At 68.8% G+C, this 55727-nt stretch carries 55 protein-coding genes (1 of these 55 running past the window's edge); 32 read left to right on the forward strand and 23 right to left on the reverse strand.

What is annotated here, in order from left to right; genetic code table 11:
* From ACWD4J_RS38185 to ACWD4J_RS38210, 6 genes are all read left to right on the forward strand, one after another.
* Positions 1-487, forward strand: a 487-nt coding sequence (locus tag ACWD4J_RS38185) for an oligopeptide/dipeptide ABC transporter ATP-binding protein (protein WP_451400139.1), incomplete at its 5' end; no start/stop codon positions are given.
* Between the two features lie 59 nt (positions 488-546).
* A complete protein-coding gene (locus ACWD4J_RS38190; RefSeq protein WP_451400140.1) occupies positions 547-2118 on the forward strand; it encodes an ABC transporter substrate-binding protein in 1572 nt (523 codons plus the stop codon).
* 12 nt (positions 2119-2130) lie between these two features.
* The gene (locus ACWD4J_RS38195) at positions 2131-3120 is read left to right on the forward strand and encodes an ABC transporter ATP-binding protein (RefSeq protein ID WP_451400141.1); all 990 of its coding nucleotides are present in this window, start codon (positions 2131-2133) and stop codon (positions 3118-3120) included.
* 107 nt (positions 3121-3227) lie between these two features.
* Positions 3228-4478 carry an amidohydrolase family protein gene (locus tag ACWD4J_RS38200; protein ID WP_451400142.1) on the forward strand — a complete coding sequence of 417 codons (1251 nt, stop codon included), beginning with the start codon at positions 3228-3230 and terminating at the stop codon, positions 4476-4478.
* The gene (locus ACWD4J_RS38205) at positions 4475-8014 is read left to right on the forward strand and encodes an indolepyruvate ferredoxin oxidoreductase family protein (protein WP_451400143.1); all 3540 of its coding nucleotides are present in this window, start codon (positions 4475-4477) and stop codon (positions 8012-8014) included. Before ACWD4J_RS38200 ends, ACWD4J_RS38205 begins: the two co-directional genes overlap by 4 nt.
* Positions 8011-8757, forward strand: coding sequence for a hypothetical protein (locus ACWD4J_RS38210; RefSeq protein ID WP_451400144.1), 747 nt, complete (start codon positions 8011-8013; stop codon positions 8755-8757). The genes ACWD4J_RS38205 and ACWD4J_RS38210 overlap by 4 nt, the downstream gene beginning before the upstream one ends.
* Here the strand turns inward: ACWD4J_RS38210 and ACWD4J_RS38215 are convergent.
* Positions 8746-9111: a hypothetical protein gene (locus tag ACWD4J_RS38215; protein ID WP_451400145.1), complete on the reverse strand. Its 366-nt coding sequence runs from the start codon at positions 9109-9111 to the stop codon at positions 8746-8748. The two genes, ACWD4J_RS38210 and ACWD4J_RS38215, sit on opposite strands and share 12 nt — an antisense overlap.
* Before the next feature lie 166 nt (positions 9112-9277).
* Here ACWD4J_RS38215 and ACWD4J_RS38220 point away from each other — a divergent pair, with 166 nt between their 5' ends.
* Positions 9278-11563 carry a CoA transferase gene (locus ACWD4J_RS38220; RefSeq protein WP_451400146.1) on the forward strand — a complete coding sequence of 762 codons (2286 nt, stop codon included), beginning with the start codon at positions 9278-9280 and terminating at the stop codon, positions 11561-11563.
* Positions 11563-12777 (forward strand): cytochrome P450, encoded by a 1215-nt coding sequence (locus tag ACWD4J_RS38225; protein WP_451400147.1) that lies wholly within the window; start codon positions 11563-11565, stop codon positions 12775-12777. Before ACWD4J_RS38220 ends, ACWD4J_RS38225 begins: the two co-directional genes overlap by 1 nt.
* 72 nt (positions 12778-12849) lie before the next feature.
* On the opposite strand, the gene ACWD4J_RS38230 is transcribed toward ACWD4J_RS38225, so the two are convergent.
* From ACWD4J_RS38230 to ACWD4J_RS38250, 5 genes are all read right to left on the reverse strand, one after another.
* A complete protein-coding gene (locus ACWD4J_RS38230) occupies positions 12850-14052 on the reverse strand; it encodes an amidohydrolase family protein (RefSeq protein WP_451400148.1) in 1203 nt (400 codons plus the stop codon).
* Between the two features lie 132 nt (positions 14053-14184).
* A complete protein-coding gene (locus tag ACWD4J_RS38235; RefSeq protein WP_451400149.1) occupies positions 14185-15030 on the reverse strand; it encodes an SDR family NAD(P)-dependent oxidoreductase in 846 nt (281 codons plus the stop codon).
* Positions 15031-15086: 56 nt separating this feature from the next.
* Positions 15087-16271, reverse strand: a complete 1185-nt coding sequence (locus ACWD4J_RS38240; RefSeq protein WP_451400150.1) for a thiolase family protein — start codon at positions 16269-16271, stop codon at positions 15087-15089.
* A complete protein-coding gene (locus ACWD4J_RS38245) occupies positions 16268-16687 on the reverse strand; it encodes a Zn-ribbon domain-containing OB-fold protein (RefSeq protein WP_451400151.1) in 420 nt (139 codons plus the stop codon). The genes ACWD4J_RS38240 and ACWD4J_RS38245 overlap by 4 nt, the downstream gene beginning before the upstream one ends.
* Positions 16688-16716: 29 nt before the next feature.
* Positions 16717-17901 (reverse strand): CaiB/BaiF CoA transferase family protein, encoded by a 1185-nt coding sequence (locus tag ACWD4J_RS38250; RefSeq protein ID WP_451400152.1) that lies wholly within the window; start codon positions 17899-17901, stop codon positions 16717-16719.
* 218 nt (positions 17902-18119) lie between these two features.
* On the opposite strand from ACWD4J_RS38250, the gene ACWD4J_RS38255 reads away from it, so the two are divergent.
* From ACWD4J_RS38255 to ACWD4J_RS38265, 3 genes are all read left to right on the forward strand, one after another.
* Entirely contained in the window at positions 18120-18914 is a 795-nt protein-coding gene (locus ACWD4J_RS38255; RefSeq protein ID WP_451400153.1) for an enoyl-CoA hydratase/isomerase family protein, read from the forward strand.
* An 83-nt stretch (positions 18915-18997) separates the two neighbouring features.
* Positions 18998-19414, forward strand: coding sequence for an ArsR/SmtB family transcription factor (locus ACWD4J_RS38260; protein WP_451400154.1), 417 nt, complete (start codon positions 18998-19000; stop codon positions 19412-19414).
* An 86-nt stretch (positions 19415-19500) separates the two neighbouring features.
* On the forward strand, positions 19501-20955 hold the full coding sequence (locus ACWD4J_RS38265; protein WP_451400155.1) for an NAD-dependent succinate-semialdehyde dehydrogenase: 1455 nt from the start codon (positions 19501-19503) through the stop codon (positions 20953-20955).
* A gap of 59 nt (positions 20956-21014) precedes the next feature.
* Here ACWD4J_RS38265 and ACWD4J_RS38270 read toward each other — a convergent pair whose 3' ends face one another.
* The 3 genes from ACWD4J_RS38270 to ACWD4J_RS38280 are packed head-to-tail and all read right to left on the reverse strand — an operon-like array spanning position 21015 to position 24339.
* Entirely contained in the window at positions 21015-21935 is a 921-nt protein-coding gene (locus tag ACWD4J_RS38270) for a VOC family protein (RefSeq protein WP_451400156.1), read from the reverse strand.
* 35 nt (positions 21936-21970) lie between these two features.
* The gene (locus ACWD4J_RS38275) at positions 21971-23209 is read right to left on the reverse strand and encodes an acyl-CoA dehydrogenase family protein (protein ID WP_451400157.1); all 1239 of its coding nucleotides are present in this window, start codon (positions 23207-23209) and stop codon (positions 21971-21973) included.
* Entirely contained in the window at positions 23206-24339 is a 1134-nt protein-coding gene (locus tag ACWD4J_RS38280; protein WP_451400158.1) for an acyl-CoA dehydrogenase family protein, read from the reverse strand. The genes ACWD4J_RS38275 and ACWD4J_RS38280 overlap by 4 nt, the downstream gene beginning before the upstream one ends.
* 704 nt (positions 24340-25043) lie before the next feature.
* On the opposite strand from ACWD4J_RS38280, the gene ACWD4J_RS38285 reads away from it, so the two are divergent.
* The 10 genes from ACWD4J_RS38285 (at position 25044) to ACWD4J_RS38330 (ending at position 33804) form a co-directional block, all read left to right on the forward strand.
* Positions 25044-26024 carry a thiamine pyrophosphate-dependent dehydrogenase E1 component subunit alpha gene (locus tag ACWD4J_RS38285; protein ID WP_451400159.1) on the forward strand — a complete coding sequence of 327 codons (981 nt, stop codon included), beginning with the start codon at positions 25044-25046 and terminating at the stop codon, positions 26022-26024.
* Positions 26021-27025 carry an alpha-ketoacid dehydrogenase subunit beta gene (locus ACWD4J_RS38290; RefSeq protein WP_451400160.1) on the forward strand — a complete coding sequence of 335 codons (1005 nt, stop codon included), beginning with the start codon at positions 26021-26023 and terminating at the stop codon, positions 27023-27025. The genes ACWD4J_RS38285 and ACWD4J_RS38290 overlap by 4 nt, the downstream gene beginning before the upstream one ends.
* Positions 27022-27276 carry a biotin/lipoyl-containing protein gene (locus ACWD4J_RS38295; RefSeq protein WP_451400161.1) on the forward strand — a complete coding sequence of 85 codons (255 nt, stop codon included), beginning with the start codon at positions 27022-27024 and terminating at the stop codon, positions 27274-27276. Before ACWD4J_RS38290 ends, ACWD4J_RS38295 begins: the two co-directional genes overlap by 4 nt.
* 69 nt (positions 27277-27345) lie before the next feature.
* Positions 27346-28638, forward strand: a complete 1293-nt coding sequence (locus tag ACWD4J_RS38300) for a TetR/AcrR family transcriptional regulator (protein ID WP_451400162.1) — start codon at positions 27346-27348, stop codon at positions 28636-28638.
* Positions 28639-28947: 309 nt separating this feature from the next.
* Positions 28948-30357 (forward strand): aromatic ring-hydroxylating oxygenase subunit alpha, encoded by a 1410-nt coding sequence (locus ACWD4J_RS38305; RefSeq protein WP_451400163.1) that lies wholly within the window; start codon positions 28948-28950, stop codon positions 30355-30357.
* Between the two features lie 6 nt (positions 30358-30363).
* Complete coding sequence (locus ACWD4J_RS38310) at positions 30364-30720, forward strand: 2Fe-2S iron-sulfur cluster-binding protein (protein ID WP_451400164.1); 357 nt, start codon at positions 30364-30366, stop codon at positions 30718-30720.
* A complete protein-coding gene (locus ACWD4J_RS38315; RefSeq protein WP_451400165.1) occupies positions 30717-31019 on the forward strand; it encodes a hypothetical protein in 303 nt (100 codons plus the stop codon). Before ACWD4J_RS38310 ends, ACWD4J_RS38315 begins: the two co-directional genes overlap by 4 nt.
* Before the next feature lie 128 nt (positions 31020-31147).
* On the forward strand, positions 31148-32242 hold the full coding sequence (locus ACWD4J_RS38320; RefSeq protein WP_451400166.1) for an amidohydrolase family protein: 1095 nt from the start codon (positions 31148-31150) through the stop codon (positions 32240-32242).
* A gap of 25 nt (positions 32243-32267) precedes the next feature.
* The gene (locus ACWD4J_RS38325; RefSeq protein ID WP_451400167.1) at positions 32268-33413 is read left to right on the forward strand and encodes an amidohydrolase family protein; all 1146 of its coding nucleotides are present in this window, start codon (positions 32268-32270) and stop codon (positions 33411-33413) included.
* 1 nt (position 33414) lies between these two features.
* On the forward strand, positions 33415-33804 hold the full coding sequence (locus ACWD4J_RS38330) for a Rieske (2Fe-2S) protein (protein ID WP_451400168.1): 390 nt from the start codon (positions 33415-33417) through the stop codon (positions 33802-33804).
* A 69-nt stretch (positions 33805-33873) separates the two neighbouring features.
* Here ACWD4J_RS38330 and ACWD4J_RS38335 read toward each other — a convergent pair whose 3' ends face one another.
* Positions 33874-34347 carry a hypothetical protein gene (locus ACWD4J_RS38335; RefSeq protein WP_451400169.1) on the reverse strand — a complete coding sequence of 158 codons (474 nt, stop codon included), beginning with the start codon at positions 34345-34347 and terminating at the stop codon, positions 33874-33876.
* Between the two features lie 71 nt (positions 34348-34418).
* On the opposite strand from ACWD4J_RS38335, the gene ACWD4J_RS38340 reads away from it, so the two are divergent.
* Both ACWD4J_RS38340 and ACWD4J_RS38345 read left to right on the forward strand, forming a co-directional pair.
* Complete coding sequence (locus ACWD4J_RS38340; RefSeq protein WP_451400170.1) at positions 34419-35717, forward strand: NADH-ubiquinone oxidoreductase-F iron-sulfur binding region domain-containing protein; 1299 nt, start codon at positions 34419-34421, stop codon at positions 35715-35717.
* The gene (locus ACWD4J_RS38345; protein ID WP_451400171.1) at positions 35714-35929 is read left to right on the forward strand and encodes a ferredoxin; all 216 of its coding nucleotides are present in this window, start codon (positions 35714-35716) and stop codon (positions 35927-35929) included. The genes ACWD4J_RS38340 and ACWD4J_RS38345 overlap by 4 nt, the downstream gene beginning before the upstream one ends.
* Positions 35930-35957: 28 nt before the next feature.
* Here ACWD4J_RS38345 and ACWD4J_RS38350 read toward each other — a convergent pair whose 3' ends face one another.
* From ACWD4J_RS38350 to ACWD4J_RS38370, 5 genes are all read right to left on the reverse strand, one after another.
* Entirely contained in the window at positions 35958-36380 is a 423-nt protein-coding gene (locus ACWD4J_RS38350; protein ID WP_451400172.1) for a MaoC/PaaZ C-terminal domain-containing protein, read from the reverse strand.
* 23 nt (positions 36381-36403) lie between these two features.
* Complete coding sequence (locus tag ACWD4J_RS38355) at positions 36404-36928, reverse strand: FAS1-like dehydratase domain-containing protein (protein WP_451400173.1); 525 nt, start codon at positions 36926-36928, stop codon at positions 36404-36406.
* Positions 36929-36987: 59 nt separating this feature from the next.
* A complete protein-coding gene (locus tag ACWD4J_RS38360) occupies positions 36988-38205 on the reverse strand; it encodes a CaiB/BaiF CoA transferase family protein (RefSeq protein WP_451400174.1) in 1218 nt (405 codons plus the stop codon).
* A gap of 67 nt (positions 38206-38272) precedes the next feature.
* The gene (locus ACWD4J_RS38365) at positions 38273-39031 is read right to left on the reverse strand and encodes an SDR family NAD(P)-dependent oxidoreductase (RefSeq protein WP_451400175.1); all 759 of its coding nucleotides are present in this window, start codon (positions 39029-39031) and stop codon (positions 38273-38275) included.
* A 94-nt stretch (positions 39032-39125) separates the two neighbouring features.
* Positions 39126-40343 (reverse strand): Nramp family divalent metal transporter, encoded by a 1218-nt coding sequence (locus ACWD4J_RS38370; RefSeq protein WP_451400176.1) that lies wholly within the window; start codon positions 40341-40343, stop codon positions 39126-39128.
* 311 nt (positions 40344-40654) lie between these two features.
* On the opposite strand from ACWD4J_RS38370, the gene ACWD4J_RS38375 reads away from it, so the two are divergent.
* Together ACWD4J_RS38375 and ACWD4J_RS38380 are read left to right on the forward strand one after the other, a co-directional pair.
* A complete protein-coding gene (locus ACWD4J_RS38375) occupies positions 40655-41227 on the forward strand; it encodes a TetR/AcrR family transcriptional regulator (protein WP_451400177.1) in 573 nt (190 codons plus the stop codon).
* 183 nt (positions 41228-41410) lie between these two features.
* The gene (locus ACWD4J_RS38380) at positions 41411-42592 is read left to right on the forward strand and encodes an acyl-CoA dehydrogenase family protein (protein WP_451400178.1); all 1182 of its coding nucleotides are present in this window, start codon (positions 41411-41413) and stop codon (positions 42590-42592) included.
* 28 nt (positions 42593-42620) lie between these two features.
* Here the strand turns inward: ACWD4J_RS38380 and ACWD4J_RS38385 are convergent, their stop codons facing one another.
* Together ACWD4J_RS38385 and ACWD4J_RS38390 are read right to left on the reverse strand one after the other, a co-directional pair.
* Positions 42621-42968, reverse strand: a complete 348-nt coding sequence (locus ACWD4J_RS38385) for an SCO4225 family membrane protein (RefSeq protein WP_451400179.1) — start codon at positions 42966-42968, stop codon at positions 42621-42623.
* Between the two features lie 94 nt (positions 42969-43062).
* Positions 43063-43656: a TetR/AcrR family transcriptional regulator gene (locus ACWD4J_RS38390; RefSeq protein ID WP_451400180.1), complete on the reverse strand. Its 594-nt coding sequence runs from the start codon at positions 43654-43656 to the stop codon at positions 43063-43065.
* A 160-nt stretch (positions 43657-43816) separates the two neighbouring features.
* On the opposite strand from ACWD4J_RS38390, the gene ACWD4J_RS38395 reads away from it, so the two are divergent.
* The gene (locus ACWD4J_RS38395; RefSeq protein WP_451400181.1) at positions 43817-44566 is read left to right on the forward strand and encodes an SDR family oxidoreductase; all 750 of its coding nucleotides are present in this window, start codon (positions 43817-43819) and stop codon (positions 44564-44566) included.
* Between the two features lie 62 nt (positions 44567-44628).
* Here ACWD4J_RS38395 and ACWD4J_RS38400 read toward each other — a convergent pair whose 3' ends face one another.
* Positions 44629-45321 carry a 2-phosphosulfolactate phosphatase gene (locus tag ACWD4J_RS38400; protein ID WP_451400182.1) on the reverse strand — a complete coding sequence of 231 codons (693 nt, stop codon included), beginning with the start codon at positions 45319-45321 and terminating at the stop codon, positions 44629-44631.
* 205 nt (positions 45322-45526) lie between these two features.
* Here ACWD4J_RS38400 and ACWD4J_RS38405 point away from each other — a divergent pair, with 205 nt between their 5' ends.
* From ACWD4J_RS38405 to ACWD4J_RS38415, 3 genes are read left to right on the forward strand one after another with little or no spacing between them, the layout of a single operon-like run.
* The gene (locus ACWD4J_RS38405) at positions 45527-45655 is read left to right on the forward strand and encodes a hypothetical protein (RefSeq protein ID WP_451400197.1); all 129 of its coding nucleotides are present in this window, start codon (positions 45527-45529) and stop codon (positions 45653-45655) included.
* A 23-nt stretch (positions 45656-45678) separates the two neighbouring features.
* Positions 45679-46341, forward strand: coding sequence for an HAD family hydrolase (locus ACWD4J_RS38410; protein ID WP_451400183.1), 663 nt, complete (start codon positions 45679-45681; stop codon positions 46339-46341).
* A gap of 13 nt (positions 46342-46354) precedes the next feature.
* Complete coding sequence (locus tag ACWD4J_RS38415; RefSeq protein ID WP_451400184.1) at positions 46355-46903, forward strand: AAA family ATPase; 549 nt, start codon at positions 46355-46357, stop codon at positions 46901-46903.
* A 30-nt stretch (positions 46904-46933) separates the two neighbouring features.
* On the opposite strand, the gene ACWD4J_RS38420 is transcribed toward ACWD4J_RS38415, so the two are convergent.
* Both ACWD4J_RS38420 and ACWD4J_RS38425 read right to left on the reverse strand, forming a co-directional pair.
* Positions 46934-47695, reverse strand: coding sequence for an IclR family transcriptional regulator (locus ACWD4J_RS38420; RefSeq protein ID WP_451400185.1), 762 nt, complete (start codon positions 47693-47695; stop codon positions 46934-46936).
* Between the two features lie 10 nt (positions 47696-47705).
* Positions 47706-49307 carry an APC family permease gene (locus tag ACWD4J_RS38425; RefSeq protein WP_451400186.1) on the reverse strand — a complete coding sequence of 534 codons (1602 nt, stop codon included), beginning with the start codon at positions 49305-49307 and terminating at the stop codon, positions 47706-47708.
* A 259-nt stretch (positions 49308-49566) separates the two neighbouring features.
* On the opposite strand from ACWD4J_RS38425, the gene ACWD4J_RS38430 reads away from it, so the two are divergent.
* The 3 genes from ACWD4J_RS38430 to ACWD4J_RS38440 all read left to right on the forward strand — a co-directional run bounded on the left by ACWD4J_RS38430 (position 49567) and on the right by ACWD4J_RS38440 (position 53670).
* Positions 49567-51015 carry an APC family permease gene (locus ACWD4J_RS38430; protein ID WP_451400187.1) on the forward strand — a complete coding sequence of 483 codons (1449 nt, stop codon included), beginning with the start codon at positions 49567-49569 and terminating at the stop codon, positions 51013-51015.
* A gap of 76 nt (positions 51016-51091) precedes the next feature.
* The gene (locus ACWD4J_RS38435) at positions 51092-53080 is read left to right on the forward strand and encodes a primary-amine oxidase (protein WP_451400188.1); all 1989 of its coding nucleotides are present in this window, start codon (positions 51092-51094) and stop codon (positions 53078-53080) included.
* Positions 53081-53121: 41 nt separating this feature from the next.
* The gene (locus ACWD4J_RS38440) at positions 53122-53670 is read left to right on the forward strand and encodes a hypothetical protein (protein ID WP_451400189.1); all 549 of its coding nucleotides are present in this window, start codon (positions 53122-53124) and stop codon (positions 53668-53670) included.
* Positions 53671-53686: 16 nt separating this feature from the next.
* On the opposite strand, the gene ACWD4J_RS38445 is transcribed toward ACWD4J_RS38440, so the two are convergent.
* The 3 genes from ACWD4J_RS38445 to ACWD4J_RS38455 all read right to left on the reverse strand — a co-directional run.
* Entirely contained in the window at positions 53687-54301 is a 615-nt protein-coding gene (locus ACWD4J_RS38445; RefSeq protein WP_451400190.1) for an FMN reductase, read from the reverse strand.
* A complete protein-coding gene (locus ACWD4J_RS38450) occupies positions 54298-55395 on the reverse strand; it encodes an LLM class flavin-dependent oxidoreductase (protein WP_451400191.1) in 1098 nt (365 codons plus the stop codon). The genes ACWD4J_RS38445 and ACWD4J_RS38450 overlap by 4 nt, the downstream gene beginning before the upstream one ends.
* Positions 55396-55649: 254 nt before the next feature.
* On the reverse strand, positions 55650-55727 hold the 3' end of the coding sequence (locus tag ACWD4J_RS38455; RefSeq protein ID WP_451400192.1) for a Dps family protein. It continues 501 nt past the right edge of the window; only the last 78 of its 579 coding nucleotides appear in the window; its start codon lies beyond the right edge, outside the window — the gene reads right to left on this strand; it ends in the stop codon at positions 55650-55652.

Genomic DNA, 55727 nt, shown 5'->3' on the forward strand with positions numbered 1-55727 from the left:
GTGCGAGCCCGACCTGCTGATCGCCGACGAGCCGACCACCGCGCTGGACGTGACGATCCAACGCCAGATCCTGGACCTGCTGCGCCGGGTGCAGCGGGACCGGGGGATGTCGTTGATGCTGATCAGCCATGACCTGGCCGTCGTGGCGGGGCGCACCGACCGGGTCGCGGTGCTCTACGCCGGCCGGCTGGCCGAGGCCGGATCGTCCCGCCAGGTCTTCGAAGCACCCCGACACCGCTACACCCAGGCGCTGTTGGAGGCGACGCCGACGATCGACCACAAGCGGCACACCCCGCTGCGGCTGATCCCGGGCACGCTGCCGGACCCCACGGATCCGCCGCAGGGGTGCCGGTTCGCGGCGCGCTGCGCGTACGCCGACACCGACTGCCGCGACCCCGGCCCACGGATGACACCGGCCGGCCCGGATCACCTGGTCGCCTGCACCCACCCCGTGACGACAAGCCCCGAGGTGTCTGCCGGGGCGTGAACCACCAGCCTCCCCGTGGTTTCCAGCCACTTCACGAGTTGCTGATTGAGAGGTCGACGATGATCCCCAAGAGGCGTTTCCTGACGGGTGTGGTGGCGGCTGCCGCCGCGCTCGTCCTGGGGGCGTGCGGTGGTGGTACGAGCGCCGGCACGTCGTCAGATTCCTCCTCGGCCGGCGAGCCGGTGGCCGGCGGTACGGCGCGCGTCCTCCAGGGCGCCGAGCCGCAGAGCCTGGACCCCGCAGCCATGGGGAGCTCCTGGTCGACGGGCGCTGTCCTGGGTGATGCCCTCTACGGCACGTTGATGGTCAACGACATGGAGACAGGTGCGGTCGGATTCAGGATGGCCAAGGGCTTCTCCACCACCGACGACGGTGCCACGTTCGAACTGAAGCTGCGTCCGGGGCTGAAGTTCTCCGACGGCAGCGCGCTGGACGCGCAGGCCGTGAAGTACAACTGGGACCGGCTGAAGGACCCGGCACTCGGGTCGAACTCCATCGACGCAGCGTCGATGGTCGCTTCGAGCAAGGTGGTGGACGCAGCCACACTCAAGGTCACACTGGTCGAGCCGGTCCCGAAGTACGCCCAGGCTGTGATCTCCAGCGCGATGAACTGGATCGCGTCGCCCAAGGCGCTGAAGGCGGGCCGCAAGGCGTTCGACGCGAAGCCGGTCGGCGCGGGTCCGTTCACCCTGGCGAAGTGGACCCGCCAGGACAGCATCGACCTGGTGCGGAACCCCGGCTACTGGGATGCTCCCAAGCCCTACCTCGACCGTCTCGTCGTCCGGGCCGCTCCCGAGGCCGGCCAGCGGTTCAACACCATGACCAGCGGCGGCGCCGACCTGGCGCTGGAGCCGGACTGGGGGACCCTCGCCAAGGCGCGTGATGCAGGCCTGGCCACCTACGTTCCGGCGCTGAGTGGCGGCGCGTACCTCGCCATGAACACGCGCAGGGCACCGTTCAACGACGTGCGGGCGCGCAAAGCCGTCGCCGCGGCGCTGGACCCCGACGCCTACAACCTGGCTGTGTTCAACGGGAAGTCGGAGCCCGTGCGGACGCTCTTCGCCAAGTCGTCGCCGTTCCACTCCGACATCCAGCTGACGAAGACGGACAAGGCCACCGCCCAGAAGCTCTTCGACGAGCTGGCCGCCGAAGGCAAGCGGGTCTCCTTCACCTTCACGGCGCTGCCGACGTCGACGATCAAGGCCGCCGGGGAGGCCGTCCAGGCCCAGCTCAGCTCCTTCAAGAACGTCGACGTCAAGGTCCGGGTGGTGGACACCGCGGCGTACATCGGGCTGCTCAGGAGCCATGACTTCGACATGCTGGTCGGGAGCACCAGCTTCGCGGACCCCGAGACGTCGTTGTTCGCCACCTTCTACGGCGACTCCGGAGGCAATTACTCCGGTATCGACGACGCGAAGCTGAACGCGGCGCTGGAGGCCGGCCGGACGGGACGGACGACCGCCGAGCGCAAGGTGGCGTATCGGACGGTGCAACAGCGGTTGGTCGAGCTCGCGCCCGTCATCTTCACCACCAAGTCCCCGGAGAACGCCTTCGCCGCGAAGAAACTCCACGGCGTCGTGCTGTACGGCAGGGGCTCGGTCCTGGCCGAGGAACTGTGGATCCAGAAGTGACAGTCACCGGAGGTGGTTCCCTTGGCCGGTAGCGGCACCGCGCACCTGCGCGGTGACAAGGCGCTGCTCAGCGTGCAGGACCTGGTCGTCGAGTACCCCGGCGACGTGGGGACCGTCCAGGCGGTCTCCCAGGTCAGCTTCGACGTCCTGCCGGGGGAGACCCTCGGGATCGTCGGCGAGTCCGGGTGCGGCAAGTCCACGACCGGACGGGCGGTGCTTCGTCTGGAGCGCGTGACTGCCGGGCGGATCTCCTTCGCCGGCGAGTGGATCGAGCAGGCGGGCGAGCGCCGTATGCGCACGCTCAGGCGTGAGATGCAGATGATCTTCCAGGATCCCGTGGCGTCGCTGAACCCGCGCCGCCCGGTGAAGGACATCGTCGTCGAGGGCCTGGCCGTCGCCGGGGCCCCGGCGGACGAGCGGTCCGCCGCCTCGGCCGCCGTGCTGGGCCAAGTGGGGCTGTCCGGCGAGCGGTTCGCCGAGATGCTGCCCCGGCAGCTCTCCGGCGGCCAGGCCCAGCGCGTCGCGATCGGCCGCGCGCTTGCCGTCAGCCCCCGGCTGCTGATCTGCGACGAACCGGTGTCCGCCCTGGACGTGTCGGTCCAGGCGCAGATCCTCAACCTGATCGAGGATCTCAAGGCGCAGTACGACCTGACCGTCGTGTTCATCTCCCACGACCTCGGGGTCGTGCGCACCGTCAGCGACAACGTCATGGTCATGTACCTGGGCAAGGTCTGCGAGTTCGGCGACTCGGTCCACGTGTACGACGCTCCCGCCCACCCCTACACCCGGGCCCTGCTCGACTCGGTACCGCTGACCGACCCCGACAAGGGTTTCGCCGGCCCCGCCCTCGAAGGCGACGTGCCCTCACCCCTGTCGCCCCCCGAAGGCTGCCGGTTCCGAACCCGCTGCCCTCTCGCCCAGGACCGCTGCGCCACAGAAGAACCACAGATCCGCGAGGTCCGCCCAGGCCAGTTTGCGGCTTGCCATTTCCCGCTCGGCTGAACGGAGTTCAGGTATGCCGTTTTGGGAGAATCCCGTTTCCTGTCAGGTTCAGGATCCGGCGGTCGCTCATATAGTGGAGTAAGTACTCGCTCTAAAGGGGGTGGCGGATGGCCGAACGGATGCTCCTGAGGAACGTACGCGTGCTCGCTTGCTCCGGTGACCCGACCGAGAAGCCGGTCGACGGCGACGTCCTGATCGAGGGAGCTCGCATCGCCAGGGTCGCACGCGGAGGGCTTGACGTCGACGGGGCGGCGGCCCGGATCGTCGACCTGCACGGGGCCACCCTGCTCCCCGGACTCGGCGACGCGCACACGCACATCAGCTGGCCGCTGGACTTCGTCTTCGACCATGCCGGTGTGGCGGCGGCGCCGGCCGGGAAGCACATGCTCGACGTCGCCGCCGTGACGAAGACGTTCCTGGAGAGCGGATACACGCTCATCATCGGCGCGGGGGTGACGCAGCCGCTCGACGACGTGCTCGCGAAGGACGCGATCGACCGGGGATTGCTGCCCGGCCCGCGTATCGTCCCCGGCGGCGCGCAGATCGCGGAGACGGGCGGGCTCGGCGCCGACGGCGGCATGATGGACGTCGCCGCGGACGCCAAGGAACTCCGGGAGATCGTCGCCCGCCAGTGCGACATGGGCGTACGGGCGCTCAAGCTGTTCATATCCGGCGACGGTGTCGTGCCCGAATTCCCCTCCGACGACGTGTACATGAACGACGAGATGCTGCTCGCCGCCGTCGAGGAGGCCGACCGGCACGGCGCGTTCATCACGGTCCACGCCCGAGGCTCCGCGAGTGTCGCCATGGCCGCGCGCACCGGTGTCCGGATCATCCACCACGCGTGCTTCCTCGACGACGAGGCGCTCAGCGCGCTCGGGGCCCGGCGCGACGACGTCTGGGTGTGTCCCGGCCTCCACTATCTGTACGCGATGGTGAACGGCCACGCCGAGCCGTGGGGCATGACGCCCGAGAAGATCGACGCAGCGGGCTACTCCGACGAGTTCCGGTCCCAGGTCGAGGGCTTGGGCAAGCTGAAGGCGGCCGGCATCCGGATCCTCGCGGGCGGCGACTTCGGCCACCAGTGGACGCGGCACGGCACCTACGCCGCGGAGCTGCAGAGGTACGTCGAACTCGCGGGCATGACTGCGGTGGAGGCGATCCACACGGCCACCCGCAACATGGGGTCGGTCACAGGGCTCGATGTCGGACAGGTCCGTGAGGGCTTCCTGGCGGATCTCCTCGTCGTCGACGGCGACCCCACAGCGGACGTGACGGTCCTGCAGCGGCCCGACCTCCGGCGGGCCGTCATCAAGGACGGAAGGTTCGCGTACGTCAACCCCGAGGTCTATCCATGACGGACAGTCAGCGGACCCGGGTGGAGCAGGCCCGGGTGGAGCACGCCGGGACGGAGACGATCCTCTCCGGGGTCGACACGCTTGCCCGCCTGCTCGTCCTGCGGCAGCAACTGGACGAGCGGAACGGCCTGACGACCGCCACGATGGTCTCCGGCTACCCCGGGTCCCCGCTGGGCGGGTTCGACCTGACGATGGAGCACATGAGCGAGGTCCTCGCCGCGCACCGCATCGTCCATCGCCCCGGGCTCAACGAGGAGCTCGCCGCCGCGACCGTCTGGGGCAGCCAGATGGGTGCGGTCATCGGGTACGACGGCGTCGACGGTGTCGTGGGCGCCTGGTACGGGAAGGGGCCGGGCCTCGACCGCTGCGGGGACGCGCTGAAGCATGCCAACGCGATGGGGGCCGGCCCGGCTGGCGGCGTCGTCATGTTCTGCGGTGACGACCCCGCGTCGAAGTCGTCCACACTGGCGTGCGACAGCCAGTACACCTTCGAGGACGCGTGCGTCCCCGTACTGTTCCCCGGCGATCAGCAGGACGTGCTCGACCTCGGCGTACATGCCTTCCGGCTCTCCCGGTACTGCGGATCATGGGTCGGGCTGAAGATCGTCACCGCTGTCGCCGACGGCGTGGGCACCGTCGACCTCGAACTCGCCCGGCACTCCCCGAAGGACCCGGAGCGCGTCGTCATCGACGGCCGGCCATGGCGCCACCAGCCGCTCGCGACGATCGGCCCCCACGCCGTGCCCGACCAGGAGGCGCTGGTCGTGGAGCGCCGGCTTCGAGCCGCCAAGGCATACGCGCGGCACAACAGTCTCGATCGCGTCGTGGGCGCCGGGCCCGGGGCTCGGCTCGGTGCCGTCTGCGCGGGCAAGACGTACTTCGACGTCGTCCAGGCCTTCTCCGACCTCGGGGTCGGCGTCGACGACCTCGCCGGGGCCGGTGTCAGGATCCTGAAGCTCGGCATGACGTATCCGCTGGTCGAGGACACGGTTGTGGAGTTCGCCGGCTCCGTCGACGAGCTCGTCGTCATCGAGGAGAAGCGGCCGTTCGTCGAGACGCAGCTGCGCAGCATCCTCCATGAGGCGGGAAGCCGTGTCCCCGTGCTCGGCAAGCGTGACCGGTCCGGGCAGGTCCTCGCGTCGTCGGTCGCCGAGCTGGACCCGGCCGCGGTGGCCGCGATCCTCACCCGGGTACTGCCGGAGCTCGCCCCCCGCCGGGGCGGGACACCGCAGAAAAACCTGCTGCCGCTGCTCCCGTCCCCGCCCCGGTCACCGGGGTTCTGCAGCGGCTGCCCGCACAACCGGTCCACGGTCGTGCCGGAGGGAGCGCTGGTCGGGGGCGGTGTCGGCTGCCACGGGATCATGTACTTCGAGGCGCGCAACGCGGGCATGAAGAGCCTTCCGCCCACGCCGATGGGTGCCGAAGGGGTCCCGTGGATCGGCCTGTCGCCCTTCGTCGCCGAACCGCACGTCATCCAGAACCTGGGCGACGGCACCCTCAGCCATTCCGGGACACTCGCCATCCGGGCGAGCGTCGCCGCCGGGGTCAATGTCACCTTCAAGATCCTCTACAACGCGGCCGTCGCCATGACGGGCGGCCAGGACGTGACGGGGCTGATGGACGTCCCCTCGATGACGCGGGCGCTCGAAGCGGAGGGCGTCGCCAGGATCGTCGTCTGCGCCGAGGAACCCAAGCGGTACGGCCGCAGGGCGCGGTGGGCCGCAGAAGTCGAGGTGTACGGGCGCGACCGGCTGGGCGAGGTCCAGGAGGAACTCCAGCGAGTACCCGGCGTCACGGTGATCATCTACGACCAGCGGTGCGCGGCGGAGGCCCGCCGCCTGCGCAAACGCGGACTGCTGGCAGAGCCGCCCCACCGGGTCGTCATCAACGAGGCCGTGTGCGAGGGGTGCGGCGACTGCAGCGTGAAGAGCAACTGCCTATCCGTGCTGCCGCATGAGACGGAGTTCGGAGAGAAGCGGCAGATCCACGACCTGTCCTGCAACCGCGACTACACCTGTATCGAGGGCGACTGCCCGTCGTTCGTGACCATCACCCCGAAGCGCCGCGGACGGCGCCGGCCGCAGGTGCCGACCGGCGGCCGGCGGGTCCGGCCGTCGCTGCCGTCGGGCTCGCTGCCGACCCCGGCGACGCCGCCGGTCGACGGGCAGTACGGCATCTACTTCACGGGCATCGGCGGCACCGGCGTCGTCACCGCGAACCGCATCCTCGCGTCCGCCGCCGAGGCCGCGGGACTCGTGATCGGCGGCATGGACCAGACGGGCCTGTCCCAGAAGGCGGGCGCAGTCGTGTCGCACCTCCATCTGGCCAGGGCCAGGGGCGCTCTCGGCTCGGCGACCGTGAGCACCGGCGGCGCCGACCTGTACCTGTCCGGCGACATCCTGCAGGCCGCCGGTGCGAGCCATCTCGCGAAGGTCCGGCCCGGCCGCACCGTCGCCGTCGTCGACCGTCACTTCACCCCCACCGCGGCCATGCTGCAGAGCGGCCTCGCGCCGCCCGACGTCTCGAGCCTCGAACAGGCGATCACGGAACATGTCGGCAAGGGCCGGGCCGTCTTCCTCGACTCCACGCGTATCGCCGAGGGCGTCTTCGCCGACCACCTCCTCGCGAACGTGGTGCTGCTCGGCGCGGCGTTCCAGCTGGGCGGCCTGCCGATGCCGCTCGCCGACATCGAGAAGGCGATGCAGCGCCAGGGCAAGGCCGCCGCCGACAACCGCGAAGCGTTCGAGTGGGGCCGCTGGGCGGTGCACGAACCCGCGGCGGTCGAGGCGGCCCTGGATGCCGCGGAGCGAGGCGACGACACGGGCGCAGGCAGCATCTTCGCCCCGTCGTCCGGCGCGCTGGAGACGGCGGCCCGGCTGGTCGCGCGCCGGAACCTGCCGGCCGCCCTCCACGACCTGCTCACCCGGCGCGCCGCGCAGGCGGTCGACTACCAGAGCACGCGGCGGGGCGAGCGGTTCCTCGACCTGGTGGAGCGGGTGGCGGCACGTGACGACCCCGGTCACGACTGGGAGTTGACCCGGGCGGTCGCCGAGTCGTGGTTCAAGATCCTCACCTACAAGGACGAGTACGAGGTGGCCCGCCTCCATCTCAAGGCCGACCACCATCAGATCGCACGCGACCTCGGCATCGAGGGACCGTACGCGGTGACGTACCACCTCCACCCGCCCGTCCTCCGACGTCTGGGACTGAAGAAGAAGCTGCCGATGGCCAGGCCGTACCGGCTCGCCTTCCATGTGCTGCGCGGCATGAAGCGGCTGCGGGGAACGCCGTTCGACGTCTTCGGACGGGATCCCGACCGGCGCACGGAGCGGGCCGTCATCGAGGAGTACGAGCAGCTGATCGACGAGGCCGTCCAGCCGTCGTCCGCCGTGCCGTACGACGCACTGGTGCGCATCGCCGAGTCCGCCATGTCGATCAAGGGGTACGGCCCGATCAAGGAGGCGGCGGTGGCCGCGTGGCGGGAACACGTCGGCGAGCTCCGGCAGCAGGGATCGGCCGCAGGAGCGCGGGCGTGATCAAACGGATCCGGTTCGCGACGAGGAAGCAGGACGTGCCCGTCGCGGCATTCTCGGGGGCCTGGCCGCACGTGGTCGCCGGCATCTCACACGCGCCACCTGACGTCAGGCCGTTGCGCGTCGCGGTGTGCACGACCCTGCCCGACCTCACCGGTGCCGATCCGAAGCACGACGGGACCGGCATCGAGTGGTTCGCCGGCACCGGCCACCTGCGGCGGTTCCAGGGATGGCTGGACACCCCTGCCGGGCGACTGCTGATGCAGCGGCTCGAAGAGATCGTCGACACGGATGCCAGCCCGGTCCTCGTCGCCGAGGAGTCCGTCCTGCGCGGCGCCGACTGGCTCGAGCAGCGATGGGGAGACGGCGGCGGGAAGTTCAAGCACATGGCCATCGCGTTGCGTGCCGCAGGACTGACCCCCGCCGAGTTCTCCGAGCGGTGGAGAAGCCACGCAGGACGCCTCCGCCGGCCGGGAGCGGCGGAGGCGACCGTCATCCCGGACGATGCCCGGGGCCGTGCCTACGTCCAGAACCACCCGTGTCCGAGGACGGCCGGCGAGTGGGCCTACGACGCCCTGAACGAGGTCTACTTCGACGACGTGACGGGCCTGCGGACGCGGATCGAATGGTTCCGCGAGAACCTCCGTGACCAGACCGCGGACGACCTGGTGCGCCGATCGTGGTTCATCGCCGCACGGGAAGAGGTCGTGTCGGAGTGGACGCCGAGGCCGACGTCACAGCCCTGAGGAGACAAGCCTGCGCTGCACGTGGACCTCGGCTCCGGCGAGGATCATGGGCAGGGCCGAGGAGCTCTGCAGAGCGTGCCCGAGGCCGTCTTCGCGTATGCGGTGGGCCTGCACGCCGTAGGGCCCGAGCTTCAGGGCGAGAGGGCCTGTGGGCTGCTTCCGGCTACGAGGCGGCTCCGGGAAGCACCACTCCCATGATCCCTCGGATGTCGTGAAGCGCAGTTCGATGTAGTCCGACCTCGCGGGGCAGCGACGAACCGACGTGAGTGAGGCGGGAAGGAACGACTCCGCCAGATCCGAACTCGTAGAGCAGGACGCCTGCGTCATGATCCAGCCCCCAAGGGCAACGCGCATAACAAAGTGTGTATTTACTTATTACGTTAGCGCAGTCGAGCGCCATGGGCCAGGGTCGCTCTCGGATTGCGCGCATGCGGGTTGCCGAACTCCCCTGAAGTAAGCGAGCATTTGCTCATGTTGGCTCGTGTTCCCGGCCGTGCTCGTACGTAGCTGAGGGGGACTTATGGCACCGCTCGAAGGGTTGCGCGTCGTCGAGGTCTCGCTGGGTGTCAGCGCCGTGGGCGCGGGGCTGGCGGACGGCCTTCCGGGGACGCTGCTGCGGGACTTGGGCGCGGAGGTCACCCGTGTGCAGGCGGCGCGCCGCTCCACGCTCGACGCCGGTGTGGAGTTCGCGCGGGTGTGGGCGCGGGGCAAGGAGATCGTCGAGGTGGACGACGAGTACCCCGCCAGGACCACGGGGACGATCTCTGCGCTCGCCCGGGACGCAGACGTGCTGTTCCTCGTCGGTGGCGAGCAACTGGTCGAGCGGCGGGGGCTGGGCTATCGCGATCTGGCCCGGTCGAACCCGCGGCTGGTCGTCGTACGCATCCGGCCCAGCCGCAACTCGTCCGGGGCGATCCCCGACCTGGAGTTGCTGGTCCACGCCCGGTCCGGCCTGCTGACCCAGATCCGCGGCCACCGGCCCGGTCCTGTCTTCGGCGACCTCGCCGTGGCGGGCGCGGGTGCCGGCCTCTCGGCGACGGTCGGCGCGCTGGCCTGCCTTTACGAGCGGGAGACGACCGGCCTCGGCGGTTGGGCGGAAACCTCCCTGTACGACGGCATCCAGGCCACCCTCCCGATGATCATCGGGAGGGTCCAGTACCACTCGCCCTCGACCACCCTGCTCTGGAAGGACCAGGGCCCGGTGGAGGCGCTGTCCTACCGCTGTGCCGACGGCGAGTACATGCAGCTCTGGTTCGGCGCCAAGGGCGCCTACGAGGCCTTCCTCGAGCACATGGGCGACCCGCCCAGCGAGAAGGGCTACAACGCCGACCTGATGAGCGGGGCCATGGTCGAGCGCGGCGAGCGGTGGGCGGAGAAGTTCGCGACGCGGGAGCGCGACCGGTGGGTCGAGGAACTGGCGGGGCGGAAGTTCCGCTGCGAGCCCGTGTGGCGGCCCGGTGAGGCCCTGCGGGACCCACACGTGCGGGAAACCGGTCTGAGTGTCGACCACCAGGACCCGGAACGCGGAGCGATGACGGTGCTGGGTCCGGTCGTGCGCGTCACGCCGGCCGGCGACAGCACGCCGCAGCAGGGCCCCCAGGGTGCCCGGCTCCTGTCCGGCGTCCGCGTCCTGGACCTGTCCGCCTATCTGGCCGGGCCGGTCGCGCCACTCGTCCTCGCCGAGCTCGGCGCCGACGTGGTCAAGGTCGAACCGCCCACCGGTGACGTGCACCGCAGCATGGAACCGATGTTCGCGGCGGGGCAGCGGGGGAAGCGTGCCGTGGCCCTCGACCTGAAGGCGCCGGGCGCCCCGGCCGTGCTGGAGCGGCTCTTCCGCTGGAGCGACGTGGTGCACCACAACTCCCGCGTCGGGCTGGCAGAGCGGCTCGGATACGACGAGGCGACGGTGCGGGCGGCCAACCCCGACGTGGTCTACAGCTTCGCCAGCGGCTTCGGCGACCACGGTTCCCGCGCGCTGCTTCCCGCCAACGACCAGCTGATGCAGGCGCTTTCCGGTATCGAGGCGGCCCAGGGCGGTGCCGGCCGACCACCGACATACCTGGTCTGGGGGGCGATCGACGTCACGGGCGGCTGGCTGGCGGCGTGCGGGATGCTCGCAGGGCTGTACGCCCGGCACCGCCGTGGCGGCGGGCAGTCGGTGGCGAGCAGCCTGCTCGGCGCCGCGCTGACGTTGAAGTCCGGCGCGTTCCTCGCAGGGGACCGTGCTGTGGGCGGGCCGGCCCTGGACGAACAGCAGACCGGATACGGCGCCGCCTACCGCATCTACCAGGGCGGCGACGGCGCCTGGTTCGCGCTGGCCGTGCCCGACCCCGCAGCGTGGGACCGGCTGCGCGGCCTCGTCCGCCTCGACGGCCTGCCCGTATCCCCTCCGCCGCTGCGGACGGAGCCGGGCATCCCGCAGCCCGAGGAGGCGCTGCTGGAGGAGGCTTTCCGGGCCAAGGACGCCGCGGTCTGGGTGAGCGAGTTGCGTGCCGCGGGAGTGCCCGTCGAACCGGTCGTCGAGGCCGACCGCACCGCATTCGCGGCCGGGTTCGTCGACGACCCGGTCAGCCACCGACTCGACCGCGTGGTCAGCCATCGGTGGGGGAGCCGGGGCCGGGTCGACCAACCGTGCTTTCCGCCGCGGCTCGGTCCCGCACCGCGGCCCCCCGCCCCGTCGGACATCCCTGGGCTCGGCGAACACACCGCACAGGTACTGGAGGTGCTGGGCTTCGACGCCGCTGAGCGTGCGGCCCTCGCGGCGTCCGGCACGGTGGCCGACGGCCTGCTGAAGAAGGAGACGTGATGGATACGAGCAGTCCGACCGGGCCGATCACCGACGAATGGGTCGAGAGCCATTTCGACCACCTCTCGCCGGAACTGGCCCGCGACTTCCACCCCACGCTGGCCCGCGCCCGTTCACGGTGCCCGGTCGCCCACAGCGACCAGTACGGCGGATTCTGGGTCGTCACCCGGTACGAGGACGTGCTGCGCGTCGCCCAGGACTGGGAGACGTTCAGCTCCGAACTGGGCATCACGGTGCCCAATGCCGGGCCGCAGATGAAGATCCTGCCGGTCACCATCGACCCGCCGCTCCAGCGGACCTTCAAACGGCTGATCAACGCCCATTTCACTCCGGCGAAGGTCCGCCCGTGGGAGGAGCCCACCCGCGCTCTGGTGAACCGCCTCATCGACGGCTTCATCGAGCGGGGCGAGTGCGACTTCATGAGCGACTTCGCCCGGCCGTTCCCCGGGCTCGCCTTCTTCGAACTGGCACTCCATGCCCCCGCCGATGATCTCGAGGAGATCAACCACTACGCGACGATGGCCTCGCTGCCGCATGTCCCGGAGTCGAGGGAGTGCCTGATGAAGCTCGCCGCGTGGATCGGCGAGCTCGTCGAGCGGCGCCGCGCGGAGGGGCCCCGGGGCGATGTGGTCGACGCGGTGATGAACGCCGAGATCGAAGGCCGGCCCATCACCCGTGAGGAGGCCATCGGGACCCTCCAGCTGCTGGTGCTCGGTGGCTTGGAGACCACCGCCGGCGTGCTGGGCGCGGCGATGCTGCAGTTCTGTGCGCACCCCGAGATCCCCGTACTTCTCCGGGGCCGGCCGGAGCTCATCCCGAACGCCGTCGAGGAACTGCTGCGCCTCGACGGTTCGTTCATCTGCATCGGCAGGACGGCGCGGCACGACGCCGAGATCGACGGCCACCGGATCAAGGAGGGCGAGCAGGTCATCATGTACTGGGCATCGGCCAACCGCGACGAAGCCGAGTTCGCCGATCCCGACGCCTTCGACCCCGCCCGCGCGACGAACCGCCACATCGCTTTCGGTGCCGGTCCCCACCGCTGCGTCGGCTCCAACCTCGCCCGTATGAACCTGCGCATCGCCCTCGACGAGATCGTACGGCGGCTGGACGACATCAAGCTGGGGCCGGGCGCCGACATCGACTTCCACTCCACCTTCAACCGGGCCCCGCTCTGCGTGCCGATCACGTTCACGGCCGGCAAGCGCTCCTAGCCACCGCTGGTCGGAGGAGGTCCCCGAACGCTTGAGGCCCCCCGTCGGTGGGGGCCTCAAGCATTCCGGGCGTCAGTTCCGCACGGGAGGGTCGAGGTTGTAGAGCTTCGTCGCGGTGTGCTGCAGCACCTTGCCGGCGGTTTCGTCGGGGACACCGCGGAGCGACCGCTCGATGATCTCGCGAGGGCTCGGTGACTCCGACGCCGGGCCCGGGGAGAGGCTGGTGGCGTGCGGGAAGTCGGTCTCGAACATGAGGTTGTCCTTGAGCTGGTCGATCACCGGCCGCAGGGACTTGTTCTCGAACCAGTACATGCCGTAGATCTGCCGCTGCATGTACTCGCTCGGGAGCAGCCGTTCCGGGTACTCCTTGTGGGCGCCGACGTTCAGCCACTGCCAGTCCATGCTCTCGGCGAGGAACGGCAGCCAGCCGGCGCCGTTCTCGACCGAGACGAACTTGAGGTCGGGGTAGCGGTGGCAGACGCCGCTGACGACCACCTCCGCGATGTTCTGGGCGTTGCCGAGGAGCACCAGCGCGCTCTCCTTGGTGAAGTCGAGCTTCTGCGATTGGTCGACGGCACCCTTGAGGTCATCGGGGTTGGACAGGAAGCCGACGTGGAAGTTCATGCTGAGGCCCATCTCCTCGGCCTGCCTCAGCAGCGGCTCCCAGTAGTCGTCGACCAGGCGGGGGAGGCCCACCTTGTCGTAGCGGGCGGCGAAGAGGATGCCCTTGTGGCCCAGCGCGTGGGCCCGCTTCATCTCGGCCACCGACTCGTCGATGTCCCAGAACGGGAGCATCATCATCGGGACGAGCCGCCTCGAGTCCGCCGAACAGAACTCGGCCAGCCAGTCGTTGTAGGCCCGGACGCACTGGGTCGCCAGCTCGTGCGGCACCTCCTTGAGGAACACATGGCTGTGGAACCCGAGGATGTTCGGGTACAGGAGCTGGTAGTAGATGCCCACCTGGTCCATGTAGGCGAGACGCGCCTTCGGGTCGAGGGCGGCCACGTTCGCCTCCGACAGCTTCTTCGGGTGCGAGGGCGGGAACTCGGGCCAGCCGGCCTGGGCGAAGGCACCCACGCCGTACAGCTTCCGGTCGCCGATGTACCAGATGTCCTCCTGCCGCCGCTCGTGGAACCTCACGTGGGGCACGAGGTCGCCCCACTTCGACGAGACACGCGACGTCCAGAGGTCGGCCGGCTCGATGATGTGGGAGTCGACGTCGGCGACCGCGAACCGCTCGCAGAGAGCGACCCCGGCTGCATCGTGGTCAGCCATGTGCGTGAGCTCCTTCTGTCTCGATCCTGGAGGCACTGTTAGAGAGTATATGTTCACTTACTTTAGGGTCGTCGCCGCTGCCGTGCAACCGTCGTGCCACGACACCGCGTACGCCGGAATCCCGGCGATCGGTCATTCGCCGGGGTCCGGGACGGCGCGCAGATACGGCGCCATCAGCAGCGGGGTCACGCTGAGCACCCCGGACTCCACGGGGAGGGTGACGCCGGTGATCCACCGGGCCTCGTCGCTCGCGAGGAAGGCCGCTGCCCAGCCGACGTCCCAGCCGGTGCCGGGGGTTGCGAGCAGACCCGCCTCGGACCGCATCGTGTTCATGAACTCGGCGCGCGCACCGGGTGCGGAGACCGACATCACCATGGGTGTGGTGATGTGGCCGGGAGCCACTGCGTTGACCCGGATGCCCTGCCTGCCGTGTGAGTACGCCATGTCGACCGTCATGGCGATCAGCCCGCCCTTGGCAGCCGAGTAGGCGACCGTGCCGTCGCCTCGCAGGGCCGATATCGAGGACACGTTGACGATCGACCCGGCCCCCTTCTCCGCCATCACGGGAACCGCGTACTTGGACGCGAGGAAGGCGGTCCGCAGGTTGATGTCCATGGCCCGGTCCCAGGTCTCCTCCGAGGTGTCCACCACCGTGCCGAGCGATGCCAGACCGATGTTGTTCACGAGGATGTCGACGGTCCCGAACGCATCGACGGCCGCACGGACCATCGCCTCGCAGTCGGCTGCCCTGGTGACGTCGGCGGCGAACACCTCGGCCTTGCCGCCGCCCTCCTCCTCGATCATCCGCCGCGTCTCCTCGGCGCGTTCGGGATGGAGGTCGACGAGCAGGACGCTCGCACCCTCCCGGGCGAGGACGACCGCGGTCGCCTTCCCCGTGCCGATACCCGGGCCGGGTGTCGACCCGGCCCCCGTCACGATCGCCACCTTGCCCTCGACCCGGCCGGCGCGTTCCACCATGGCTGTTCCCCTCTCGTCGAATAACCCCTGGCCCTGCTTCGGAGAACCCTTCGTCCTCACCAGCGCGTCAACAGCGCCGCACCCGCCTCGAAGCCGCCCACGTTGGTCACCGCGGCGACCTGCGCACCCTCGACCTGCCGTTCGCCGGCTTCGCCGCGCAGCTGGCGTACGGCCTCGGCGGTGTGGCCGAAGGAGGCATGGAGGCGGCCGCCGGACAGCTGGCCGCCCCAGGTGTTGAGCGGGAGTTCGCCGCCATAGGTGATGCGCTTGCCGCCTTCGACGAACGCTCCGGCCTCGCCGGTACCGCAGAAGCCCATGGCCTCCAGCCACCAGACGGCTTCGATGGTGAAACCGTCGTAGAGTTCGGCCACATCGACATCGCCGGGCCGCAGATCGGTCCGCGCCCACATCGCCTGGGCGGCACCGCGACCCACGCGACCCATGTCCTCCCACTGGTCCCACGACGGGCGACCCTCGACGACTCCGGCCATCGCCTCGATGCGTACCGGCGCCCGGAGGCCGGGTGCCGTCTCCACGGCCGACACGACGATCGCGGTGGCGCCGTCGCAGGGCACGTCGCAGTCGTACAGACAGATCGGCGACGAGATCATCCGCGAGTCGAGGTAGTCGTCGACGGTCAGCGGCGAGCGGTACACCGCGTCAGGGTTGCGGGCGGCGTGGGCCCGCTGCGTCACCGGGATCCAGGCCAACTGCTCACGGGTGACGCCGTACTCGTGCATGTAGCGGGCGGCGTAGGGGGCGACCTGGCAGACGGGTGACAGCATCCCGACGGGGATCAGCCAGGCGAGCGGGCCCTCGGCGACCGGTTTGGTCGAGCCGTACGCCGGGCGGCCCCCGGCCTTCCGGCTGGCGCTGCCCTCCTTGACGGTCCGCCAGATGACGACGTGGCGCGCCTGGCCGGTGGCCACCGCCTGGGCCGGACCGTAGAAGGGCAGCGACATACCCTCCACCAGTCCCTGGCGCCAGGTCGTCGTGATGCGCAGCGCGTCCTGGATCTCGTAGAGGTTCCCGTTCGCGTAGCCGGGCAGGTTCGCCGTGCCACCGCCCGGGAACATGGCCAGGCCGTCGATGTCATCGATCGTCAGGCCGGCGTCCTCGACGGCGGCGAGGATCGCGTCGATCGTCAGCTGGAAGCCCGACCGGTCGATCTGGCGGCCGATGGCCGAGTGACCGACGCCGGAGATCACGGCCCGCCGCTCGAAGAGTTCGGTTCCCATCATGCTGCTCCCTCGACGGCCACGAAGCTGGGTATGGCGCAGCCGCCGGGTCCGGGTTCGAAGCCGATGTCGACCGCCATCCCGATGGCGGCCTTCTCCGGCGGGCACCCCCGCAGCCGGCCCACCACCCGCACACCGGGATGACCGGGGAACTCCACGAGGACGATGGCGTACGGCACTTCGAGGTCCGGAAGCCAGCGCTGGTGGTTGACGGTCAGGCTGTAGACCTCGCCGCGACCGGTGATCTCGGCGGGGACCATCGCCCTGGCGCGGCAGGAGCGGCACATTCCTCGTGGCGGAAACGACTCGGCGCCGCAGGACGAGCAGCGTTCGACGACCAGGCGGCCCTCGTCGGCCGCTGCCCAGAACAGCTCGGTCTCCTCGGTGACGGCGGGGGGTATCCCGACTGTCGCGTCCATCTTTCCCCTCTCGCAGGTCGGGGGCGGTTTCAGTGGCGCGCTTGACCCACGGCGCGGGCGGCGAGCAGCGCGTCGACCTCGTCGCGGCCGAAGCCCCACTCGAGCAGGAGCTCCGTCGTGTGCTGCCCGGCGGCGGGCGGTGGTGTCGTGGGCGCCGCGGGCGTACGGCTGAACCGGGGTGCGCCAGCCGGCTGCACCACGCCGTCGACCTCGACGAAGGTCCCTCGCGCGGTGTTGTGGGGATGGGCCGGTGCCTCGGCGAGCGTCAGTACGGGCGCGAAGCAGGTGTTGGTGCCTTCCAGCAGCCCGCACCACTCGTCGAGCGGCTTCGTCCTGAATACGTCCGCCAGCCGGGCCTTGTCCTCCGGCCAGGCGGAAGGGTCGCTCTGCCGGTGCAGGAGCTCGTCGTCGAGTCCCAGGCGCTGAAGCAGTTCCGCATAGAACTGCGGCTCGCCGCACCCGACCGTCACGTAGCGGCCGTCGGCGGTCTCGTAGACGTTGTAGAACGGGGCTCCGAGCCCCAGGACGTTGGAGCCGGGGGAGTCCGACCACAGGCCCTCGGCGCGCATCCCGTGGACGAGCGTGGTCAGCAGGGCCACACCGTCGATCATCGCGGCGTCGACGACCTGGCCCCGGCCCGAGCGTGACCGCTCGAACAAGGCGCTCAGGACGCCGACTAGCAGGAGCATTCCGCCGCCGCCGTAGTCGCCCAGGAGGTTGAGCGGCGGCGCGGGCGGCTCTTCACCGCGGCGCAGCGGGTCGAGCGCCCCGGCGAGGGCTACGTAGTTGATGTCGTGTCCGGGGGTCTGTACGTACGGCCCGTCCTGCCCCCAGCCGGTGATGCGTGCGTACACCAGCCGGGGGTTGCGCTCGAGGCAGACGTCCGGCCCGATGCCGAGGCGTTCGGCGACTCCTGGCCGGAAGCCCTCGAGGAGCACGTCGGCTCCGTCGACGAACCGGAGTACGGTCGCGAGGCCGTCCGGGTGTTTGAGGTCGACCGCCAGCGAGCGACGGCCGCGCGCCACCAGGTCGATCTTGCGGTGCCCGCGGATCATGCGCTCCGTCCCGCTCTCCTCGTCCGCGGGGCCGATGTCCTCCAGCCGGGCGATGCGCACCACGTCGGCCCCGAGATCGGCCAGAACCATGGCGCCGAACGGGGCCGGCCCCCGGGCCTGGAGCTCGACGACTTTCAGGTGCGACAGTGGTCCTGCCATGCGCCCCCCTCGCTCTCCACATCGAGGCAAAGAAAGTGTTCGCTCACTATAGCCGCCTGCTGGAGAAAGTGAGCCCTCGCTAGCTTTGCTCGTGGCCGGGCCACCGGCGAGGCCCGGATGGCGAACCAGGCGCTCACGACCACTGTCGTCGCCCGCTCGCCCGTGCTCGATACTTGGAAGCCTGGTGTGAATGGTTTCGATGCTTCGATCGGAGACAGATGAAACGGGCGCGCAAAGAGGTTCTCGTGGAGGAGACGTCGCGCGGAGTGCGTCTCGTGACCCTCGATCTGCCGGAACTGCGCAACGCCATGACCGAGCAGATGACGGAGACCTGGCGCGAGGTCATGGCGGAGATCCACCACGACAAGACGGTTCGCGCGGTCGTGCTGACGGGAGCCGGCACGTCGTTCTGTTCCGGTGCCGACCTGTCGTTTCTGGACCAGGGCAGTGCCCACCACCTCACGCCGGACCTGCTGCGGGACAAGATGGTGCCGTTCTACGACGCCTGGCTGATGGCCCGCCGCCTGCCCGTGCCCGTCGTGGCGGCGGTGAACGGGCCTACTGTCGGTGCCGGCCTGTGCCTCGCCCTCGCGTGCGATCTCCGCTATGCGAGCCGGGACGCGGTGTTCAGCGCGCCGTTTAACTCGCTCGGCACCCATGGCGGCATGGGCGTGAACTACCTGCTTCCCGAGGCGATCGGCATGCCTCGAGCCCGGGAGATGTTGTACACCAGTCGCACCGTGGACGCGGAAGAGGCACTGCACTGGGGGTTGGTCAATGACGTCGTCGATGACCCGCTGGAGCACAGCCTGCGGGTGGCGGAGGGCATCGCCCGCAGTGCACCCATCCCCACGCGGCTGACCAAAGCGGCATTGGAGCAGGCCGCGCACGGACTGGACGCGTCGCTGCGCTGGGAGGCGCTTGCGCAGCCGGTGACGATGGCGACCGAGGATCTGCACGAGGGAATCCAGGCACGTCGCGAGCACAGGCCGGCCGAATTCGAAGGCCGTTGAGGCCGTTGACGGACCGGGCCTGACCCGCTGACCACGGGTAGATTGATGGTTGTGATAACGTCCGCCGTTCAAAGGATAGCTCGATGAGGCAGCTCCCGAAGCCCGGTTCGACCGTCTCGGACGTGATGAAGGCGCTGAGTGACCCGATTCGCTGGGACATCGTCCAGCAGATGGCCGACGTGGACGAACTGCCCTGCGCGGCACTCGAGTCGACGCTTCCGGTCTCCAAGCCGACCATCTCCTACCACACCAAGATCCTGGCGCAGGCCGGGTTGATCAGCGTGCGCAAGGCCGGCCGCAACTTCTTCTATTCATTGAACCGGGAGGTGATCCGCAGCGTGATGGACGAGTTGTGGTCGCTGGCCCCGGAGCCGCAGCCGGTAAGGGAAGGCCGCGTCGACTACGACGCCTGGTCTCGTCGGCGTCGCGCCCGTCGCACCGATGACGCGACACAGGACAAGTCCACCGCACAGAACGAACTGACGCTACTGACCTGGTGAGTTCAAACGTGTGTGTCCTTGCCACCACTCTTCCAGTGGAGTTTCATACTTAGAAAATCATCAATCAACTGGGGGTGGCACAGGACATGGGCGCACAGGACGGCGCGACCCTGTACATCAACGGCGTCTGGAGCGGGGCGGACGGTGGCGCCAGCTTCGAGGTCACCGATCCCAGCACCAGGCAGGTCATCGGCAAGGCGGCGGACGCGGCCGCAGCCGAGACGCAGCGCGCCATCGACGCCGCGGCCGACGCCCTCCGGACCTGGAGCGTCCAGTCGCCCTACACGCGTGCGGAGGTTCTGCTGCGGGCTCACGCACTTATGCTCGATCGGGCCGAGGAGCTGGCCCGGCTGATGAGTCTGGAACAGGGCAAACCGCTGCGGGCCGCTCGAGCCGAGGTGCAGTACGGCGCCGACTTCCTGATCTGGTTCGCCGAGGAGGCCAAACGCGTCTACGGGACCACGATCCCCTCGCACCGGCCGAAGCAGCGTTTCACGGTGCATCGCCAGCCCGTCGGTGTCGTCGCGGGTATCACCCCGTGGAACTACCCGATCTCGATGATCACCCGCAAGGTCGCGCCCGCGATCGCCGCCGGTTGCACGATCGTGCTGAAACCGGCCGAGCAGACACCCCTGTGCGCGGCCGCGGTGTTCGAGCTGCTGCACGAAGCCGGCGTACCCGCAGGAGTGGTCAACCTCGTCTCGACCAGCCGCCCCGCCGAGGTGGGCGACACGTTGCTGGACTCGCCGGTCGTGCGCAAGCTGACCTTCACCGGCTCGACAGCGGTCGGCAAGATGCTGGCGAGCCGTGCGGCAGCGACGATGAAGCGCGTGTCCATGGAGCTGGGCGGGCACGCGCCGTTCATCGTGTTCGACGACGCGGATCCGGCACACGCGGCCAAGGGCGCGGCACTTGTGAAGTACCTCAATACCGGGCAGGCGTGCATCTGCCCCAACCGGATCTATGTCCAGAGGTCGATCTCCGACAATTTCTGCCGTGTGTTCACCGAACGAGTCCGCCGGTTGAAGCCCGGTCCGGGCCTGGACGAATCGTCCACCGTCGGCCCGCTCATCGACGCCGACGCGATGGCGAAGATGCAGCGGCACGTAGACGACGCAACGGGGAAGGGCGCGTCGGTCCTGGCCGGCGGGCAGCGCCTCACGGGCGACGGCCACGACGACGGGCTCTTCTTCGCGCCCACCGTGCTCGTGGACGTCACGCCGGACATGCTGATCTACCGCGAGGAGACCTTCGGCCCGATCGCGGCGATCATCCCGTTCGACGACGAGGACGAGGTGATCGCGATGGCCAACGACACGGTGTACGGCCTCGCCTCCTACGTCTACGCCAACGATCTCGCCCGGGCCACGCGCGTCTCGGAGGCCCTCAGGTTCGGCATCGTCGGGATCAACGACATCAATCCGACGGCGGCTGCGGCACCCTTCGGCGGCACCGGCGAGAGCGGGTTGGGGCGCGAGGGCGGCGCACAGGGACTCGACGAGTACCTCGACGTCAAGTTGGTCGGACACGTGCTGCCGTGACGTGACCCAGATGTCCCGCCGCACACCATCGGCGGCGGGACACACCGTCGTCCCTGCCGTCAGGACTTGTCGCGCGGACCGCCGGGAACATCCCACGTGGTCCACCGGAAGGGGACGCCGTGCGTGGTGGTGGGATCCGTGAGCAGGGTGTCGTCGTCTCGGGCGAGGGTCTTGATGCCCTTCGAAGACAGGTACGTCTCGGTCACGTCGAGGTCCTGCACCCGGAACGCCGCGGCGTGGTGCGCTCCGTTGTGGGCGGCCATGTCCTGAGCGGCGATCGTGCCGTCGGTGTTCGGAGTGGACAGCTGCACGACGGTGTCACCCAGCAGTACGTACGTGTCGTCGGTGCCGGTCAGGGCCGACGATCCCTTGTGCAGCACCGTTCCACCGAGCACATCCGCGTAGATCTTCTCGGCGCGGTCGCGGTCCGTGGTGAGCACCGTGGTGTAGGCCAGACCGGGCGTGGCGATCGGATGGTTGGCCACCCACCAGTTCGGATCCCAGTCCGGCGTCGGGTTGAGGCGGGGGTCCTTCGCCCGGGCGTTCTTGCCAGGCTGGGAGAACTGCAGCTGGGCGACCGTGTCCTTGGGGTGCGTCATGATGACGGCGTCCGGGCGCGGGCGGGCATCGGTGCGCAGCCCACCACTGGTGAACACACGCACGCCTGCCTCAGTGCACCGCTGCCAGATGTCGCCGACGTCACCGTCGACGTACCAGGCGATCGAATGCCAGTGGTTTCCGAATCCCTGGTAGAACCGCCCGAGCGCCGCGGTGTCCCAACCGGGCACGCGGAAGGCCGGGGCGAGCGGTTCGATCACGGTGTCGCCGAGCAGGACCAGCGACGCGTCGCGCTTTTCGAGTTCCAGGTAGTTGTGGTCCAGGAACCCGCGCCGGACGCTGAACACGTCGTCGTACCAAGTCTCGAGCGAGGGGAGGTCTCCCGTCATGTGGATGATGTGGAACAGGCGACCGATGGGCATGGGGTTCCTTTCCGTTGCGGCGGTCGTCCTGCGGCTCAGCGGCTCTGCTTGACCTGGCTGAAGGGGACGTCCCGGTCGGCGGCGTACTCGCGGGGCATGCCCAGCACGCGTTCGCTGATGATGTTGCGAGCCATCTCCGTGCTCCCGCCGCCGAGGCCCGAGGCCTGCCGGTAGATGTAGTCCTGGCCGACGTGGCCGAGCCCTTGCACGTCGCCGGGCTCGCCCGTCACCCCCACCGCACCCGCGATGCGCATCGCCAGGTCGACCTGCAGCCAGGCGCTCTCGGCGCGGAAGAGACGGATGAGGGAACTGGCCGAGGGCTGCATCCGGCCCGCGCCGATCGCCTGGGTGACCCGGGCGACGAGCTGCTCGTCCACCAGCCGCATCGCCCGGGCCTCCCCGATGTCCTCGCGGACCCGGGTCTCGGCGAGCTGACCGCTGCGCCGGGCCAGGTCGACGAGGTCCAGCACGTCACCGCCGATTCGCGGTCGTGCCCCGCTGAAGTACGGCGATCCCCCGCCGACCGCGGTGCGTTCATGGAACAGCTGCCGGGAGGCCGTCGCCCAGCCGCCGCCCACCTCGCCGAGCACCGAGTCGGCAGGCAGCACGACGTTGTCGAAGAACTCCTGGCAGAACTCGTTCGAGCCGTTGACCTGCTTGATCCGTTGGATCGTGACGCCCTCGGCATGCACCGGCATCAGGAACATCGTGAGCCCCTGGTGCTTGGGCGCGTCCCAGTCGGTCCGGGCCAGGCACAGCGCGTAGTCCGCGGCATAGGCACTCGAACTCCAGATCTTCGAGCCGTTGAGGACCCACACGTCGCCGTGGCGCTCAGCGCGCGTGGTGAGACCGGCGAGGTCGGAGCCGCCCCTGGGCTCGGACAGGAACTGCACCAGCAGCTCCTCGCCCCTGAGCACAGCAGGAATGTGCGTCCGCTTCTGTTCCTCGGTTCCCATGTCCAGGATCGTCGGTGCGCAGATCCCGAAGGTCGGCATGTTCAGCGCCAGTGGCATCTCGTAGCCCAGCGATTCCTCGGTGAAGGCCCGCTGATGGGCGGGTGTGAGGCCGAGGCCGCCGTACTCCCCGGGGAAGCAGATACCGGCGAAACCGCCCTCGTGCAGGACCTTCTGCAGTACGCGGGCGCGATCCCACTCCGCGTCGTCGTCGACCCGTCGGTACGGCTGGGACGCCGGCGGCAGGTTCTCCTTGAGCCAGCGACGGGCGCGGGCACGGAAACTCTCGACGGGTTCGAGATCCAGCTCGTCGGCGCTCATGCGGCAGCACTCCTGTCCAACAGGTCGGTGATCCGGCGCCGATGCTCCTCCGGCGTCCCGTAGAGGGCGCGGTCGAGCGTGACGCGGCGCAGATAGAGGTGCACGTCGTGCTCCCAGGTCACGCCGATGCCGCCGTGCATCTGGACGCAGTCCTGGACGATGACCGGTGCCTTCGCGCCGACGTAGGATTTCGCGGCGCTGACCGTCTCGGCGGCCCGCTCGGGTTCCTCGTCGAGACTGCGCGCCGCCGCCGACGCTATCGCGTGACAGGCTTCGAGCCATGTCTTGTTGTCCGCCATCCGATGCTTGAGCGCCTGGTAGGAGGCCAGCGGCCGGCCGAAGCTGTACCGGTCGAACATCCACTGCACGGTGAACTCGAGCGTGCGGTCGACGGCGCCCGCCATTTCGGCGGTCGCGAGAGCGGCTGCGACGTGCAGTTGAGCTTCCGCGGCGGCGGCCGCTTGCGTGCCCCGCTGGACCACGGCGTCAGGCCCGAGCGCGACGTCCGTGAAGTCCACCTGAGCGGTGTGCCGGACCACGTCGAGCGTCCAGACCGGAGTGACCGCAACTCCGGGCGCGTCGGCAGGCACGAGGAGCTGTACCGGCCCGTCCGGCGATCGGGCCGTCACCAGGAACACATCGGCCTGGTCACCGGACTCGACGCGGTCAGCAGTGCCGGACAACCGGTACCCCTCGCCGTCGGGCTCGGCCCTGGGACCGGGAGCCGTCAGGTCGAGGCCGCGGGCCGGTTCGTACAGGGCCCATGCGGCGACCGTCTCCCCGCTCATGATCGAGGCGATGATGTCCGCGAACCGCTCGCCGGTCCGGACGAGCCCGGTCAACACGGCGCTGGTGGTCGTCAGCGGGCCGGGCGCGCACGTCTTCCCCATCTCCTCGGCGACGATGACCAGATCGCCCATCGGGGAACCCGACACGGTGCCACCGCCAAGCCGTTCGGGCACCAGCATCGCCGTCCAGCCGAGTTCGGCGCCCCGCCGCCACCAGTCGCGGTCGAACCCCAGCCCGGAGTCGGCCAATGCGCGGACCTTGCTGATCGGTACCGTTTTGTCCAGGTACTCGCGGGTGGTCGATTGGAACAATCGCTGGTCGGGCGTCAGGTCCAGATTCATATGTGGCGGCTCTCCAGGAGGGATGAGTCCGGGAGACTCTCGTGCCTGAGCCTCCGCGGTCGTGCTGAACCGACCTCAAGTTTTGATACTTGTGAAATTACTTGAGTCGGGTTGCCGCCTGTCAAGAAGAGGTGTCGGCCGCGGCTGACCTGTCGCACCAGGAACAGGCAGGCACTTCGGAGCGCCGTCACGCGGCTGACGCCGACCACCGTGCCCGGCCTGCCGCATGGTTGGCGGCGATGAACGAGAAGACGGCGGACGCGCCGATGCTCGCCCCGGCGCCCGGGTACGTGCGTCCTATGACGCGCCCGCGTAGTAGTCATGCCACGCTATGCGTCGCCCACAGACGCCGCAAGGCATGAGCGTCCCGTGATGTGTGCTGCTACCCCTCCCTGTACGTGGGGGCCACCGCGGTCAAGTGGGCGGCCCTGTCAGCCCATTGCGCCGGGCAACCGCACTTGCTACGTTCGGTCGGAACAAATGTTAGGTTGCCGATGCGCGGCACCTGTGGTCCACGACGCACTTCCCGGGACACCTGCCGAGGCCGAGGCGTTCTGCCTAGCCAGCGCATCCCTCCGGCGGTCTGAGCCGCCGGTGTCAGCGGCCGTGCAGCGTGCACAGGATGAAAGAGCGGCTGTATCGGCAACGGCCTCCGCTGGGGCGTGAGCTCACTCGAAGGAGCAAGAATGACGTCCACATCGCGGGTGGAGATCGGCCAGGACCTCGCGCGCGAACTGTATTCGGCCATGACCGTGGCCCAGGCGTGTGACGAACGTCTGCGAAAGGGCATCCGCCGGGGCGAGTTCGCCACCACCATCTGGCCGTCGCGCGGGCAGGAGGCCGTCGCCGCGGGCATGGGCGCCGCGCTGCGGCGCGACGATCGCCTCGTGACGACCTATCGCGGAATCCACGACCTGATCGCCAAGGGGGTGCCGCTCACCGAGATCATCGGTGAGGTTCTCGGCCGGAGCATCGGGGCATCCCGCGGCAAGGGCGGGACCATGCACATCACGTGTCCTGACGAAGGCGTCATGCTGTCGACGGGAATCGTCGGCGCCGGGGTCCCGGTGGCCGTAGGCCTGGCCCTCGCGGCGAAGCAGCAGGGGAGTGACCGGGTCGCCGCAGTCTGCTTCGGCGACGGGGCGACGAACACCGGCTCCTTCCACGAAGGCATGAACCTGGCCTCGACGTGGCAGCTGCCCGTGATCTTCATCTGCCAGAACAACCAGTACGCCGAGATGACCCCCGTCGCCGAGACGATGCACATCGAGCAGGTCGCCGATCGTCGGTTGGCCTATGCCATGCCGGGGCAACGTGTCGACGGCAACGATCCAGAGGCCGTTTATCGCGCCGTCTCCGAGGCGGTCGAGCGGGGGCGGCAGGGCGGGGGGCCGACCTTCCTGGAATGCCTGACGTTCCGCTTCGAAGGCCACTACGCCGGCGACCCTCAGCGTTATGTGCCTGCCGACGTGCTCGCCGCGGCTGAGCAGGCCGATCCGATCCCGGCCTACCGCAGGAAGCTGCTCGGGACCGGCGTCCTGACGGAAGGCGAGCTGTCGGCGATCGAGGAGGAGTCGGTGGCGCGAGTCGAGAAGGCGCTGGAAGAGGTGCTCGCCTCACCGGTGCCGGAGCCCACCGAGATCGACAGGGATTTCTTCGCCGACATGAAGGGCGTTCCCGTATGACGGCGGTGGCCGACTCCAAGACCATGACAGTCCTTGCCGCCATCAATGAGGCACTGGACGAAGCACTTGCCGCTGATCCGCGCGTCTTCCTGCTGGGAGAGGATCTCGCGGATCCGGCGGGCGGGGTTTCCGGCGCCACGGCGGGGCTGTCGACGAAGTACGGGCGCGATCGGGTCCTCGACACTCCCATCTCGGAGGCGGCCATCGCGGGAGCCGCCATCGGGGCCGCCATCGAGGGACAGATTCCGGTCGCCGAGATCATGATCATGGACTTCATCGGCATCGCGATGGACCAGATCGTGAACGTGGCCGCAAAGGCCCGATTCATGTCGGCCGATCGGACACCCTGTCCGCTCACGATCCGCACGGCGTGCTTCGGCGGACTGGGGTCAGGCGCGACACACTCGCAGTCGCTCGAAGCCTGGTTCATGCACATCCCCGGTATCAAGGTGATCGTCCCGAGTACACCGGCGGACACCAAGGGACTGCTCAAGGCCGCCGTCTTCGATCCGGATCCGTGCCTCTTCATCGAGTCCTCCGCGATGCGCGGAAAACGCGGGGAAGTGCCGATCGGGGATGACCACATCGTCGAGCTCGGCACAGCAGACATCAAACGAAGCGGCGGGGATGTCACCGTGATCACCTACGGCCGCGGCGTGTTCGACTCACTGGAGGCTGCAGAGCAGTCGGCAGCGGACGGCATCGACGTCGAGGTCCTGGACCTTCGCACACTGGTTCCATTGGACATGGGTCTCGTCCTCGAATCGGTACGCCGCACCGGGCGTGCTGTGGTGGCCCACCATGCGACGGAGTTCGCAGGACCGGGCGCCGAGCTCGCCGCGCGTATCAGCGCGGAGCTGTTCGGGCAGTTGAAGGCGCCGGTGGCGCGCGTGGGCGCACGATTCCGGCCCATCCCCGCCCGGGTTCTGGAAAAGGAAGTACTCCCCAATGCCGAGCGCATCGGTTCGGCCGTCAGGGCAACGGTGGGATACAAGCGATGACGAAGACAGTTCCGGTGCAGATGCCCAAGCTGAGCATGGCCGCGGAAGAGGGCGTCTTCATGGAGTGGCTTGTGGCGGACGGGCAGCACGTCGTCGAGGAGCAACCGATCTACCTGGTGGCGACCGACAAGGTGGAGACCGAGGTCACCGCTCCGGCGACCGGTGTGCTCAGGCACGGACCAGTGGAGGCGGAGGCCACGTACCCCGTGGGCACCGAGCTGGCCACCATCGAAGTGGCCGGGAACCCGTAGCCTCGCCGGCTGTCTCCGTGAGGAGAGGTGAGCGTCCGGAGTGACATGGACGTTTGGCATACTGAACCAGTGGAAAAGCCGCCCGTCGCAGAACCGCCCATCAGGCAACCCGATGGCGGGCGCCGTGCTGAGATCCTGGACACCGCCTCTGATGTGTTCGCGTCCTCCGGCTACGTCGGAACGACACTCAAGGACGTCGCCGACGCATGCGGAATCCTCCCCGGCAGTCTGTACCACCACTTCGAGTCCAAGGAATCGATCGCGGTCGAGCTCCTCGAGCGCTATCAGACCGAACTCGATGCCATAGGCCGGTCGGCGCTCGATGAGTTGGACCAGTCCGACGCGGATACGGCATTCACTCGTATAACAACGTACGCGGTAGCCATCGCCGGGTGCGCCATCCGCCACCGGGCGGCTGTGCAACTCTCCCTCTATGAACCGCACACGGGCGCCGGCCAGGAACTCGTCACGCTGGCGCGCCGACAGCCGGTCAACATCCACACCGGAATGCAGAAGCTGCTGGATGAGGCGCGACAAACGGGCTATTTCAAGGCTCGCATCGACCTGTCGATTCTCTCCGAACAGCTCTGCCAGACGATGCTGCATACGGGCATGTCGGTGCTGCACCGGGAGTCGTCGGCCCATCAGGTGGCCACCACGCTGTGCCGTCTGCTTCTGGAAGGCCTGTCGACGCGGCCGTACACCGATCCGGAACTGGACCGGTCGGCCGCCATGCGGGCCGCTGAGCGCGCGGTCGTCGTCACCTGGTCTGAACAGGAAGGCGCGGAGCCGAACGACCGGTTGGCGCTGATCCGCTCGGTCGCCCGCGTCGAATTCGCCCGCCGTGGGTACGAAGCGACGACGGTGCGGGACATCGCCTCGGCTGCGGGCATGGGCACGGGCAGCGTGTACCGTTTCGTCGAGTCGAAGAACGCGCTGCTCGATTCGATCATGGGATCCTTCCACGCCAAGCTCTCCAGCGCGTACGGCAGCGTGATCACATCGGACTCGACTCCCATTGAAAAACTTGACGCGTTGACCTGGATCAACCTCAATGCGGTCGAGCGATTCGACCGGGAATTCCAGATCCAGAGAGCGTGGCTGAGACAGCGTCCCCCCGACACGAGCGCCGTTTTCAGTGCGCTGAAGAAGAGAGCGCGTCAGATCAGGGATGTGATCGACGAGGGACAGCACTCAGGCGAGATCCGCCTGGAAGGGGTGTCGATCGACCGACTGACATCCTGCGTCCGCGATCTGATCTGGGTGCCCCCGCCCGTGGTCGAGCGGGTGGGCAAACACACCGCGCTCGCCCATTCACGCGAGACTCTGATCCGCGGTGCGGTCTCCCGCCGCGCGGCCTGAGCGGGTCGGCTGAAGGTACCCGATGGCGGCCACCAGCCGTCCAGGTCTCCGACACACACTTGCCGCACCACGGGCTTCAATTTCCGTGCCCAGGTTGGGTGTCCAGGCCGCCGACCGCCTGACCCGCGGCGTGCACACCTCTTGTGTGGGGCACGGCTCATGCCTAGAGTGAACAAATATTTGGTTCCCCTGGGGTGTGCGGGATCTGCGCACTCTCATGCGGCTTACGGGCATGGTCCGCCGCGACCAGACGTGCGTCGCCGCTGTCGATGTCCGTCGACGAGCTGATCGGAAGGGACCCCCATCAGCATGACAGTCACCGATTTCAACCGTGAGCCGCCGACGGCAGGCGAAGGCGAGGACGCTCCTCTCGGCCCCAACCCGCCGGAGCTCCAGCGCAAGGTCCCGTTCGCGATGCGGGACTCCAGGCACGTGCCGAAGGAGCGCTACTACTCGCGCGAGTTCTTCGAGCTGGAGAAGGAGCATCTGTGGCCGCACGTATGGCAGATGGGCGCGCGCGAGGAGGAGCTGCCGAATCCCGGCGACTATGTCGAGTACGAGATCGCCGGCACGTCGATCCTGATCGTCCGTCAGCGGGACGGTTCCATCAAGGCACTGCACAACGCGTGCAGGCACCGTGCCACCGAGCTGGCCAAGGGCACAGGGCGCCTGCCCGGTGGCCAGCTCGTGTGCCCCTTCCACGGGTGGCGCTGGAACCTCGACGGGTCGTCCTCGTTCGTCTACGGTGCGTCCTCGTTCGAACCGTCCTGTCTGATCCCTGAGGACCTGCGGTTGCGCGAGTGTCTCGTCGAGACATGGGCCGGCATGGTGTGGATCAACATGGACCCCGACGCGCGTCCGCTGCAGGAGGCGCTGTCGCCGGTGGCGGCGCTGCTTGAGGGCGTCGGCGTCGGCAACATGCGGGTGAAGTGGTGGAAGCAGACCATCCTGAATGCCAACTGGAAAATGGCGCAAGAGGCGTTCTTCGAGGGTTATCACGTCATGCAGACGCATCCGCAGCTCCTGCAGGGCGGCAGTGTCGAGGACGCCGAGCGGCAGAGTGCGTCGGTCGAGTACACGACGTTCAGGAACGGCCATGCGCGATTCCAGAGTGGCGCGGCGAAGAACGAAGGCGAATATCAGGCGAGGGACGGAGAGAAGTTCATCGAGGCCGGGCGGCTGCTCGCGCAGGGCCAGGACGCGATGACGCTGGAACAGGACGTCAAGATATTCGAGGGGCTTCGCAACAAGATCGGCGTCGGCAGTCCCGACTTCGCGAAAGCCGCCATCGCCGCGCTGTACGAATACGCCGAGGGTGCGGGCATTCCGATGGCCCCGATGTCGGAGTACACACGGCTGTGGGGCGGCGACATCTTCATGTTCCCCAACTACCTCATGCTGCCGATGTACGGGAACTGCCTGTCCTACCGCATCCGGCCCTACGGCGACGATCCAGAACGGTGTCTGTTCGACGTGTGGTCGCTGACCACGTATCCGGTGGGGCAGGAGCCGGAGCGCGCCGAGCTGCTGGGCGTGTTCGACAAGGAAGACACCGAGCACTGGGGCCTGATCCCACGCCAGGACTTCAGCAACATCGAGCGCCAGCAGCGCGGTCTGCATTCGCTCGGGTTCGAGGAGAGCCGGCTGTCGAGCCATTACGAGATGTCGATCAGCAACATGCACGAGGAGCTGGACCGCGTCATCGCCGAGCTCCTGTAGACGGGCATGGCAAAGGTAAGAGTCGAGCCGACGGGCGTGGAATTCGACGTCAGGACCGGTGAGTCGGTGGCGGAAGCAGCGTGGCGGCTCGGATACACCTGGCCGACCAACTGCTGGGGCCAAGCTGAATGCATGGTCTGCTTCGTCATGGTGGTCGACGGGGAACTACAGACCGAACCCCCCGAGGAGAACGAACTGCGCCAGTTGCGTACCCGGCTTCCGGTGCGCCTGCGCAGTCCGCTCACTCGGCTCGCCTGCAGGCTGAAGATCAATGGCGCTGGTGTCGTCCTGGAGAAGAAGGGCGTCCAGCGTCCCGCCACCTCGGAAAACCATGACCAAGCCGTCAGTGAGGAACCCGAATGAAACTTCTGGTCTACTCCAATGCCCGCGAAGGCAGGGACGAAGAATTCAACGAGTGGTACGACAAGGTGCACTTGCCCGACCTGCTGAGCATTCCCGGTGTAACGGCCGCCACCCGCTACCGCGTCCAGACGAGGGACGGTGAGATCCCCGAGCACCGGTATCTGACGATCTACGAGCTGGAGGGTGACCCGGAGGCCGTGCTGCAGGAGCTCCGCTCGCGTTCGGCCAGCGGGGAGTTCCGGAGGAGTGACAGTGTCGACGCCTCCACCGCCAAGATCACGACGTGGAAGCCCATCTGACGTGATCTGCCCGCGAGTTGAGCGCGGTACGGGGAGCGACAGTGTCTTGGAGCGGGCAGACAGGAGTGCTAGCGTATGGGAACAAATATTAGGTTCGGGCGGAGGCTCGATCCGGAGGGGGGCGCGGAATGAGGCGCCACAGTGACGGGACGCAGACGGCTCTCATCGATGCGAGCGTCCACATCTTCTTCAAGTCCAACGCCGACATGCGGAGCTTCCTCCGGGAGCCGTTCCGCAGCCGTGGCATCCCCGATGTGGAGATGGACTGGTACGGCGCCCCGGGCGGCGAGTACGCGCCGGGGACAAGCGGACCGGATGGGGGATACCCCGGCTCCGACCCCGATGCGGTCGGTGCGAGGTTGTTCACCGAGGGCGGGGTGGACGTGGCGGTACTCCATCCCATGACGCGAGGTACGCTGCCGGATCGGCACCTGACCAGCGCCGTGCTCTCCGCGCACAACGACATGATGGTGTCGAGGTGGCTGGACGGCGGCCGGTTCGCCGACCGCTACCGCGGGACCATCCGAGTGAACCCGGACGACGTCCCGGGTGCGCTGCGCGAGATCAGCCGGTGGCGGAGCCACCCGAAGGTCGTCCAGATCGGCGTGCCGCTGCAGTCCCGCGAGCTGTACGGCAAGCCCCAGTTCTGGCCGATATGGGAGGCGGCCGCGGACGCCGGCCTGCCCGTGGCGGCGCACATCGAGACGGGCCACGGTGTCGGTTTCGCACCCACACCGTCCGGACACCCGAGGACCTACGAGCAGTACGCCGGCTTCATGGCCCTCAACTACGTGTACCACCTTATGAACATGATCGCGGAGGGCGTCTTCGAGCACTTTGCGGACCTGAAGTTCGTCTGGGCCGACGGTGCCGCGGACCTGCTCACGCCGTTCATGTGGCGGATGGACACGTTCGGGCGGCCCCACCTCGAGCAGACGCCGTGGGCGCCGCACATGCCCAGCGACTACCTGCCCGGACATGTGTTCTTCGTCCAGGGGAGCCTGGACGGTCCCGGGGACGTGGAGTTCGCCGGCGAGTGGCTCGGGTTCACAGGCAAGGAAGACATGGTCATGTTCGGCTCCAGCTTTCCGCACTGGCAGCTCAACGACCCGGAGAGGCTGGCGAGTTCGCTGACGGCCGAGCAGCGGGACAAGATCTGCTGGCGCAACGCGGCGGAGCTCTACGGCATCGATGTTCCGGCGACGACCTCGGCGTCGCGATGACGGTCCGTGGAAACGGAGGCAACCCATGACGGCTGTGGAGACGAAGGAACGAGTTCCGAGCACCGAACATGTCGCGATTCGCGTCGTGGACTCGGACGTCCACCCCGTTCCGCGACCCGGTGTGATCAACGAGTACATCCCGGAGCCGTACAGGAGCAAGTACTTCCTGTCCCGTCGGGTCGGCAGCACGATCACCTACGACGCGCCCGACTTCGCGCACGCCTTCGCCATGCGCGTTGACGCGTTCACATCCGAGGGCGGATTCCCGGGCAGCGATCCCGATCTGGCGTTCAAGCAGCTCATCCTCGAGGCGGGTTCGGACATCGCGGTCCTGGAGCCGGGTATCAAGATGGCCCGCCTGCCGGAGTTCACGCAGGCACTGTGCACCGCCACGAACCACTGGCTCGACGAGCACTGGCTCGACAGCCGCAACAACTGGCATCAGCGGTGGCGGGGTTCGATCTGCGCCGCGGCCGAAGACCCGCAGGGGGCGGTCCGGGAGATCGAGCAGTGGGCCGGACACCCGTACATGGCGCAGGTCCTCATTCGAGCAGAACCCTGGCCGGCGTGGGGCGACCCGAAGTACGACCCGGTGTGGGCCGCCGCGACCAAACACGACATCGCGGTGAGCTGCCACCTCAGCAGGGGCGCCTACGAGACGAGCCCGATGTCACCGGTAGGCTTCCCCAGCTACAACCACGACTTCATGGTCACCTACTCGCTGCTGGCAGCCAATCAGGTGATGAGCCTGATCTTCGACGGCGTGTTCGACCGGTTCCCCACGCTGCGGATCGTGCTGGTCGAGCACGCGTTCACCTGGATCCTGCCGCTCATGTGGCGCATGGACGCCATCTACGAGGCGCGGAAGTCGTGGCTCGAGATCAAGCGCAAGCCGTCGGAGTATGTGAAGCAGCACATCAAGTTCACGACACAGCCGCTGGACTACCCCGAGGACAAGACCGAACTCATCAAGGCGTTCGAGTGGATGGACTGCGAGAAGATCCTGCTGTTCTCCTCCGACTATCCGCACTGGACGTTCGACGATCCCCGCTGGCTGGTCAAGCACCTGCCCGAGCACGCCCGCGAGCCGATCATGTTCCGGAACGGGATCGAGACCTATCACCTCCCGGAGACGGTGCCGGCGCTCGACGGACAGGTGCGGGTGTTCTGAGTTGGCCGACGAGACATTGCCGCGCCTCGCGCAGGGCCGTGAGCACGTGGTGGCCACGGTGGACGAAATTCCGCACGGCGGGTTCAAGCTCGTGCCCATCGGCCGTCATGGGGTCGGCGTCTACAACGTGAACGGCACGTTCTACGCGATCGCCAACTACTGCCCGCACGAAGGCGGTCCGCTGTGTTCGGGCCGCCTTCGCGGACGGACAGTGGTGGACGACGATACGCCGGGCGGCGCTGTGGTGGACCGGGACCTGGAGTACATCCACTGCCCGTGGCACCAGTGGGGTTTCGAGCTGGCGACGGGAACGACCGCGGTGAAGCCGGAGTGGAGCATCCGCACCTACCCGGTACGGGTGGTGGGAGACGACGTCCTGGTGACCGCCTGAAACCACCCGACCGTCGCGGAGGCCGCTGCCCGCGGGTCGCCGCCCGCGGGCCGTCTGTCAGGAGGAGAGTCAGATCGCGATGATACGGACCTCGCAGTTCAACGATGCCTCCAGAGCGGTGTGGATCCTGCTCTCCGGGACACGATCGAGATCGCCTCGCGAGAGGCGGACGGAGACGACGTCCAGGCCGTCGGCGCCAACAGTGCGAGAGACGTGGCCGGTTATGCCGAGGCCGGCCAGGACGCCCATCGCGTCATCGTCCGTGCCCCGGCTGATGTAGGTCACGACTCCGTTCGCGGGCGTCGTCTGAAAGACCTCCGCGCACAGTTCCGCGGCGGTTCGCTGCATCGCGGGGCTGTCGTCGCCGGTCATCAGAAGCTGTAGTTCTCTGCGGTGGGCGGGAAGGGTGTCGATTCGTGTATCAACGACACGTATTCCGGCATTCTCTGCGCGTTTCACAAACGCTTCCGCACGTTCACGCAGCACGAATTCAGGAAGCTGGCCGGCAGGGTCGATATTGATCCGGATCACGGCAGTTCGCATGGGCTTGATTGTAGCTTCGAGGTGCTGGTGTCGGTAGCACTCGAGAAAAAGCGGAATCAGTGGGGACGGTAATGGAACCGAACGGGAAATTGATCGTCGGTGCTCTTCCGGGTTGCGAACCGCGCCTGATTCGCGAACTGCCTTCCGGGGAATTGCTGAGTTCGTATCGGGCGAGTGGAGGCTACGCGCCGCTCGCCGATCCTGATAGGCTCCTCGATACCGTGGCGGAGTCGGGACTTCTCGGGCGTGGCGGTGCCGCCTTTCCGATGGCCGTCAAGCTCCGGGCGGTCCGGGGGTCCGGCGCCCGGGACCCACGGCCCGTCGTGGTCGCCAACGGTGAAGAGGGCGAGCCTGCTTCGGCCAAGGACCGTTGGCTGATGCGCCATCGACCGCATCTGGTGCTGGACGGCGCGCGCCTGGCCGCGCACGTGGTCGGTGCCGACCGCGTCTGTGTCTATGTCTCGGATCCAGCGGCGACACGCAGTATGCAAGGCGCTGTCGAAGAGCTTGAGAAGTCCGGGCTCGCCGACCTGCGGATCGAGGTCAAAAGCGTCGAGCCCGGTTACGTGGCCGGAGAGGAGACCGCCGCGGTCCGCGCCATCAACGGGGGACCGGCGAAACCGACGGACAAACCGCCGCGCCCGTTCGAGGAAGGTGTCGACCGCAGGCCGACGCTGGTGAGCAACGTGGAGACGCTGGCCAACCTGCCTTTCCTGCTCCGCCATGGAGCCGGAAGATTCCGGTCGGTGGGTACGGCGAAGTCCCCTGGGACGTTCCTGGCGACCATCAGCGGCGCCGGCACGACGCCCGGTCTGTACGAGGTCCCGCACGGCGCCCCTTTCCGGGAACTGCTTGCCGTGCACGGTGTCTCGCCCCGTGAGGTGCATGGCGCGCTCATGGGGGGCTATTTCGCGGGGGTGGTCGATCGACGCGTACTGGACGCGGCGTTGGATCACGAGACGCTGCACGGACTCGGAACCGGACTGGGCTGCGGCGCGATCAGCGTGCTGACTCACCGCGACTGTCCGATTGCCGTGGCGGCCTCGGTGATGAGGTACTTCGACCGTGAAAACGCCGGGCAGTGCGGATCGTGTTTCAACGGCATCGCCGCCATGAGCGCCGTCATCGAGGCACTGCGAGACGGTACGGCCGAGAATTCCGACCTGGAACGGCTGGCACGCTGGTCGGTCGTCCTTCGTTCGCGTGGAGCGTGCGGAACACTCGACGGTGCCGCGAATCTGGCGCGGAGCCTGTTGGAGGAATTCCCCGACGACGTGGCGCGCCATCGTGACGCGGAATGCGAAACCTGCACCGCGACTCCCTTTTCGGCAGACCGTCCCTTCGAAGTGGAAGTCATGACTCTCGTATGAAGATTCGTCTTGACCGCACTCTCTGCGACGGTTTCGGGATCTGTGCCAGGCACGCACCCGAGCATTTCTCGCTCGATGACTGGGGATATGCGTCACTCATCGGCGATGGTTCGGTGCCTGACGAACAGCGCGACGCCGTGCACCGGGCCCTCCTGGATTGTCCCGTGCATGCGGTGATCGAGATCCAGCAGGAGCCGGGCGCGGACGGATAGCCGTCCCGCGCCGAGCCGTTGCCCTCGGTCAGTCCAGCTGTACGACGGCTCGGCCCGGCACGAGCCTGTTGCCGTGCTCGTCCTCGGTCCAGACGTCGAGCGTGGCCGTGCGCACACCGTCCGAGTCCTCCACACCGGTGACCACACCGCGAGCGGTGACGGTCATGCCCCTGGTGTTCAGGCCCCGGAACTGGCCCTCGAGACGCACGACGCGGCCGCGCCCGTCCAACCAGCCGCGCAGAAGGTTGTGCAGGTAGGCCCACTGCAGATTGCCCATGCCGATGGCCGTCGGGTGGCCGGCCGCCTGGCCCGCCTCGTCGTCCATGTGGATCGGCACGAATTCGTCGTTCACCGCCGCGTACCGGTTCCAGTTCGCGAACCCGGTCTCGCGCGTGAACGGCGGCAGTTCGTCGCCGACGGCGACCCGTAGCGCACCGGTCGTGCTCCGCATATGTGTCGACGCCCTTTCAGCGGTCAGTACCTGATGATGGTGTTGACGGTGCGCTTGACGAGCTCGCCGCGCTGATTGGTCCAGGTGTCCTCGGTCCGGCTGAACAGCATCAGTCCCAGTCTTCCCTCGCGCTCCGAGTACGGTCCGAGCCGCCGGATGCTGGTGATGACGTCGCCGGGTCTCATCCGCGCTCCGTACTCCGTGTCCAGGCCGCCGTTGAGCTGGAACTTCAGGCCGGGACCGGGGATGCCCGCCATGCTCTCCATTCTGTCGGGATCATTGCCCGATCCCTGGAGTGAAGGCCGGCTCATGGTCTGCTCGGCCACCGCCCAGGCGAACGGATTGAACTCCTCAGGTGCCACGATGCCGCCGTAGGCCGTCTGCGCGGCGGCCTTCTCGTCGAGGAAATACGCCGGCGGGGGATCCGGCCAGTAGACCGCGATCGCCCAGCGGCGGATGTCGGACGCGGCGACCGGATAGATCACCTGGCGGACGAGCTCGGTGCCGACGGCCGCGCGCATGGCCGCCGAGATGGCGCTCCTGGACATCGGCTTCCTTCCTCGGCACGGAACGCGACTCGAACCCGGATCGGCGTCAACGTACTCCGTCACGCCACGACGCCCCGGACCTTGAGGTCCAAGATGGCGTCCCAGTCGAACCCGAGACCGGCGAGGATCGAGTCGCCGTGCTCGTTGAATTCCGGCGCCCGCGACGGGGTGGCAGGCTCCTCGTCGAACTGGACGGGCGCCGCCGCCAGCTGGAACGGGGTGCCGGCGGAGGTCCGGCACTCCTGCACGTACCCGTTCGCAGCGGTCTGCGGGTCGGCAGCGGCCTCGCGGGTGTCCTGGACCACCGCCCACTGTCCGGTGAACCCGGCGAGCCGCTTGCGCCACTCATCGAGTGTCCGCTCCGCGAAGGCCTCGCGCAGGATATCGATGGCCTCGCCACTGTTGGCCATGAGCGATGCTTGGTCGGAGAAGCGGGAATCCGCGGCCAGCTCGGGCCGTCCGATCACCTCGCAGACGGGCGCCCAGTACTTGTTCGCCTGGAGGCAGCAGAGCGACAGCCACCGCCCGTCCTTGGACCGGTAGTTGGCGGACAACGGGTTGGTCCGGGGCGCGTTGGCCGCCGGGGGAGTGGAGGGGGTGTCCGTGGCGAGCGCGAGGGCAAGTCCCTGGCCCATGGCCCATATCCCGGTACTGAGGAGGGATACGTCGACGACAGCCGACTCCCCGGTGCGCTCCCGATGGAACAAGGCGCCCAGCATCCCACCGGCGATCGTCATCGCGCCGATCGAGTCCCCGAAGCCGGGGCCGGGCGGGGGCGGCACGTGGTCGTCCCCCGGGCGCATGACGCCGAGGGCGGTGCCGGCTCGGGACCAGAACGCAAGGGAGTCGTAGGAGCCACGGCTGCCGTCAGGGCCGCGCTCGCCCTGGCCGGTGCCTCGCACATAGATGATGCGCGGGTTGTGCGCCTGGATGTCCTCGACGTCGATCTTGAGCTTCTTGCGGACCGGCGCAAGCTTGTTGGTGAGGAAGATGTCCGATGTCGCGGCGAGCCTGTACAGGATGTCGAGGCCTTCCGGCGACGTCAGGTCCAGTGCGAGGCTGCGCTTGCCCCGGTTGGAGTGCTCGAACAGGACGTGGACGTCGGAGGGTACGAGGGCCATCCCCGTGGACGCCAGACCGCGCATGGCGTCACCCCGCTCGATGTGCTCGATCTTGATGACGTCGGCGCCCCAGTCGGCCGCGAGTGCCGCCGCCGCGGGGACGAATGTCTGCTCGGCCACCTCGAGGATGCGGACGCCGTGCATCACTGCGGTCATGAGATTCCTCCGAGTTGTGAGCGCGACAGCAGATGTACGCGCAGCGGCCGGCTCAGGCGACGCGGCCTCACGTGGTGAGCCATCCGCCGTTGACCGACACTGTCTGGCCGGTCACCCAGGCCGCCTCGTCCGACGCCAGCCAGAGCACTGCCGGGGCGACATCGTCGGGGGTCCCCGTGCGCCCGACGGGATAGGACCGGGCGAGCCGGGCGAGCCGGTCCGGTGGCGTGCCGGGCGCCGGGAGGGTGCCCAGCGAGAGGCAGTTGCTGGTGATCCCGGCCTCGCCGACCTCGACCGCCAGACAGCGGGAGAACGCCGCTGTCGCAGCCTTGGCCGCGGCGTAGACGGCGACCCCGGCCATACCGGACCGTGCGGAATCGGAGACGATGTGCACGATCCGGCCCCAGCCGCGTGCGCGCATGCCCGGCAGTACGGTGTGGGTGCAGTGCAGGACGGCCGTCAGGTTGAGCTCGACCAGAGGGGCCCACTCCTCGGGCGCGCTGTCCGCGAAATCCGTGCCCCAACGGGTGGTACCACCAGCTGGAATACCGGCGTTGTTGACCAGGATGTCGACGGGACCCAGGAGTTCTCCGGCCCGCTGCACCACCTCGGCCACGGCTCGCGGGTCGGTGATGTCCCCGGGACAGGCGGCGGCCTTGACACCGTGTGCGTCCGCAAGAGCGGCCGCGGTCTCCTCGGCCCGCTCCGGAGCGATGTCGTTGATCGCGACCGCCGCTCCGGCGGCACCGAGGACCTCGGCGATCCGCCGTCCGACATGCCGGCCCGCTCCCGTCACCAGTGCCGTACGTCCTCTGAGATCAAACACGTGGCCAGGTCACCCCCTCCAACAGGAAGACGTCGTTGCTCGGCACAAGGCCCGACCTTCTGGAGCGCATGGGTCCGGAAGGAAGGGGAACCGGTCATACAGTGATGACCAGACAGGCGTTCAGTACGATGATCAGGGCCGCCGCGGCGCCGGCCACGATCGCGGTGCTCCGCCGGTTCACGAACTCGCCCATCACCCGCCGGTCCTGCGTGATGACCAGCAACGGAACCAACGCGAACGGCAGGCCGAACGAGAGCGCGACCTGACTGACCACCAGCGCCTTGGTCGGATCCACCCCGGCAGCCAGGATCACCACCGCCGGAACCGCGGCCACTGTGCGCCGCACCCACAAAGGTATCGACCGGCGCAGGAATCCCTGCATCACGATCTGGCCGCTGTAGACACCGACCGCGCATGACGCCAGTCCCGAGGCGAGCAGGGCGATGCCGAAGGCGTATCCGGCGAGGGAACCGAGTCGGTCGGTGAAGGCCTGGTGGGCGGTGATCAGAGAGTCGCCCTCGCTGCCGTGCAAGGCGGTCGCGCCGAGCAGGATCGAGATGTTCACCAGTCCGGCCGTGCCCAGCGCGATCAGCACGTCCCAGCGGGTCATGCGCAACGCGAAGCGGGAGTGCTCGAGGCTCTGAGTGAGCCCGCCGTGCAGGTAGATCGCGTGCGGCATCACCGTCGCGCCCACGATTCCGCAGGCCAACAGCACGCTGTCGGAATCGCTGAGCCGAGGGGTCAACCCGCCTGCCATTCCGGCGGGATCCAAGTGCACACGCGACAACTGGTAGCAGAAAGCCAGCAGAATCATCGCCAGCAGGGCGACGATGGCGGCCTCGAACCAACGGCGCCCGCGTTGCTGCATCATGAGGATCAGCAGCATGCCGCAGGCGGTCAGCACGGCGCCGACCGGCAGGGGCAGGCCGAACAGGATGTTCAGGCCGAGCGCACCGCCGATGATCTCGGCGAGGTCAGTCATGATGACGATGAGCTCCGCCTGGGACCACAGCGCCAGCCGCACCGGACGCCGGTACCGGTCGCGGCACAGCTCGGGCAGGCTCTTGCCGGTGGCGATGCCGAGCTTCGCCGACAGGTACTGCACCAGCATGGCGATCAGGTTGGCCAGCAGTACGACCCACAGCAGTTGGTACCCGTACTGCGCCCCGGCGGTGACGTCGGTAGCCAGGTTCCCGGGGTCGATATAGGCGACCGCGGCCACGAAGGCCGGACCGAACAAGGCGATGGCGGGGGCCGAGCGGTGGTGAGGAGGTGCGGGCGGCGGGGCGATGGCCGGTCCACGTTCGAGCACGGCACTGCTCTCCTTTCACCGCGCGCAGCGACGACGGGCGGGACAGGGCCGACGAGACTCTCATCCTTTGCACCAGAAAGAACTGAGCACTTACTCAAATACGGCATGTGAACGATACACCGACGGCACTGGCCTGCGCAGCGGGTGAAACCGAACCAGTTCTGGGCAGTCCGACGCGGATTGTCCGATGGCCGTGCTGGGTCAGGTCTCTCCGGTGGTCGTGCGGGCGGCGATACGGCGCGACCAGCCCCTGGGGCGGACCGCCGAGCTCCGGGCCAGGGGTGCAGTGCTGCAGCGGATAAGCTGAGGTCATGCCGTCCGCCCGCCGCACCGCCCGACAGACTGATCTACTGGAGCGCCTGGTGGCGCTGCTGGCGGCGGAGGGGTTCGCCTCGTTCACTCTCGACGACCTGGCCGAGCGGCTGCACTGCTCGAAGACCACGCTGTACCAGCTCGCCGGGAGCAAGCAGGACCTGGTGAGGGAAGCGGTCAAGCACTACTTCCGTAGTGCGGCCGAGGCCGTCGAGAAGAGGGTCGCGGATGCCACCGCCCCGTCGGACCGCGTGCTGGTCTATCTGAACGCGGTGGCCGAGCAGCTGAGGCCGCTGTCCCGGAGGTTCCTCGACGACATGGCGGGCTTCCGGCCCGCCCGCGATGTGTACGAGGCCAATACGAGGCTCGCCGCCGACCGGGTGCGACAGCTGATCACCGAGGGCGTGACCGAAGGCGTGTTCAGGGACGTGCACGCGGCGTTCGTGGGCGAGGTCGCAGCCGCCACCATGCAGCAGATCCAGCGGGGCGAGGTGGCCGCGCGGACGGGTCTGAGCGACTCCGAGGCCTACGCGGAACTGGCGTCGCTGATCGTGCACGCCGTCGCGTCCTGACCTGCGTCACGCCAGGAAATCCACCCCACGCGGGCATCCCGCCGGCGTAGACCCTTTTTCGAACCGGCGCCCCTGCCGTCGGTCATCTGTCGCGGATTCTTCGAGCCTGGGCACTTCCGCCCCTCGGAGTGTACGTTGAATGATACTGTCGTACTCACTTCAGTATCATTCGTGGAGGCTCCGATGCCCGCCACCCGCACGCTGCAGACCCCTGAAGCCGCCGACCTCATCGATCTCACCCGCTCACTGGCCGCGAAGGAACTCGCTCCCAGGGCGGCCGAGGCCGAGGCCGAGGAGAAGTTCCCGCGTGAGGTCTTCCGGACGCTCGGCCGCGCGGGACTGCTCGGGCTGCCCTACTCCGAGGAGTACGGCGGCGGTGGTCAGCCGTACGAGGTCTATCTGCAGGTGCTCGAGGAGATCGCGGCCGTCTGGTCGAGTGTCGCGGTCGGGGTGTCCGTGCACGCGCTCTCCTGCTTCGGCCTTGCGACATACGGCACGACGGCGCAGAAGCAGGAGTGGCTGCCCGGCATGCTGGGAGGCGAGCTGCTCGGCGCGTACTGCCTGTCCGAGCCGCACGCCGGCTCCGACCCTGCGGCCATGCGCACCCGTGCCGTCCGCGACGGCGACCACTATGTGCTGCAGGGCGCCAAGGCATGGACCACGCACGGCGGTCACGCGGACTTCTACACCGTGATGGCCCGTACGTCGGACGACCGCGCGCACGGGATCTCGTGCTTCCTGGTACCGGCGGACACCCCCGGCCTCACCGCCGACCCGCCCGAGCACAAGATGGGCCTGACCGGATCCGCCACCGCCACCATGCGGTTGGACGGCGTCCGCGTTCCCGTCCACCGCCGCATCGGCGAGGAGGGGCAGGGGCTGCAGATCGCTCTCGCCTCGCTGGACTCCGGCAGGCTGGGCATCGCCGCCGTTGCCACGGGACTGGCCCAGGGCGCCTTCGACCACGCCGTCCGTTACGCGCAGGAGCGGGAGACCTTCGGCAAACCGATCATCGAACATCAAGGCCTGGGATTCGTATTGGCCGACATGGCCGCCGCGATCGAGTCCGCGCGGGCCACCACTTTGTCCGCCGCGCGGTTGAAGGACCAGGGCCTGCCCTTCACCCGTGAGGCGTCCATAGCCAAACTGGTGGCCACCGACAACGCGATGAAGGTCACCACGGACGCCGTGCAGGTACTCGGTGGCTACGGCTACACCCGTGACTTCCCCGTCGAGCGCCATATGCGCGAGGCCAAGGTCATGCAGATCTTCGAGGGCACGAATCAGATCCAGCGCATGGTCATCAGCCGCGCGCTGAAGCAACCCGCAAGAGGAACCATCACCGTGCTCGGCAAGCAGAACTGAACCGCTCCGGCGACCGCGCCGGAGCGGTTCAGCCGCCGTACGGATGGATGGACCGCTGGCGCCGGCCACGCAGGCCCTCCAGGACCGCGCCGAGGGCCAGGGACTGAACCAGGGCGGAAACGATGATCCCGCCGACGAAGAACCATGTCGGCATCTCCATGCCCCACACCGCGTCGCCGATCGGCAGGACGAAGAAGAGGACAGGGCAGGTGAAGAACGCCGGCCACACCCAGATGAGCGAGTCGCCACCGTTCTGCGACCACAGCGGTTCGCTCGCGGCGACCCCGACGGCGGCGCCGACAAGGCCGAGATAGACCGCCGAGGCGGGGTTGGTGAACATCAGGCGCACGAGGGTGTGCATCGGTCGGTTCTTCATCGGTTCTCCCCCGTTGGTTGTCGTGTACCCCCATGGTCGGGCGGAACCGTGGCCGCGTCGTGAGTATGCGTACTCACCAGTATGCGTTCTCAGCTCATCCTTGCTTCAACAGGGCAAGGGCCAGGCCTTCTGCGGCCTCCTTGTCGAGAGGGGCATGCCCGAGCAGGAAGCGGTACCAGTAGAGGCCGTACACCTGGTCGACCATCAGGTCGAGATCGGCGTCTGCGGGAAGCTCGCCCCGCTCCTGGCCGCGGGCCAGCACCTCCCGCAGAGCGGCGCGCCGCGCGGCCGTGAACGCCCGCATCAGCTCGGCAAGGTGCTGGTCGCGCGCCGCCTCGCGGACGAGCGTGCGCAACGCTGAGGCCGTCTGCGGGCTGCGGGCGCCCTCGAAGGTCGCCGTGACGATCGCGCGCAGGTCGTCGCGGAGCGTGCCGGTGTCCGGAGTGGGGACGTCCTGGTCCGCCCTGTCGATGAGCGCGTCCAGCAGAACGGCGCCCTTGGACGGCCACCAGCGGTAGAGGGTCTGCTTTCCGACGCCGGCCTCGCGCGCGATGGTCTCGACGGTGACGGGGGCGCCGTCGGATTCGGAGAGAAGGCGGAGCGCGGCGTCCAGGACGGCCCGGCGCACCGCCTCGTTGCGTCGGCGACCGGTGTGGGGCCGTGGCTGCATGCCGTCCGTGTCATCCATGCCGTCCATCCTTCCTCGGAATCCTGAATCTTCTTGACGAGACTAGCGGTCTCGGTAACACTTTTATCGAGACCAGCAGTCTCGTCAATGTGCCGAGGCTGCGGCCGGCACTGCGTACACGCCATGAACCACGGGAACTTCGTTGAACGAGGACACAGACATGACTGCTCACAGCACCTCAGGCGCCCTGGCCGGCCGACGAGTCGTCGTCATGGGCGGCAGCTCCGGCATCGGTGAGGCCTCGGCCGCACGCTTCGCGGCGGACGGCGCCGACGTGGTCATCACCGCACGCAACCAGGACCGACTGGACAAGGCCGTCGAGCGGATCGGCAGCCGCGTGACGGCGCACCGCATGGACGGTTCTGTTCCCGCGGACGTCGACGCCTTCTTCGAGGACTCCGGCCCGGTGGACCATCTCGTACTGGCGCTGAGCGGCTCCGCGGGCGGCGGACCGTTCGCCGAACTGGATCTGAAGGACCTGGCTGCCGGGTTCGACGGAAAGTTCTGGCCGTATGTGCGCATCCTGCAGGCCGCCCTGCCGCGGCTGCGCGAGGGCGCGTCGGTGACGCTCGTGACCGCGGCCTCCGCCCGCGCGGCCTTCCCCGGCACGGCCGGACTCGCCGCTGTCAACGGCGCGCTGGAGGCGATGGTGGCACCCCTCGCCGCGGAACTCGCGCCGCTGCGGGTCAACGCCGTTTCGCCGGGCGTCGTCGACACCGCGTGGTGGGACCACGTGCCGGCCGAAGAGCGCCGGGCACTCTTCGACGGGATGGCTGCCATCACCCCTGTGGGCCGCGTCGGCCGGCCCGAAGACATCGCCCAGGCCGTTCACGCCCTGGCCACCAACGCATTCATCACCGGTGTCGTCCTGGACTGCACCGGCGGAGGGAACCTCCCCATGGGCCGCTAGTTCGCTGGCCATGCCAGGACGAGGACGTACGCGATATCGCGTGGTGGCGGTGGTGGCCCTGTTCAGCGACCAGCCACCGTAACGGCACGCACCACCGTCAGATCCTCCTCCTGGCTTGCCACCAGCGCGAAGGAGAACCTGTCGGCTTCCAGGCAGAGCTCGACGTAGTCCCGGTGAACTCCCTGATATCCACGCCGCAGTCCGTCGGCAAGATCGGCTGCCGCTCGGGAAGCACTTGCACGGTGGAGATACGGGGCGACCTCGACATCACGACCCATGGCGCGTTGGCTGATGTACTGGGCGCACGCCAGGTCCTCCTCGGCATGCCCGTCCTCGCCGGTGACAACGAACGTCACCGAACCAGCACCCTGGGTCCGCAGGAACCGCGTTGTCGCGCCCGCCACCACGAAACTCGCGCACAGGACCAGCGGTGCGCTCGCGACAGCCAGGGCGCCCACAGTTCCCGCCGTTGTCTTCTGCACCACCGTGCGACCGGTCAGATCGGCCGACGCGATCAGGCCCGGTGAGTTCACCGCGTCGAAGCCGTCTGCCGGAGGGCCGTCCTTCAAGGCCGGCCAGCCCGAACGGCCCTGCTTCAGGGCCAGGGCTTCACTCTCCGACGAAGCCAGGCCGATCTTCTCGGCACCGCGCGCAAAGGCCCAGGCGGCCACGGTGAAAGCGCGCATCACGTCGACCACGATCGCCACAGGAGGAGTCTCGGCCAACTCTCGGATGCCAACGAAGTGATGCTTCATTCGGCCATTGTTGCGTGGCCCGGAAACGGCGAAGCGGGACTCACCTCGGAAACTCGCCCGCCCATGCGTCACTGTGTTCCGCGATCCCGTGCATGAAGGCACGGTCGGGGAAGTCCCCGTCGAGCAGCCGCAGCGGACCCACCGTCAGTGACAGTCGCTGGGCGAGCTGATGGGGCGGGCCTGTGCCGCCGCGGGGAAGCCGGGGATGACCATCTCGCTGGAGATGCAGTACCACCGGCACTCCACAGCCTTGGTGACAGCGGACGGCGTCTTCGTCTCACCAGCCCCCGGCCGTATCCGTGCGCTCTTCCCCAGCCTGCGAGAGACGGCGTGACGCACTGAGATATGAACGGGGGTATGCCGTTGCTGATGCTGGATCTCGACAACACTCTGGTCGACCGCGATGCGGCCTTCCGCGCCGCCGTCGAGGCGTTCCTGGCCGACCAGGGTCTGCCCGACACCGACCTTCCGTGGGTGATGACCGTCGACGCGAGCGGTTACACCGCCCGCCATGATGTCGCCGTGGCCATGGCCGACCGATACGGAGCCGCGGTGTCGGCGACAGCCATCGACGCCCTGCTGGACACCGGCGCCGCCGACCGCGTCGTGCTGGCGCGGTCTGCGCGTGAGGCCCTGGAGCAGGCACGGGCTGACGGATGGACCTGTGTGATCGTGACCAACGGACGTATCGCGCAGCAGGAAGCGAAGATCTGCAACACCGGACTCGACCGGCTCGTCCACGGCTGGGTGATCTCCGAGGCGGTCGGCCGCAAGAAGCCCGAACCGGAGATCTTCCAAGCGGCCGCGCACGCCGTCGGAGTCGCCCTCCCCGGCGCCTGGGTCATCGGTGATTCACCGCATGCCGATATTGCGGGAGCGCACGCGCTCGGCCTTCGAAGCGTGTGGGTCTCGGACGGCCGGTCTTGGACCCAGCAGGGTTACCAGCCCACCCACGTCGTCGACGACGTCGCCTCCGCAGTGGATCACATCCTCAAGTTCCGGGACGGCACGGAATCGTGAAACGGGGGTGTGCGTGAGCACCGAACTGGGTTCCGCAGTAGTCCTGATCAGCGGTGTGATGGCTGCGGGGAAGTCCACCGTGGCCGAACTTCTGGCCGGGCGGTTGCGGCGCGCCGCCCATGTGCGTGGCGACGTCTTCCGGCGGATGGTGGTATCCGGCCGGGAGGAGCTGCTGCCCGAGGAGACCGCCGAGGCCAGGGCCCAGCTGGAACTGCGCCACCGGCTCGGGGCGCTCGTGGCCGACGAATACGCACGTCACGGATGGACCGCGGTCGTTCAGGACGTCGTCCTGGGGGAAGACCTCAGCCGGTATGTCGCCAGGGTCCGCACGCGCCCTCTCTACGTCGTCGTTCTGGCTCCCTCCGCCGCCGCTGTGCAGACCAGAGAAGCCGAGCGCCCGAAGACCGGGTACGGCGTCTGGACGGTCGACGCTCTCGACCACGCCCTGCGCGTGGAGACTCCGCGGATCGGGCTCTGGCTGGACACCTCGGACCAGACACCGGAGCAGACGGTTTCCGCGATCCTCGGTGATCTGCCTGCCGCCCGCGTGGAGCCGGGCTGACCTGGGCCCCCGGTGGTAGTCCGTGGCGGCTCAGATCACCAGTGCCGCGAGTTGTCGCGCGCATTCCCGCAACCTGTCGACCAGCGCACCGTCCGGTTCTCCGGGCCGGGTGAGCGCGCCGATCCGGTCGGGAGAGCCGCACACCGCGAGCCCGGCTGCCAGGCGGCCCGTCGTCTCGCTGTGGACGGGCACGGCCAGGCAGGCATGGAGCGGATCGAGCTCGCACCGCTGCATGGCGACGCCGTCGCTGCGGACGCGGACGAGTTCGGCGGCGAGGGCCTCGGGCGTGGTGATGGTGTGCCGTGTCAGCGCGGGCAACTGGGCGGGCACGGCGTGTGCGTCGGCGAGGAGAAGTTTGCCGAGAGCCGAAGCATGAGGGTGGCGGGTCAGGAACGCGGCATCGGTGGGCGGGTGATCCGGATCCGGATCGGTGAAGTCGATACGGCCGTCCGCGTATCCCGCCAGATGGACCCCGAACCGTACCCCGTCCCGCAGGCTGGAGACGACGGCATGCGCGGCCGCCGGCACCGCGGGGACAGGACGCGGAGGCGCGAGCTCGGCGACCTTGCGCCCCAGCGCGAAGCCGCGCAGATCGGGCATCCGTACGAGGTATTCCTCCTCGACCAGCAGGTTGAGGAGCCGGTACGTCGTCGCCGATGCCAGCCGCAGCGCGGCGGAGATCTCTTTGGCAGTGACACCGGGACCGGCTGCCGCCACGTGCTGCAGCACGGCGAGTGCACTGCGTATGGCGCGTGGCTGGCGCCCGCTCAGGGCGATCGTGTCACCGCTCACCGCTCACCGCTCACCGCGCATGCCGGCCGTCGGAGGGAGCAGGCCCGGTATCCGAGATCTCACCGGGCACGAGGGGTGTGTCGGCCGGCAGGAGGCGTGCGTCGGCCGATGAGTGCGCGGCACGGCCGCGCAGGTCGAGGAGGTCGATCGGCCCGTGCAGGATGTCGGCCGCGCTCGTCTCGTCGTACACACCGATCGCCCCGACCCGCTCCGGATCACGTCGGCGGGCCAGCAGGAACCAGACCCAGCCCGCGCCCATCAGCAGGGCGAAGAGGCACGGCGGCAGCGCATTGCCCGCGGACACGTTCCGCTGGGTGTGGGCGCCGAGTACCAGCAGCAAGGACGGCACACAGACCGCGGCCGCGGCCACGGGTGCGCGCGTGAGCTCGCCTATGCGGTGGAGAAAGACGGGTGCGGCCAGGCACACCAGGGCGTAGGCCGCGAGGAACCCGTAGGTGCACAGGTTCAGCAACACGGCGAAGACGGTGCGCGGTTCCAGACCGGAGGCGAGCAGAGCGAGGGGCACCAGGACCAGGACGGGCAGCCCCAGCAGGACCGCGATGTGCGGGGTGCCGTGGGTGGGATGCGTGCTGCCCAGCCGCCGCGGCGTCATGCGTTCGCGCCCCATGGAGAACAGCAGGCGTACCAGGGCGGTGCCCGAGGCCATGGAGCAGGCGAAGAACGAGATGGCGATGCCCAGGTCGAGCAGGACGGGCAGCCGCGTCGCGGTGTGGTGGCCGGGGTCGTCGAGCGGGGACAGCACGCCGTCCCTCACCGCCGCCAGCACCTGGGTGTAGGTCGCCAGCAGATACAGGGCGGCGGAGCACACGACAGTCCACCGAACGGCGCGTCCCACGACGAGAAACGGCCGACGGGCCTCCGCACCGAGCACGGTCGCGCTCTCGAACCCGATGAACGCGCCGAACGCCGGCAAGGCCCCCGCGACGACCGAGGCGACCGCCCCCGGGCTCGATGAGGGCGGCGCCAGTTGCCGCATGTCGGGATGCAGGCCGTGGCGTGCGAGGAGCACGGCGAAGAACGCCAGGGCCAGGACGATCGACGCGGCCTCCAGGCAGAGCGCAAGACCGGCGGACAACCGGACCCCTCGCACGAGGAAGTACGCGGTGACGGTGCCCGCCGCCAACAGTGCCAGTACGACGGGCAGTTCCGGCGGGCCGGCCGTCAGACCCAGCCGGGCGAACAACTGCCCTGCATACAGTCCGGCGCCGGTCAGGGCGGCCATCGTCAGCACGCCGTAGCCGATCAGCAGGGCGCATCCGCAGACGAAGGCCGCGGCCGGGCCCAGGCCCTTGGCGGTGAAGCTGTACAGGGCGCCGGGCGCGGCCATACGGATCGAGAAAGTGCGTACGCACGAGGTGACCAGCAGCGCCAGCAGCGCGGCGAGCGCCACCGACCACAGCGCGGAGGTGCCCGCCTGGGCCGTGACCAGGGCCGGCGTGGCGGCCATCGCGGCGGCCGGGGCGACGGCCGAGACGGACTGGGCGAGCACCGGCAGCGGCCCGAGAGAGCGCCGGTCGAGGCCTGCGACGGGGGAGTGGTCGCGCAGCGGCGGGGGCGAAGAGGCCTGTGTGGCTGTGCTGGTGGCGCTCATCGCCGTCCTCTCTGGATCCTGTCCGGCCCGGCGCCCTCCCTGCTCCTGTGCGCCGACCGGCACGGTAGGGGCGGTGTGTTTCAGCTATGTGATCAATGGATCGCGAGGGTGTGTTCCCGAACGGGAAAACCCGCGCCGGACGTTCCCGTTCGGCATGCCGTGGTCCGTGACGGAGGTGTGACGGACCGGCAATCGGAGGCGTTGAGACTGCCGCGCAGGCCAACTCCCGCTGATTTCCGCCGATCACCCTGGAGGCACCGTGAGCAGTACTGCGAGTCCACCCCCGGCAGCCGCCGCCACCGAAGGCGGTGTCGCGGTGCGCCCGGGGCTGCGCGGCTCTCTCGGCACCGCTTCGATCGTCCTGATGGTCCTGGCGGCCGCCGCGCCGCTGACCGTCGTGGGCGGAGCCGTCCCCCTGGGCATCGCCCTGGGCAACGGCCCTGCGTATCCGGCCTCGTTCGCCGTCTGCTGCGTGGTGCTGCTGCTCTTCGCGGTCGGTTTCTGCGCGATGGCGCGACATGTGCGTCAGGCCGGAGCGTTCTACGCGTACGTCGACACGGGTCTCGGCCGGCGCGCCGGACTCGGCTCCGCGTTCCTCGCGCTGGTCACCTACACCGCGATCCAGGTGTCGGTGTACGGGTACATCGGGGTCGCTCTCGACGGCCTCGTCCAGTCGTACGGCGGGCCGCGCATCCCCTGGTGGGCATGGACCGGAGTCATGATCGCCGTGGTGGGCGTGCTCGGCTACCGGCATGTCGACCTCAGCGGGAAGGTGCTCGGCGCGCTGCTGATCGGCGAGGTCGGCATCGTCCTCGTGCTGGACGCGGTCGTGGTCGCCACTGGCGGTGACCACGGTCTGTCCGCCGCGCTGGTCACCCCCTCGCAGCTCACCTCCGGATCGCCGGGCGTCGCGGTCACCTTCGCCATCGCCGCGTTCATCGGTTTCGAGGCCACGGCCGTCTTCCGCAGTGAGGCCCGCGACCCCGACCGGACCATTCCCCGAGCCACCTATCTGGCCCTCGCGCTCGTGGGCGGTTTCTACACCCTCTCCAGCTGGGCCCTCGTCTCGGCCTGGGGCGACGAGGAGGCGGTGGCCGCCGCCGGGCGCGACCCCGAGGGCATGCTGATGGCGACCGTGAGCCGCTACCTCGGGCCGTTCGCCGAACACGTCACCCAGGCACTGTTCGTGACGAGTCTCTTCGCCTGTGTGCTGTCCTTCCATCACGTCATCGCCCGCTATCTGCACTCGCTCGCCGAGCGCGAGGCCCTGCCCGCACCGCTCGGACGCGCCCACCCTCGCCACCACTCGCCGCACGTGGCGTCCCTGGTGCAGACGGCGAGCGCCGGCGCCCTGATCGTCGTGTTCACCCTCGCCGGGATGGACCCCATCACCCAGATCTTCACCTGGATGGCCGGAGTGGCAACCGCGGGAGTCGATGTTCTGATGCTGCTCACGTGCCTCGCGGTACTGGTGTTCTTCCACCGCACGGGCATCGACTCCCGTCCCTGGCACACCCGCTGGGCGCCTGCCCTCGGCGGCCTGGGACTGGCCGCGCTGCTCACCCTGACGGTCCTCAACTTCCCGCTGCTGATCGGCGGTTCCAGCGTCCTCGCCGCGGTGCTGCTCGGCGTGCCGGCCGCGTCCTTCGTGGTCGGTGTCGCACGCGAACGCCGGCGCGCTGGCGGCGAGGTTCCCCTGCCCGCCTGACAGCGCGGGCCCTCCCCGTTCCTTCTGTCCCTTTCTCCCTGACCACCTGCACATCCAGAGATCCAGGAGCGCACCCATGACCGTGACCGACAGCGCCGCCCCCGCCGCTGCAGCAGACCTCACCGTGCCCCCGCCCGCGCACCCCCTCGCCCTGCTCACCGCCGACGAGATACGTGCCGCGCGCGCCGTCCTGGACGCGGCCGGGCACCTCGGCGGTGACGTGCGTTTCGTCTCCGTGGTGCCCGAAGAGCCGGTCAAGGCCGAGTTGCTCGCCTTCACCCCCGGCGGCCCAGTGGACCGGCGGCTGCGGATCCTGCTCCTCGACCGGGCGAACAGCGCCTCGTACGACGTGATCGTTTCCGTCACCCGTGGTGCCGTGGACCGCTTCGACACGATCGACACCGCGGCGTCCGGTCAACTCCCCATTCTCGACGAGGAGTTCGAGACAGTTCAGCAGATCCTCGACGCCGACGAAACCTGGCGCGAGGCGCTGGCCCGCCGGGGACTGGATGCCTCCACGGTGCGAGCGGTCCCGCTCTCCGCAGGTCACTACGGCTACGAGGCCGAGGCGGGCCGCCGAATCGTCCGCAGCTTCGGATTCCATCAGGACCACGAGCAGGACCACCCCTGGGCCCACCCGGTCGACGGCCTGGTCGCGTACGTCGACCTGACCGCACGCACCGTGCTGCAGGTCGTCGACGACGAGCTGGTCCCCGTACCTCAGGAACCGGGCAACTTCCAGGACCCCGCGTACACGGGACCGGCCCGAAGCACACTCAAGCCCATCGAGATCACCCAGCCCGAGGGCGTCAGCTTCACCGTCGAGGACGGGGTCGTCCGCTGGGAGAACTGGACGCTGCGGCTCGGCTTCAACGTCCGCGAGGGTCTGACGCTCCACCAGATCGGCTTCCACGACCGGGCGAAGGGCCGCGACCGGTCCGTCGTGCACCGGGCCTCGATCGCCGAAATGGTCGTCCCGTACGCCGATCCGTCGCCGGTGCGCTTCTGGCAGAACTACTTCGACCAGGGCGAATACCTCTTCGGCCGCTACACCAACTCCCTGGAGCTCGGCTGCGACTGCCTGGGGGAGATCCACTACACGGACGTCGTCGTCGCCGACGAGCAGGGTGAGCCGCGGACCATCCGCAACGCGATCTGCATGCACGAGGAGGACTACGGCGTGCTGTGGAAGCACTCCGACCTCTTCGCAGGCTCGAACGAGACCCGCCGCCAGCGCCGCCTGGTGATCTCGTTCTTCACCACCGTCGGGAACTACGACTACGGCTTCTACTGGTACCTCTACCTGGACGGCACCATCGAGTGCGAGTCCAAGGCCACCGGCGTCGTCTTCACATCCGGCTATCCGGAGCAGGGGCGGGAGTTCGCTACCGAGATCGCCCCCGGCCTTGGCGCCCCCTTCCACCAGCACCTCTTCTCCGCCCGGCTGGACATGGCCGTCGACGGGCAGTTCAACGCCGTCGACGAGATCGACGCCGTACGCGTGCCCGTGAGCGACAAGAACCCGCACGGCAACGCCTTCGGACGGCAGGCCACCCGCCTGCGCAGCGAGCAGGAGGCGCAGCGGCAGGCCGACGGCAGCCGGGGCCGGGTCTGGCACGTGGTCAACCCGGAGGTCACCAACCGCCTCGGGCAGCCGGTGGGTTACGCACTCGTCCCGGAGGGTCTGCCGACACTGCTCGCCGACGACTCGGCGTCCGTCACATCCCGGGCGGCCTTCGCGACCCGCCATCTGTGGGTGACCCGCCATGCCGACGACGAGCGCTACCCGGCGGGCGACCTGGTCAACCAGCACCCGGGCGGCGCGGGACTGCCCGCCTGGACGGCCGCCGACCGGAGCGTCGACGGCGAGGACATCGTGCTGTGGCACACCTTCGGCCTCACCCACTTCCCGCGCCCCGAGGACTGGCCGGTCATGCCGGTCGACTACGCCGGCTTCGCCCTCAAGCCCGTCGGCTTCTTCGACCGCAACCCCACCCTGGACGTGCCGCGCAGCAGCAACGGGGGCCATTGCCAGAGCGGCGAGCAGGCGTCGACGTGCCACTGACGCACACGGTGGTGCACGGCGCAATGGGCCACAGTTCAGCGATGCACGTGCTGCACGGATCGGTGCTGCACACCGCGCTGATGGTGGCCATGGCCGTACTCGGTACGGTCTGCGCCCTGGCCGCACTCCGGTCCGGGCGGCGCGGCGACGCCGCCCGGTGCCGACTGCCCCACCTCGTCATGGGGACCGTCATGGCCGCTGTCTGCCTGCCGCACGCCGGTGCCGTCGTGCCCTGGGTGGGCGCGGCGGCACTGGCCGCGGCGGCGGTGTGGTCGACGCGGCCGGCAGCCCGCCCGGCCACCGTCAGCTGGTACACCTGCGCCGACCTGGTTGCTTGCGCTGTGCTGCTGGCCCTGACCGCGTGGGCGGCATCCGCGTCCGCGGTCCCGGCCGGCCACACCGCGCTTCCCGGGGCGGCCATGCCGGTCACCGTCGCTGTCACGCTGGCCTGGGCGGGTGCACGCGCGGCCCTGTTCGCAGGCACCTTGCCGCCCCGTACGGCAGACCGGGATCCATGGGGAGTACGGCTCGCCAGGCTGGGCGGGCCTGTCATGGTGCCGCTGATGGGCGTGATGGCACTGACAGCCTGAGTCCCTTTGCGACCGATCAGTTGAAGCGCAGATCGGAGAGCTGCCTCTGGAACGCAGTGCTGTCGTCATCGGGCGCTTCATCGGTTGCCCTGGCGGCCATGAGGGCGGCCATCTCCCCGCCTGCCCGTCGTATGCGTGCGGGCAGGCCCTCCGTGTGCGCGTCACTGGCGGATCCCCAGTCCTCGGACGCGGCGTACACCGCGGTCGGGACGACGGCGGCGCGCAGATAGGCGAAGAGGGGACGCAGCGCGTGCTCCAGCACCAGCGAGTGCCGGGCCGTGCCACCGGTCGCCGCGATGAGTACGGGCTTGCCGGTGAGGGCGTCGGGATCGATCAGGTCGAAGAAGGATTTGAACAGCCCGCTGTACGACGCGGAGAACACCGGCGTCACGGCGATCAGGCCGTCGGCGCGGGTGACCGCTTCGATCGTGGTGGCCAGCTGTGGCGGTGGGAAACCGGTCACGAGGTTGTTGGCGATGGGGACGGCCAGGGCGCGCAGTTCGACCACCTCCACGTCCACATCGTGCTCCTGGGCCACGAGCTTCTCGCGGACCGCTTCGGTGAGCCGGTCGGCGAGCAGCCGTGTCGAGGACGGGACGCTCAGCCCTGCCGAGACGATGACGAGTTTCATGCCGCGGACACCTCTTCCGATGCGGAGGTGGCCGTGAGCAGGGACTGGTGGGTCGGCGCGTCCGGCACCCCGGCCGACCGCCCTGCGGCGAACTCCTTGCGCAGTACTGGCACGACCTCCTCGCCGAGCATGTCGAGTTGCTCGAGGACGGTCTTGAGCGGCAGCCCGGCGTGGTCCATCAGGAACAGCTGGCGCTGGTAGTCGCCGGCGTACTCGCGGAAGGTCAGCGTCCGCTCGATGACCTGCTGCGGGGAGCCGACTGTGAGCGGTGTCTGCTCGGTGAAGTCCTCGAGCGAGGGGCCGTGGCCGTAGACGGGCGCGTTGTCGAAGTAGGGCCGGAACTCGCGTACGGCGTCCTGGGAGTTCTTCCGCATGAACACCTGACCGCCGAGGCCGACGATGGCCTGCTCGGGGGTGCCGTGGCCGTAGTGCGCGTACCGCTCCCGGTACAGCTCGACCATCCGCTTGGTGTGGTCGGGCGGCCAGAAGATGTTGTTGTGGAAGAAGCCGTCGCCGTAGTACGCGGCTTGTTCGGCGATCTCCGGGGAGCGGATGGAGCCGTGCCAGACGAACGGCGGCACGCCGTCCAGTGGGCGGGGCGTGGACGTGAATCCCTGAAGCGGCGTACGGAACGTGCCCTCCCAGTTGACGACGTCCTCGCGCCATAGCCGGTGCAGCAGGCCGTAGTTCTCGATGGCGAGGTTGATGCCCTCCCGGATGTCCTGCCCGAACCACGGGTAGACGGGACCGGTGTTGCCGCGCCCCATGATGAGGTCGACGCGTCCGTCGGCGAGGTGCTGGAGCATGGCGAAGTCCTCGGCGATCTTCACCGGGTCATTGGTGGTGATGAGGGTGGTGGCGGTGGAGAGAATCAGCCTCTCGGTCCGCGCGGCGATGTAGCCGAGCATGGTGGTCGGCGACGAGGGCACGAACGGCGGGTTGTGGTGCTCGCCGGTCGCGAAGACGTCCAGGCCGGCCTCCTCGGCCTTGAGCGCGATGGCGACCATGGCCTTGATGCGCTCGCGCTCGGTCGGCGTGCGACCCGTGGTCGGGTCCGGTGTGACGTCGCCGACGCTGAAGATCCCGAACTGCAAGACTTGCTCCGTTCACCAGGTGATCGAGTGGTCCTCGAACGGTAGGAGGCCGACGCGGAGCCGGGATGACTGTGCGTGCACGGCGAGGGGCCTTACAGCGCCCTTTCTCACCACGGTCGCCGTCAGGTGAGGTGCTCAGGGGCAGCTGGGTGACGTCGGCGTGCTGGATCTCGCCGTTGGGTGTCGTACCGGCCACGACCTGCCGGTACGACGCCAACAGCACCATCTCCTCGCGGGACAGCGGCCGGGTCGGGTCAGGCGCGGACCAACGGGGTGTCGATCAGATGCTCGGCGAGGAACCACGCCTGCAGTTCCCCGGTCCTGATCACCTG

Source organism: Streptomyces sp. NPDC002577, from assembly GCF_053594815.1.

What these genes read in the sequence shown, in the direction of transcription:
- ACWD4J_RS38390 (WP_451400180.1), bottom strand. Translation starts at nt 43,656, where the DNA reads ATGGATGACACGGACGGCATGCAGCCACGGCCCCACACCGGTCGCCGA.
- ACWD4J_RS38305 (WP_451400163.1), top strand. Translation starts at nt 28,948, where the DNA reads ATGACAGTCACCGATTTCAACCGTGAGCCGCCGACGGCAGGCGAAGGC.
- ACWD4J_RS38230 (WP_451400148.1), bottom strand. Translation starts at nt 14,052, where the DNA reads ATGGCTGACCACGATGCAGCCGGGGTCGCTCTCTGCGAGCGGTTCGCG.
- ACWD4J_RS38345 (WP_451400171.1), top strand. Translation starts at nt 35,714, where the DNA reads ATGAAGATTCGTCTTGACCGCACTCTCTGCGACGGTTTCGGGATCTGT.
- ACWD4J_RS38335 (WP_451400169.1), bottom strand. Translation starts at nt 34,347, where the DNA reads ATGCGAACTGCCGTGATCCGGATCAATATCGACCCTGCCGGCCAGCTT.
- ACWD4J_RS38270 (WP_451400156.1), bottom strand. Translation starts at nt 21,935, where the DNA reads ATGCCCATCGGTCGCCTGTTCCACATCATCCACATGACGGGAGACCTC.
- ACWD4J_RS38240 (WP_451400150.1), bottom strand. Translation starts at nt 16,271, where the DNA reads ATGATGGGAACCGAACTCTTCGAGCGGCGGGCCGTGATCTCCGGCGTC.
- ACWD4J_RS38355 (WP_451400173.1), bottom strand. Translation starts at nt 36,928, where the DNA reads ATGTCCAGGAGCGCCATCTCGGCGGCCATGCGCGCGGCCGTCGGCACC.
- ACWD4J_RS38350 (WP_451400172.1), bottom strand. Translation starts at nt 36,380, where the DNA reads ATGCGGAGCACGACCGGTGCGCTACGGGTCGCCGTCGGCGACGAACTG.
- ACWD4J_RS38245 (WP_451400151.1), bottom strand. Translation starts at nt 16,687, where the DNA reads ATGGACGCGACAGTCGGGATACCCCCCGCCGTCACCGAGGAGACCGAG.
- ACWD4J_RS38445 (WP_451400190.1), bottom strand. Translation starts at nt 54,301, where the DNA reads ATGAAACTCGTCATCGTCTCGGCAGGGCTGAGCGTCCCGTCCTCGACA.
- ACWD4J_RS38435 (WP_451400188.1), top strand. Translation starts at nt 51,092, where the DNA reads ATGACCGTGACCGACAGCGCCGCCCCCGCCGCTGCAGCAGACCTCACC.
- ACWD4J_RS38340 (WP_451400170.1), top strand. Translation starts at nt 34,419, where the DNA reads ATGGAACCGAACGGGAAATTGATCGTCGGTGCTCTTCCGGGTTGCGAA.
- ACWD4J_RS38385 (WP_451400179.1), bottom strand. Translation starts at nt 42,968, where the DNA reads ATGAAGAACCGACCGATGCACACCCTCGTGCGCCTGATGTTCACCAAC.
- ACWD4J_RS38360 (WP_451400174.1), bottom strand. Translation starts at nt 38,205, where the DNA reads ATGACCGCAGTGATGCACGGCGTCCGCATCCTCGAGGTGGCCGAGCAG.
- ACWD4J_RS38315 (WP_451400165.1), top strand. Translation starts at nt 30,717, where the DNA reads ATGAAACTTCTGGTCTACTCCAATGCCCGCGAAGGCAGGGACGAAGAA.
- ACWD4J_RS38265 (WP_451400155.1), top strand. Translation starts at nt 19,501, where the DNA reads ATGGGCGCACAGGACGGCGCGACCCTGTACATCAACGGCGTCTGGAGC.
- ACWD4J_RS38255 (WP_451400153.1), top strand. Translation starts at nt 18,120, where the DNA reads ATGAAACGGGCGCGCAAAGAGGTTCTCGTGGAGGAGACGTCGCGCGGA.
- ACWD4J_RS38375 (WP_451400177.1), top strand. Translation starts at nt 40,655, where the DNA reads ATGCCGTCCGCCCGCCGCACCGCCCGACAGACTGATCTACTGGAGCGC.
- ACWD4J_RS38250 (WP_451400152.1), bottom strand. Translation starts at nt 17,901, where the DNA reads ATGGCAGGACCACTGTCGCACCTGAAAGTCGTCGAGCTCCAGGCCCGG.
- ACWD4J_RS38235 (WP_451400149.1), bottom strand. Translation starts at nt 15,030, where the DNA reads ATGGTGGAACGCGCCGGCCGGGTCGAGGGCAAGGTGGCGATCGTGACG.
- ACWD4J_RS38425 (WP_451400186.1), bottom strand. Translation starts at nt 49,307, where the DNA reads ATGAGCGCCACCAGCACAGCCACACAGGCCTCTTCGCCCCCGCCGCTG.
- ACWD4J_RS38400 (WP_451400182.1), bottom strand. Translation starts at nt 45,321, where the DNA reads ATGAAGCATCACTTCGTTGGCATCCGAGAGTTGGCCGAGACTCCTCCT.
- ACWD4J_RS38200 (WP_451400142.1), top strand. Translation starts at nt 3,228, where the DNA reads ATGGCCGAACGGATGCTCCTGAGGAACGTACGCGTGCTCGCTTGCTCC.
- ACWD4J_RS38325 (WP_451400167.1), top strand. Translation starts at nt 32,268, where the DNA reads ATGACGGCTGTGGAGACGAAGGAACGAGTTCCGAGCACCGAACATGTC.
- ACWD4J_RS38410 (WP_451400183.1), top strand. Translation starts at nt 45,679, where the DNA reads ATGCCGTTGCTGATGCTGGATCTCGACAACACTCTGGTCGACCGCGAT.
- ACWD4J_RS38440 (WP_451400189.1), top strand. Translation starts at nt 53,122, where the DNA reads ATGCACGTGCTGCACGGATCGGTGCTGCACACCGCGCTGATGGTGGCC.
- ACWD4J_RS38260 (WP_451400154.1), top strand. Translation starts at nt 18,998, where the DNA reads ATGAGGCAGCTCCCGAAGCCCGGTTCGACCGTCTCGGACGTGATGAAG.
- ACWD4J_RS38280 (WP_451400158.1), bottom strand. Translation starts at nt 24,339, where the DNA reads ATGAATCTGGACCTGACGCCCGACCAGCGATTGTTCCAATCGACCACC.
- ACWD4J_RS38290 (WP_451400160.1), top strand. Translation starts at nt 26,021, where the DNA reads ATGACGGCGGTGGCCGACTCCAAGACCATGACAGTCCTTGCCGCCATC.
- ACWD4J_RS38395 (WP_451400181.1), top strand. Translation starts at nt 43,817, where the DNA reads ATGACTGCTCACAGCACCTCAGGCGCCCTGGCCGGCCGACGAGTCGTC.
- ACWD4J_RS38405 (WP_451400197.1), top strand. Translation starts at nt 45,527, where the DNA reads ATGACCATCTCGCTGGAGATGCAGTACCACCGGCACTCCACAGCCTTG.
- ACWD4J_RS38320 (WP_451400166.1), top strand. Translation starts at nt 31,148, where the DNA reads ATGAGGCGCCACAGTGACGGGACGCAGACGGCTCTCATCGATGCGAGC.
- ACWD4J_RS38220 (WP_451400146.1), top strand. Translation starts at nt 9,278, where the DNA reads ATGGCACCGCTCGAAGGGTTGCGCGTCGTCGAGGTCTCGCTGGGTGTC.
- ACWD4J_RS38275 (WP_451400157.1), bottom strand. Translation starts at nt 23,209, where the DNA reads ATGAGCGCCGACGAGCTGGATCTCGAACCCGTCGAGAGTTTCCGTGCC.
- ACWD4J_RS38215 (WP_451400145.1), bottom strand. Translation starts at nt 9,111, where the DNA reads ATGCGCGTTGCCCTTGGGGGCTGGATCATGACGCAGGCGTCCTGCTCT.
- ACWD4J_RS38225 (WP_451400147.1), top strand. Translation starts at nt 11,563, where the DNA reads ATGGATACGAGCAGTCCGACCGGGCCGATCACCGACGAATGGGTCGAG.
- ACWD4J_RS38295 (WP_451400161.1), top strand. Translation starts at nt 27,022, where the DNA reads ATGACGAAGACAGTTCCGGTGCAGATGCCCAAGCTGAGCATGGCCGCG.
- ACWD4J_RS38310 (WP_451400164.1), top strand. Translation starts at nt 30,364, where the DNA reads ATGGCAAAGGTAAGAGTCGAGCCGACGGGCGTGGAATTCGACGTCAGG.
- ACWD4J_RS38205 (WP_451400143.1), top strand. Translation starts at nt 4,475, where the DNA reads ATGACGGACAGTCAGCGGACCCGGGTGGAGCAGGCCCGGGTGGAGCAC.
- ACWD4J_RS38190 (WP_451400140.1), top strand. Translation starts at nt 547, where the DNA reads ATGATCCCCAAGAGGCGTTTCCTGACGGGTGTGGTGGCGGCTGCCGCC.
- ACWD4J_RS38380 (WP_451400178.1), top strand. Translation starts at nt 41,411, where the DNA reads ATGCCCGCCACCCGCACGCTGCAGACCCCTGAAGCCGCCGACCTCATC.